General features: G+C 62.2%; 55 protein-coding genes, 1 tRNA gene and 2 pseudogenes (1 of these 58 running past the window's edge). 31 read left to right on the forward strand and 27 right to left on the reverse strand.

The genetic code is table 11. The features are described from left to right. Positions 1–770: Hpt domain-containing protein (locus JQ641_RS34965; protein ID WP_212001272.1), on the reverse strand; the 770-nt coding region annotated here is incomplete at its 3' end. A 195-nt stretch (positions 771–965) separates the two neighbouring features. Continuing rightward, entirely contained in the window at positions 966–1,613 is a 648-nt protein-coding gene (gene chpT / locus JQ641_RS34970; RefSeq protein ID WP_212001274.1) for a histidine phosphotransferase ChpT, read from the reverse strand. A 183-nt stretch (positions 1,614–1,796) separates the two neighbouring features. Here chpT and JQ641_RS34975 point away from each other — a divergent pair, with 183 nt between their 5' ends. Continuing rightward, positions 1,797–2,624, forward strand: a complete 828-nt coding sequence (locus tag JQ641_RS34975) for a 3'(2'),5'-bisphosphate nucleotidase CysQ family protein (RefSeq protein WP_212001276.1) — start codon at positions 1,797–1,799, stop codon at positions 2,622–2,624. 1 nt (position 2,625) lies between these two features. Here JQ641_RS34975 and JQ641_RS34980 read toward each other — a convergent pair whose 3' ends face one another. Continuing rightward, entirely contained in the window at positions 2,626–3,090 is a 465-nt protein-coding gene (locus JQ641_RS34980; protein ID WP_212001278.1) for a YHS domain-containing (seleno)protein, read from the reverse strand. A gap of 153 nt (positions 3,091–3,243) precedes the next feature. On the opposite strand from JQ641_RS34980, the gene JQ641_RS34985 reads away from it, so the two are divergent. The 6 genes from JQ641_RS34985 to JQ641_RS35010 all read left to right on the forward strand — a co-directional run bounded on the left by JQ641_RS34985 (position 3,244) and on the right by JQ641_RS35010 (position 8,584). Next, complete coding sequence (locus JQ641_RS34985) at positions 3,244–3,939, forward strand: DUF1134 domain-containing protein (protein WP_212001280.1); 696 nt, start codon at positions 3,244–3,246, stop codon at positions 3,937–3,939. Positions 3,940–4,185: 246 nt separating this feature from the next. Further along, complete coding sequence (locus JQ641_RS34990) at positions 4,186–5,463, forward strand: coiled-coil domain-containing protein (RefSeq protein ID WP_212001284.1); 1,278 nt, start codon at positions 4,186–4,188, stop codon at positions 5,461–5,463. Between the two features lie 103 nt (positions 5,464–5,566). After that, positions 5,567–5,641: transfer RNA gene (locus JQ641_RS34995), tRNA-Val, on the forward strand. 1,193 nt (positions 5,642–6,834) lie between these two features. Then, positions 6,835–7,170, forward strand: coding sequence for a hypothetical protein (locus JQ641_RS35000; protein ID WP_212001286.1), 336 nt, complete (start codon positions 6,835–6,837; stop codon positions 7,168–7,170). A gap of 533 nt (positions 7,171–7,703) precedes the next feature. Then, positions 7,704–7,988: a hypothetical protein gene (locus JQ641_RS35005; protein ID WP_212001288.1), complete on the forward strand. Its 285-nt coding sequence runs from the start codon at positions 7,704–7,706 to the stop codon at positions 7,986–7,988. Between the two features lie 425 nt (positions 7,989–8,413). Then, positions 8,414–8,584, forward strand: coding sequence for a hypothetical protein (locus JQ641_RS35010; protein WP_212001293.1), 171 nt, complete (start codon positions 8,414–8,416; stop codon positions 8,582–8,584). Positions 8,585–8,753: 169 nt separating this feature from the next. Here JQ641_RS35010 and JQ641_RS35015 read toward each other — a convergent pair whose 3' ends face one another. The 9 genes from JQ641_RS35015 to JQ641_RS35055 form a co-directional block, all read right to left on the reverse strand. Next, the gene (locus tag JQ641_RS35015) at positions 8,754–9,008 is read right to left on the reverse strand and encodes a hypothetical protein (RefSeq protein ID WP_212001295.1); all 255 of its coding nucleotides are present in this window, start codon (positions 9,006–9,008) and stop codon (positions 8,754–8,756) included. A 54-nt stretch (positions 9,009–9,062) separates the two neighbouring features. Then, a complete protein-coding gene (locus tag JQ641_RS35020) occupies positions 9,063–9,272 on the reverse strand; it encodes a hypothetical protein (RefSeq protein ID WP_212001297.1) in 210 nt (69 codons plus the stop codon). Between the two features lie 139 nt (positions 9,273–9,411). Next, on the reverse strand, positions 9,412–9,918 hold the full coding sequence (locus JQ641_RS35025) for a YciE/YciF ferroxidase family protein (RefSeq protein ID WP_212001299.1): 507 nt from the start codon (positions 9,916–9,918) through the stop codon (positions 9,412–9,414). A 517-nt stretch (positions 9,919–10,435) separates the two neighbouring features. After that, positions 10,436–10,693, reverse strand: coding sequence for a hypothetical protein (locus tag JQ641_RS35030; protein ID WP_212001407.1), 258 nt, complete (start codon positions 10,691–10,693; stop codon positions 10,436–10,438). A gap of 75 nt (positions 10,694–10,768) precedes the next feature. Next, on the reverse strand, positions 10,769–10,981 hold the full coding sequence (locus JQ641_RS35035) for a hypothetical protein (RefSeq protein ID WP_249151109.1): 213 nt from the start codon (positions 10,979–10,981) through the stop codon (positions 10,769–10,771). Positions 10,982–11,108: 127 nt separating this feature from the next. Further along, entirely contained in the window at positions 11,109–11,339 is a 231-nt protein-coding gene (locus tag JQ641_RS35040; RefSeq protein WP_212001304.1) for a hypothetical protein, read from the reverse strand. A 176-nt stretch (positions 11,340–11,515) separates the two neighbouring features. Beyond that, positions 11,516–11,746: a hypothetical protein gene (locus tag JQ641_RS35045; RefSeq protein ID WP_212001306.1), complete on the reverse strand. Its 231-nt coding sequence runs from the start codon at positions 11,744–11,746 to the stop codon at positions 11,516–11,518. 253 nt (positions 11,747–11,999) lie between these two features. Beyond that, a complete protein-coding gene (locus JQ641_RS35050) occupies positions 12,000–12,140 on the reverse strand; it encodes a hypothetical protein (RefSeq protein WP_192736576.1) in 141 nt (46 codons plus the stop codon). Positions 12,141–12,344: 204 nt separating this feature from the next. Then, the gene (locus JQ641_RS35055) at positions 12,345–12,524 is read right to left on the reverse strand and encodes a hypothetical protein (RefSeq protein ID WP_212001308.1); all 180 of its coding nucleotides are present in this window, start codon (positions 12,522–12,524) and stop codon (positions 12,345–12,347) included. 186 nt (positions 12,525–12,710) lie between these two features. Between JQ641_RS35055 and JQ641_RS35060 the strand changes: the two genes are divergently transcribed. Further along, positions 12,711–13,754, forward strand: a complete 1,044-nt coding sequence (locus JQ641_RS35060; protein ID WP_212001310.1) for an HWE histidine kinase domain-containing protein — start codon at positions 12,711–12,713, stop codon at positions 13,752–13,754. A 125-nt stretch (positions 13,755–13,879) separates the two neighbouring features. Here JQ641_RS35060 and JQ641_RS35065 read toward each other — a convergent pair whose 3' ends face one another. From JQ641_RS35065 to JQ641_RS35075, 3 genes are all read right to left on the reverse strand, one after another. Further along, on the reverse strand, positions 13,880–15,184 hold the full coding sequence (locus JQ641_RS35065; protein WP_212001313.1) for a M20/M25/M40 family metallo-hydrolase: 1,305 nt from the start codon (positions 15,182–15,184) through the stop codon (positions 13,880–13,882). Between the two features lie 28 nt (positions 15,185–15,212). Beyond that, positions 15,213–15,728 (reverse strand): hypothetical protein, encoded by a 516-nt coding sequence (locus JQ641_RS35070; RefSeq protein ID WP_212001315.1) that lies wholly within the window; start codon positions 15,726–15,728, stop codon positions 15,213–15,215. 129 nt (positions 15,729–15,857) lie between these two features. After that, positions 15,858–17,402, reverse strand: a complete 1,545-nt coding sequence (locus JQ641_RS35075) for an acetolactate synthase large subunit (protein ID WP_212001317.1) — start codon at positions 17,400–17,402, stop codon at positions 15,858–15,860. Between the two features lie 221 nt (positions 17,403–17,623). Between JQ641_RS35075 and JQ641_RS35080 the strand changes: the two genes are divergently transcribed. The 6 genes and pseudogenes from JQ641_RS35080 to JQ641_RS35095 all read left to right on the forward strand — a co-directional run bounded on the left by JQ641_RS35080 (position 17,624) and on the right by JQ641_RS35095 (position 22,322). After that, on the forward strand, positions 17,624–18,208 hold the full coding sequence (locus tag JQ641_RS35080; RefSeq protein ID WP_212001319.1) for a L,D-transpeptidase: 585 nt from the start codon (positions 17,624–17,626) through the stop codon (positions 18,206–18,208). Positions 18,209–18,372: 164 nt separating this feature from the next. After that, the gene (locus tag JQ641_RS35085) at positions 18,373–19,152 is read left to right on the forward strand and encodes a DUF2927 domain-containing protein (RefSeq protein ID WP_249151110.1); all 780 of its coding nucleotides are present in this window, start codon (positions 18,373–18,375) and stop codon (positions 19,150–19,152) included. Positions 19,153–19,391: 239 nt separating this feature from the next. After that, the gene (locus JQ641_RS35090) at positions 19,392–20,216 is read left to right on the forward strand and encodes an ABC transporter substrate-binding protein (RefSeq protein WP_283815257.1); all 825 of its coding nucleotides are present in this window, start codon (positions 19,392–19,394) and stop codon (positions 20,214–20,216) included. Beyond that, positions 20,209–20,361, forward strand: coding sequence for an ABC transporter substrate binding protein (locus JQ641_RS38580; protein WP_349628675.1), 153 nt, complete (start codon positions 20,209–20,211; stop codon positions 20,359–20,361). The genes JQ641_RS35090 and JQ641_RS38580 overlap by 8 nt, the downstream gene beginning before the upstream one ends. Further along, a pseudogene (locus tag JQ641_RS38945) lies at positions 20,357–20,461 on the forward strand (DUF2927 domain-containing protein); the annotation flags it as partial. The gene JQ641_RS38580 and the pseudogene JQ641_RS38945, both read left to right, overlap by 5 nt. A gap of 79 nt (positions 20,462–20,540) precedes the next feature. After that, positions 20,541–22,322: an adenylate/guanylate cyclase domain-containing protein gene (locus JQ641_RS35095; protein ID WP_249151111.1), complete on the forward strand. Its 1,782-nt coding sequence runs from the start codon at positions 20,541–20,543 to the stop codon at positions 22,320–22,322. Between the two features lie 42 nt (positions 22,323–22,364). Here the strand turns inward: JQ641_RS35095 and JQ641_RS35100 are convergent, their stop codons facing one another. Together JQ641_RS35100 and JQ641_RS35105 are read right to left on the reverse strand one after the other, a co-directional pair. Next, complete coding sequence (locus tag JQ641_RS35100) at positions 22,365–23,318, reverse strand: alpha/beta hydrolase (protein WP_212001322.1); 954 nt, start codon at positions 23,316–23,318, stop codon at positions 22,365–22,367. Between the two features lie 192 nt (positions 23,319–23,510). Next, positions 23,511–24,749 carry an acyltransferase family protein gene (locus JQ641_RS35105; protein ID WP_249151112.1) on the reverse strand — a complete coding sequence of 413 codons (1,239 nt, stop codon included), beginning with the start codon at positions 24,747–24,749 and terminating at the stop codon, positions 23,511–23,513. A gap of 478 nt (positions 24,750–25,227) precedes the next feature. On the opposite strand from JQ641_RS35105, the gene JQ641_RS35110 reads away from it, so the two are divergent. From JQ641_RS35110 to JQ641_RS35120, 3 genes are all read left to right on the forward strand, one after another. Next, positions 25,228–26,397, forward strand: coding sequence for a saccharopine dehydrogenase family protein (locus tag JQ641_RS35110; RefSeq protein ID WP_212001323.1), 1,170 nt, complete (start codon positions 25,228–25,230; stop codon positions 26,395–26,397). A gap of 71 nt (positions 26,398–26,468) precedes the next feature. Beyond that, positions 26,469–26,852: a GYD domain-containing protein gene (locus tag JQ641_RS35115; protein WP_212001324.1), complete on the forward strand. Its 384-nt coding sequence runs from the start codon at positions 26,469–26,471 to the stop codon at positions 26,850–26,852. Between the two features lie 425 nt (positions 26,853–27,277). Continuing rightward, positions 27,278–27,604, forward strand: coding sequence for a GcrA family cell cycle regulator (locus tag JQ641_RS35120; protein WP_212001325.1), 327 nt, complete (start codon positions 27,278–27,280; stop codon positions 27,602–27,604). Between the two features lie 173 nt (positions 27,605–27,777). Here the strand turns inward: JQ641_RS35120 and JQ641_RS35125 are convergent, their stop codons facing one another. Beyond that, complete coding sequence (locus JQ641_RS35125) at positions 27,778–28,533, reverse strand: class I SAM-dependent methyltransferase (protein ID WP_212001398.1); 756 nt, start codon at positions 28,531–28,533, stop codon at positions 27,778–27,780. A gap of 459 nt (positions 28,534–28,992) precedes the next feature. On the opposite strand from JQ641_RS35125, the gene JQ641_RS35130 reads away from it, so the two are divergent. Further along, positions 28,993–29,145 (forward strand): hypothetical protein, encoded by a 153-nt coding sequence (locus tag JQ641_RS35130; RefSeq protein WP_212001326.1) that lies wholly within the window; start codon positions 28,993–28,995, stop codon positions 29,143–29,145. Here the strand turns inward: JQ641_RS35130 and JQ641_RS35135 are convergent. The 3 genes from JQ641_RS35135 to JQ641_RS35145 form a co-directional block, all read right to left on the reverse strand. Next, positions 29,123–29,320, reverse strand: coding sequence for a hypothetical protein (locus tag JQ641_RS35135; protein WP_212001328.1), 198 nt, complete (start codon positions 29,318–29,320; stop codon positions 29,123–29,125). The two genes, JQ641_RS35130 and JQ641_RS35135, sit on opposite strands and share 23 nt — an antisense overlap. 199 nt (positions 29,321–29,519) lie before the next feature. Then, positions 29,520–30,362 (reverse strand): alpha/beta fold hydrolase, encoded by an 843-nt coding sequence (locus tag JQ641_RS35140; RefSeq protein ID WP_212001332.1) that lies wholly within the window; start codon positions 30,360–30,362, stop codon positions 29,520–29,522. Positions 30,363–30,375: 13 nt separating this feature from the next. Beyond that, entirely contained in the window at positions 30,376–31,302 is a 927-nt protein-coding gene (locus tag JQ641_RS35145; RefSeq protein WP_212001334.1) for a tripartite tricarboxylate transporter substrate binding protein, read from the reverse strand. 234 nt (positions 31,303–31,536) lie between these two features. Here JQ641_RS35145 and JQ641_RS35150 point away from each other — a divergent pair, with 234 nt between their 5' ends. Next, on the forward strand, positions 31,537–32,535 hold the full coding sequence (locus tag JQ641_RS35150) for a LysR family transcriptional regulator (protein ID WP_212001336.1): 999 nt from the start codon (positions 31,537–31,539) through the stop codon (positions 32,533–32,535). Between the two features lie 123 nt (positions 32,536–32,658). Here the strand turns inward: JQ641_RS35150 and JQ641_RS35155 are convergent, their stop codons facing one another. Further along, positions 32,659–33,783 carry a M48 family metallopeptidase gene (locus tag JQ641_RS35155; protein WP_212001338.1) on the reverse strand — a complete coding sequence of 375 codons (1,125 nt, stop codon included), beginning with the start codon at positions 33,781–33,783 and terminating at the stop codon, positions 32,659–32,661. Between the two features lie 3 nt (positions 33,784–33,786). Further along, a complete protein-coding gene (locus tag JQ641_RS35160; protein ID WP_349628677.1) occupies positions 33,787–34,947 on the reverse strand; it encodes a DUF898 family protein in 1,161 nt (386 codons plus the stop codon). Between the two features lie 640 nt (positions 34,948–35,587). On the opposite strand from JQ641_RS35160, the gene JQ641_RS38295 reads away from it, so the two are divergent. Next, the gene (locus JQ641_RS38295) at positions 35,588–42,052 is read left to right on the forward strand and encodes a beta strand repeat-containing protein (protein ID WP_283815258.1); all 6,465 of its coding nucleotides are present in this window, start codon (positions 35,588–35,590) and stop codon (positions 42,050–42,052) included. A 125-nt stretch (positions 42,053–42,177) separates the two neighbouring features. On the opposite strand, the gene JQ641_RS35175 is transcribed toward JQ641_RS38295, so the two are convergent. Next, a complete protein-coding gene (locus JQ641_RS35175; RefSeq protein ID WP_192736591.1) occupies positions 42,178–43,350 on the reverse strand; it encodes an isovaleryl-CoA dehydrogenase in 1,173 nt (390 codons plus the stop codon). A 233-nt stretch (positions 43,351–43,583) separates the two neighbouring features. On the opposite strand from JQ641_RS35175, the gene JQ641_RS35180 reads away from it, so the two are divergent. The 4 genes from JQ641_RS35180 (at position 43,584) to JQ641_RS35195 (ending at position 47,566) form a co-directional block, all read left to right on the forward strand. Beyond that, positions 43,584–44,870, forward strand: coding sequence for a cytochrome P450 (locus tag JQ641_RS35180; RefSeq protein WP_212001340.1), 1,287 nt, complete (start codon positions 43,584–43,586; stop codon positions 44,868–44,870). Between the two features lie 107 nt (positions 44,871–44,977). Next, a complete protein-coding gene (locus tag JQ641_RS35185; RefSeq protein WP_212001342.1) occupies positions 44,978–46,249 on the forward strand; it encodes a cytochrome P450 in 1,272 nt (423 codons plus the stop codon). A gap of 160 nt (positions 46,250–46,409) precedes the next feature. Continuing rightward, complete coding sequence (locus JQ641_RS35190; RefSeq protein ID WP_212001344.1) at positions 46,410–46,976, forward strand: thiamine pyrophosphate-binding protein; 567 nt, start codon at positions 46,410–46,412, stop codon at positions 46,974–46,976. Next, positions 46,976–47,566, forward strand: coding sequence for a thiamine pyrophosphate-dependent enzyme (locus tag JQ641_RS35195; protein WP_249151113.1), 591 nt, complete (start codon positions 46,976–46,978; stop codon positions 47,564–47,566). Before JQ641_RS35190 ends, JQ641_RS35195 begins: the two co-directional genes overlap by 1 nt. Positions 47,567–47,571: 5 nt before the next feature. Here JQ641_RS35195 and JQ641_RS35200 read toward each other — a convergent pair whose 3' ends face one another. Next, the gene (locus JQ641_RS35200; RefSeq protein ID WP_212001349.1) at positions 47,572–48,495 is read right to left on the reverse strand and encodes a LysR family transcriptional regulator; all 924 of its coding nucleotides are present in this window, start codon (positions 48,493–48,495) and stop codon (positions 47,572–47,574) included. Positions 48,496–48,605: 110 nt separating this feature from the next. Here JQ641_RS35200 and JQ641_RS35205 point away from each other — a divergent pair, with 110 nt between their 5' ends. The 4 genes from JQ641_RS35205 to mdlC all read left to right on the forward strand — a co-directional run bounded on the left by JQ641_RS35205 (position 48,606) and on the right by mdlC (position 53,561). Next, positions 48,606–49,775, forward strand: a complete 1,170-nt coding sequence (locus JQ641_RS35205) for an acyl-CoA dehydrogenase family protein (protein ID WP_212001354.1) — start codon at positions 48,606–48,608, stop codon at positions 49,773–49,775. Between the two features lie 9 nt (positions 49,776–49,784). After that, positions 49,785–50,912 (forward strand): CaiB/BaiF CoA transferase family protein, encoded by a 1,128-nt coding sequence (locus JQ641_RS35210; RefSeq protein ID WP_212001356.1) that lies wholly within the window; start codon positions 49,785–49,787, stop codon positions 50,910–50,912. Continuing rightward, positions 50,909–51,763 carry an HTD2 family dehydratase gene (locus tag JQ641_RS35215; RefSeq protein WP_212001357.1) on the forward strand — a complete coding sequence of 285 codons (855 nt, stop codon included), beginning with the start codon at positions 50,909–50,911 and terminating at the stop codon, positions 51,761–51,763. The genes JQ641_RS35210 and JQ641_RS35215 overlap by 4 nt, the downstream gene beginning before the upstream one ends. Positions 51,764–51,941: 178 nt before the next feature. Then, positions 51,942–53,561: a benzoylformate decarboxylase gene (gene mdlC, locus JQ641_RS35220; RefSeq protein ID WP_212001362.1), complete on the forward strand. Its 1,620-nt coding sequence runs from the start codon at positions 51,942–51,944 to the stop codon at positions 53,559–53,561. Positions 53,562–53,664: 103 nt separating this feature from the next. Here the strand turns inward: mdlC and JQ641_RS38795 are convergent. Continuing rightward, positions 53,665–53,821 (reverse strand): annotated as a pseudogene (locus JQ641_RS38795) (short-chain dehydrogenase); the annotation flags it as partial. A gap of 214 nt (positions 53,822–54,035) precedes the next feature. Between JQ641_RS38795 and JQ641_RS35230 the strand changes: the two are divergent. Together JQ641_RS35230 and JQ641_RS35235 are read left to right on the forward strand one after the other, a co-directional pair. Beyond that, a complete protein-coding gene (locus JQ641_RS35230) occupies positions 54,036–54,812 on the forward strand; it encodes a hypothetical protein (RefSeq protein WP_212001363.1) in 777 nt (258 codons plus the stop codon). A 190-nt stretch (positions 54,813–55,002) separates the two neighbouring features. Further along, entirely contained in the window at positions 55,003–55,863 is an 861-nt protein-coding gene (locus tag JQ641_RS35235; RefSeq protein WP_212001364.1) for a hypothetical protein, read from the forward strand. A 196-nt stretch (positions 55,864–56,059) separates the two neighbouring features. Here JQ641_RS35235 and JQ641_RS35240 read toward each other — a convergent pair whose 3' ends face one another. Further along, a complete protein-coding gene (locus JQ641_RS35240; RefSeq protein ID WP_192736602.1) occupies positions 56,060–56,854 on the reverse strand; it encodes an SDR family oxidoreductase in 795 nt (264 codons plus the stop codon). Positions 56,855–57,083: 229 nt separating this feature from the next. On the opposite strand from JQ641_RS35240, the gene JQ641_RS35245 reads away from it, so the two are divergent. Beyond that, positions 57,084–57,143 carry the 5' portion of a YcjX family GTP-binding protein gene (locus JQ641_RS35245; RefSeq protein WP_212001370.1) on the forward strand. 1,404 nt of this gene lie beyond the right edge of the window, so only the first 60 of its 1,464 coding nucleotides appear in the window; its start codon is at positions 57,084–57,086; its stop codon lies beyond the right edge, outside the window.

Consider the following 57,143-nt stretch of genomic DNA (forward strand, 5'->3'; position numbering starts at 1 on the left):
AGCGTGTCCACGTTGACGCGGATCGACTGGTTGGCGATCTTGTCGGCTTCCTGCACGTCGCCGACGTCGGCGGCGGCCGCCGCCTTACGGGCCGGCTTTGCCTTTACTTCTTTTGTCGCCTGCGGCGCAGTGGCGGCTTCCGGCGCCGGTGCGGGAGCTACTGCCTTGGGAGCAGCTGCGGGCGCGGGTACGACTTCGATCTCGGTCTCGCGGAAGGCGCGCTCGAGATCGTCGAGCGAGACTTCGCCCGGACGCAGGGGCCGTTCCAGCACCTGCTCGACCAGCGTGCCCTTGGCAATCTCTTGTGTCTTCGCGGGCTGTATGGGGGGCGCGGCTACGATCGGCGCCGGCGCTTCCACGGAGACGGCTTCGGCCTCAGCGTGCGCGTCGTGCGCCCCGCCTTCCGCCAACAGATGCAGCTTCTCGATCAGGTCCTCGTCGCTGCCTTCCGGCTCGTTCTCGGTCGCTTCGAGACCTGCGAGAATTTCCTTGATGCGATCGATCGAGGACAGGATCAGTGTCACGGCGCCGGCGGTGACCGGCATGCCGTCGCGGAATTTGCCCATCAGGGTCTCGCCGGCATGGGCCAGCGCTTCCAGCCGCGGCAGGCCGAGGAAGCCGCAGGTGCCCTTGATGGTGTGCACCAGGCGAAAGATGTTATCCAGAATCTTCGCGTTGTTCGGGTCCTGCTCGAACCGCACCAACTGATTGTCGACCGTATCCAGGCTCTCGCTGGTCTCGGTCAAAAATTCCCGCAACAAATCATCCATGAAACCGGCCTTCGTAACGCACCGGCACGCGACATCGACGTGCCCCGACGGAACTTGGCCAGCTTCTATGCAAAGCGTTTAATATTGGTTGAGCAAATGGAAAAGAACGGCCTCAACAAAGAGATAAGACGGCTGCAATGAATCCAGCCGCCCGATATCAACCTCTGGTTAACCATAATCGCCGCGTGGCGGCGCTCAGGCGGCGGTAACGAGCACCTTGTCGCCGTCGAGCACGAGCGTCACGGCGAGCCCGCAGGCCTGCGCCAACAGCCGCGTATAATAAGGCTGCACCGCATGTGCATCGATGGCCGAGCTGGAACTCGCACTCAAGAGGTCGGCGATGTTTTGCGGCACGCGGGCGTTGAGGCCGGCCGAGGTGACGCGAAAGCTCATCGTCTCGCCGTCGCCGATCGGGTCGATGGTCAGCGTACCGCCGCGCGGAATGGTCTGCTGCGCAATGACCAGCATGTTCAGGAGCAGCTTGACGCGGTTCTTGGGCAAGAGCAGCCGCGGCAAATTCCAGGTGATGGTGATCTTGCCGTCCTCGATATGGCCGCGCGCCATGGTCTGGGCGTCGCCGAGATCGATCTGCGCGCCGGCCGAGCCGGCCGCGCCAAACGCCAGCCGGCAGAACTGCAACCGGGCCGAGGCGGTCTTGGCGCTCTTGCGAATCAGATCGAGCGCAAATTCACGATCTTCGGGCTTGGGATTGTCGTCGAGGACCTCCAGCCCATTGACGATGGCGCCAACCGGACTGATGAGATCATGACAGACCCGCGAACACAGCAGTGCCGCAAGTTCGAGGGCGTCAGGAGCGACGCCGGGAGTGGGAGTGTCAGACATCAGATCTTCCTGGAAGGCCGCGCAGTCCCCAATCGCTGCAAGACTGCCGGCGGACAGTTACGAATCACGCATGCTCGGTGGTTTGATACACTGCGCGGGCGCGTGCTGCCAGCACAGGAGCGCCGGTACCCGTCGTCAGGCGGCACCGGTCAAGGGAACACGAACAGCAAATGAGCCCCGCTTATGAATGAGGCAACTCCGGCCATTATCGATCATGTGGCCGCTAGCGCCCTGATCGAGCCGCTGACCGACCTGGTGATCCGGGCCGGCGCCGCGATCCTTGCCGTCAACCGCGCCGCCATGACGGTCGATGGCAAGACCGACGGATCGCCGGTCACGGAAGCCGATCTCGCCGCCGACCGCATCATCGGCGAAGGCCTGGCGCGGCTGGCGCCAAATATACCGTCATTGTCCGAGGAGCGGACGCATCTGGCGAAGCTGCCTTACAAGGACAGCTTCTTCCTGATCGACCCGCTCGACGGCACCAAGGAATTCGTCGCCGGCCGCGCCGAATTCACCGTCAACCTGGCGCTGGTGACCGGCGGGGTGCCGCTGCTCGGCATCGTCAGCGCGCCCGCGCTTGGATTGATCTGGCGCGGCATCGTCGGCCGGGGCGCCGAGCGCCTGACCCTTATTGACGGCGGCGCGCCGCGGATCGAGCCGATCCGGACGCGGCCCTGCCCGATCAGGGGAAAAGCCTGGACGGTGGCCGTCAGCCGCTCGCATGGCGATGACCGCACCGAAGCCTTTATTGCCGCAAGGCCCGGAGCCGTGCGCGCCGAACTCGGCTCGGCGGTCAAATTCGGCCGGGTGGCGGAAGGCGCGGTCGATATCTATCCTCGCCTGTCGCCGACCTGCGAATGGGATGTGGCCGCGGGCCATGCGGTGGTTACGGCCGCCGGAGGCAAAATCACGGATTCAACCGGCGCCGAGCTGCATTTTGGTTGTGGCCGCGAAGACTTCATCGTGCCGGAATTCATCGCCTGGGGCGATCCGGTGGCCTCCCTCTGATTTACTGCGCCAGGCCCTGCTCGAGCCGAGGCCAGCGGGCGGCGGCGTCTTTCAGGAAACGCGAAGGATCGGCCTTGAAGGCATCGCGGTTTTCCTCGCGGCCGAACAGATAGAGCCGCTGGCCTGCGACCACCCAGAACCGCGGGTTACCGGCATAGGTAACGCCTCGCCCGAGATCGACCGGATCGTAGCCGCCGAACTGCGGGCCATAGACGTCGGGGTGGGCGACAAAGGAAGCGCGATTGCCCTCGTTGCGAAAGCGCCAGACGGCGCCGGCCTCGGCGGCCTCGAAATCCGCCACGCCCTGGGCGGCCACTGAATCGGTGAAATAGGCGACGGGATCAAACCCTTCGATCGCAAGGCCGGAATAGCGATTGACGACTACCCGTTCGGTGGTCGCGGCAAGGGCGGTGAAATCAAGGCAGAGAACGCCGAAAAAGCCTGCCCACAGGGCGAAAATGGCCATTCCGGGGCGCGAAGCATATCTTTCCTGCCGTTGTGCCGTCATAGTTGATACCGATAACATACGAGTCGAGGGGACACTGGGCGCAACCTAGAGCCGTGCTTGTTGGCGTCAGGTTAAGGCTGCGGCCAGAATTTCGATACCAGGGGTTCTTTGATGATTTTCGTCTCACGCCTTGCCGCGGTAACGCTCGCCGCGCTGATGTGCTGGACTGTGCCCGCACCTGCGCAGCAGTCGGGGCCGATGCAACAGGCGCCGCTGCAGGCACCGGGCCAACAGGCGCCGTACCAGCAGGCTCCTGTGCAGCAAGCGCCGTACCAGCAGGCTCCGGTCCAGCAGGCGCCGCCGCCACAGCGCGCGCAGGGCCCGGCGACCTATGGGCCGGACGAACTGGTCAACGCCGGCCACAAATTCTTCGGCAACGTCTCGCGCGGGCTGGCATCGATCATCGAGCGCGCGGTGAGCCAATGGGGCCTGCCGAACGGTTACGTGCTCGGCGAGGAAGGCTCCGGCGCCTTTGTCGCCGGCCTGCGCTACGGCGAAGGCACGCTCTACACCAAGAACGCCGGCGACCTGCGGGTCTACTGGCAGGGTCCGTCGGTCGGCTTCGACTGGGGCGGCGACGGCGCCCGCACCATGACGCTGGTCTATAATCTGCCCGCCACCAACGCGATCTATCAGCGCTTCGCCGGCATCGACGGCTCGGCCTATATCGTCGGCGGCTTCGGCATGACCGCGCTCACCGCCAACAGTATCGTGCTGGTACCGATCCGCTCCGGCATCGGTCTGCGGCTCGGCGCCAACATCGGCTATCTCAAGTTTACCCCGCGCGCGACCTGGAACCCGTTCTGACCTTTTCCTGAGCAACGGTTTCCTGAACAGCGGAGCCTGATCGGTTCTGATTGCATCAGAACCGGGCTCCAGCTTTTGTTTTGACGCGTTTTCTTTACGCGAACCGGGGTCCACTTCGCTCGAAAACGCTATGCCCCCACATTGATCTTCACGATTCAGGTTAACGCGGCATTGGGCTGGCCTTTTGCCGGTCCCCCATGGCATTGTGATTAACGAATTCTTTACGCCCTCGGGGAGTGACCATCCATGATCGAACCGATCATGTATCTGGCGATCGGTTTTCTGGTCTCGATGCTGTTTGGCCTGATGATCGTGCCGCTGGTGCATAACCGCGCGGTCCGGCTGACGACCCGGCGACTGGAAGCGGCCACCCCGCTGTCGATGGCTGAAATCCAGGCCGACAAGGACCAGCTGCGCGCGGAATTTGCGATGTCGGCGCGCCGGCTCGAGATGAGCGTCGACCAACTCAAGAACAAGACCACCAGCCAGCTTGCCGAACTCGGCAAGAAATCCGACGCGATCAACCGTATGAAGATCGAGCTTGGCGAGAAGAACGCCACGATATTCGGGCTCGAGGCGCGCGAGAAGGCGGTGAAGGAACAGCTGCGCGCCACCGAAGAGGAATTTTCGGCCAAGACCGAGATGCTGCGCGGCGCCGAAAAGGCGCTGACCGACAAGCAGGGCGAACTTGCCAAGATCAATCATGAACTGTCCGACCGTTCGATGGTGGCGGACAGCCGCCAGGTCGAGCTGGTCGCGGTGCGCACCCAGATCGAGGAGTTGAAGGGCCGCGTCGGCGACGCCGAAAAGGAATTCGCCGCGACGCAAGCCCGGCTCGCGCAGGAGCGCGGCGAATCCGAAAACGCGACGCGCGAACTCAATGAGGCCCGCAGCCGCGTCGAAAATCTGAGCCAGCGCGTCACCGATCTGGACCGGCAGCTGATCATCCAGGTCAAGGAAGCCGAAATGCTCGGCAACCGCGTTGGCGATCTCGAAGCGCGGCTCGCCACCCAGGGCAAGCTGCTGGCCGAACGCGAATTCGAGAACAACCAGCTCAAGCAGGCCAACGACGTCGCCGAGCGCACGACCAAGGAATTGCGTGTCGAGATCGCGGCCTTGAGCCAGGGCGGCCATTCGCCCGCGATCGAAAAGCTGCGCAGCGAGAAGGCCGCGGTCGAGGAACAGCTTCGTGTCGCGCGCGACGAACGCGCCAAGCTGCAGCGCGACATCAACGCGATCCAGCAGCAGGCCGAAAGCTCCTGGGCCACCGAGCGGATGGAGAACGCGCTGCTGCGCGAGCGCATCAACGACATCGCCGCCGAGGTCGCCAAACTGGCGATCCAGCTGGAGGGGCCGAATTCGGCGATCGAGGCCATGCTGGCCGCGGAACCGGCGGCACCCAAGCCGGCCAAGCCGGCCAACGACACCGCCGCCACCACGCCTTCCGAAGGCGGCGGCACCCTGGCCGAGCGAATCCGGGCCCTGCAGTCGCACGCCTCCCGCGCCCGCCAGCAAGGGGCGTGATTTCCGGCGCAATTCGTTCCAAATCGCCCCTTTGTTTGCTTGACACTATGGGCCCTCACTTCGTAAATCGCGGGCTCTGACGGCGCTGATTTCGCCGGATCCCGGACGCATAGCTCAGCGGGAGAGCGTTCCCTTCACACGGGAGAGGTCCAAGGTTCGATCCCTTGTGCGTCCACCAGCCTTCGCTCGCGAAGCGAGTGGAGGCTGCCGCGCCGAAGCCCACTTGGGCGAAGGCGGGCGCGGCCCGCGAGCTACGGCTTGGCAAGCTGCCTCAAAGGCGCTCTCTCGAAAACGCGTCAGACACACCTTCGCATTCACGCGGCGCAAAGCACCCGAGTTGTGAAAATCGTCTCGCCCCCAAAAAATTCAGAGGGCGCAGGGAATGCCGGATGCGCGCTGCACCCGCGGTCTCGTGTGCGATTGTGCAAACAAAAGCTGCACACCAGCATACAGGGCAGCGGAGAACATCCGACATTCCCTGCGCAGTGGCTTTACGGCTTATAACGCGCTCTCCCCGGTGAGACGGCCTCTATTGCCACCGTCACCCCTCGGAAGCGTTAGCTCCCTTAAGGCTTGACACCGTTACGGGCGTCAGGACCACACGCTTTCGCCGTACGCCTCAGCCGCGACCGTCAATCGCAACGTCAACGTCCACCGCATCCCCGTCCCTCGTCGTGACGATGGCCAACGCCCCTCTCAGTGGGACGGGATGGCTATTGATGTGCAGGTGATTTGGGGTGGAAGGAAAGGAAAATATTTTTGATTTACAGAAATTTAGGACTTGACACAATTTCTTAAAATCGGAAGTGATTTGCCCGTCGGGTCAGCTTGTCGCGCAAAGGAGCAGACCAATCAGCGCGCAGACTGCATTTGCCGAGGCGGATTCGGAAGCGTCGCGTTCTTTCGCGTTTTCCGACTGCTCATCCGCAATCGCTTTGGTCACCTGCGATAGCCGTCGCGTTCCGGAGTACTCCGGAAGAGTGACTGCAGCTCGCTGACGAGCCGGGCTATGATGCCCGGAAGTGCCGCAGGATCGCGACTTTGGATGGAATACAAGATTTACTTCGCGCTGGTCGGCGTAGCCGGGCTGATCGGCTCGTTTATCACTGCAGCCTTCATGCCGTTGAGTGGGGGATAGGCAGTATCTGACTGCCTCTTCTCTCACCTATCTGCCTGACGGGTCCGGCCGAATGCGGTGCAGGTCTCTGCAGGGTCTTGGCTATTGATGCCACGGAGAAGTGCGGCGGTTGGCAAGAGCGGATGTACCTCTTGCCAATGCCAGGGCCCCGGAGCAATCCGGGGCCTTTTCGCCGTCCTGAAGCAATCACTCTGCGCTGTTGGGTTACGGGTATCGTTGCGTGGAGTTGCTTTATGAGTAAATCCATTTGGACGCCATCGATCGTCCCAAGCGAGCACAATCGAGAAGTCTATCTGGTGGTCGATGACTTTGGCTCCCTCGGCCGAGCGTGGCGGGGAAGCGGTGTCGGCGATACCGGCCTGGAAACGGTGGTGCGCGATCTGCTGGAGGGTCAATACTGCAACCCCGTCCGCGTTGCCGGTTTTAATGTCGCCGAAGGATGGTGCAGGGACGTTTCAGCAGACGTCGCCCACGAGTTGCAGAAACGTTGCTCAGATCAGATGCTAGAGCTGCCGAGCTTCCTGCAGGAGTTCGTCCGCCGGCATGCCGGAAAAGCGACGCCCAGGTAGCGCCTGCCTGGCAGCGGGTTGCCGACAAGCGAATCTATTCTTCCCACGTGCGCTGGCCGCACCGGCATTCAAACATGTGGACGATACAGCCGGTGCGAGGATTCACTATCGTTCGAATCAGGGCCAACCGCTTCCCGCATGTGCTGCAGATCTTGTTGGTGTGGCTTTCCAAAACAGCCACCTCCTCACCGCGGATTAATTCCATAACCGCCTCCATGCCGATTTTGTTTTGAGGGGTCAGACCTTAAGTCAGGTCCCTGACATAGTACGAGGGGGCGCGAACTATTCCAAATGAATTCGAAGGCGCGCCCCGTCCAAAGGGTCAGCCTGCAATACCTACCGCTCCGCGCTATTCGCTGGACGCGCAAGGTCGCCGAAGCGATGCAAGCCTGGGACAGCTTCGCCTGGATCGAGAACAAGCAGCAACTGACTGTAATGGATTGTCGGCTAGCGGGCAGACAACGAAACCAGGAACGATTTCAATCGACCCCCGCCTGAAGGCTGTGGAATCGCTCAATTGAACAGGTGGAAGGATGGCTCACCAGATCAACCGATTGATTGTCGGCACGCGTTTCAAGGTGAATCAACTCGGAACAGTCCGCTGCCCGGCGCTGGCCGGCAAGACCGGGACCGTTATCGGAATCAGCTATCGCAACACGGGCGTTGCCGTGTTGTTCGATGGCACCAAGAGACCAACCTACCTGCACAGGGATTTTATCAGCTCCATCCCCGATCGTTCGTTGACGACAAACGAGGCGAGTTACGCCAACGCCAACCCGCACCACGAGCTGAAGCCAAGCAATCGGCTGCATGCATAGCCAACCTCTCGTCGACGCGCGACGATGCCATTGACTCCTGCGAGCGCGGAATCTCGTTCGCAGCGCGCGCGACAGGTCAAATTTGTCCCACCAGGATGAGGACCACTCAGCGCGCGGACCGGTTGCCGAAATATTCCGCCCCGGACGATTGGATTGCACTGCAGTATTGGTCGGGAAGAAGCGGTAAGTTGCGATGCTTCGCGGCTCGTTGCATCTTCGCAGACCGGAACGGAACCAAATCTGACCACTGCGGTTTGATCGGCTGATCACGTCTTCTACAACGCCACCAAGGATCATCTGCGTTGCCGGAATTCAAATACTGATTGGAATGGCCCGGCCTCGTCGAGCCGTTTTCAAGCAGCCTACGACGATTGGGATTCTTCAGGCGACACGAAAAGCGCGCCGCCTATGGAGGTGGGCAAATCATGGTTGACCAACATCAGGTTAATTCGATCATCGCGGATGCAATTTGCGAATGCTTCAAGGATCATCCCGAGCGAAGCATTGGCTTTGAGGAAGCCAAACAAATAGCAAAATGCGTCGTCGAGGCCCTGGCTGACGCCCGGTTGGAGATCCGCGTGCGTGAACAGGACTGAATGTTTCCGCCAATCCCTGCTCGGTATGCTGTGGCGAGGACCGTACGCCTCGCCGCGGTCGTCAGAGCGCGTGCGCATAACCCGCTTCGTTGTCATCGATGAAGTGGACCACGCCGGCGCCTTTCATCGGGCCGCGCTTGGCCGGGCCAATCCGCTCAATGGTCTTTCATCACTGAATCGTCTCATGCACGTCGAGAATGGGCACGTCCGGCGTGTTCATGATCTCGGCAATGATATTGTATGAAACGTCAACCGAGCCGGGCTTGTTCGGGTCAATCCTGACCGCGTTGACGTGAAGCGTCGCGCGAACCAGGCGGCCGTCGCTCAGGGTGATCTCGGTGACGCCGTGACGAACGCGGGAAACGACGGTTTCCGGGCGATGGCCGATGTTGAAGGAAAATGGTTGTGCGTATCCGAACTTCATCGCCTCACCCTCGCATTTCACTCGCAGTCTCGTAACTTGCGCACTTGGCTCCGATCAGATTTTCGGCGCCTGGCCTGCCCGGTCGAATACCGGCACCTTCTCGACATCGTCGGGTGCAGCGGCAGACGGCGTATCTTCGGCAGCGTGTCGCAACGACTCGGTCTCGGCGTCGAGGCCGTCAACGGTTTCATTGGCCTGGCTGCCTGAATCGTGCGGTCGTGCCGGAACCTTGCCGTCCGTTCTGGCTGGATTTTGCTTTGCCATTGTCTTTCTCCTTAAAGGTCAAGACACCAATGAACCGGGGCGCGGTCGGTTCCGTTGCGTTTATGTGATCACGAGTAGCAAACGCAGAAGGGCCCCAGCGTGAGGCTGGAGCCCTTCGTCGATGAGTCCGCTTGCCTGATTACGCGGCTTGCGCGGTCTCGGCGTGACGGTTGACCTCGGATTCCGCGAGCTGACTCAGGGCGCTGTCCGTCGCCTTTTCTTCCCTGAGCGTCGCGTCGAGCAGTTTTACGGCGTCCTTGTAACCCAGTTCACTCGCCCAGGTCTTCAGCGTGCCGTAACGGGAAATTTCGTAGTGCTCGACGGCCTGCGCGGCAGCCAGAAGGCCGGCATCAAGGGCGGGCATGCCCTTGTACTCGTCCATGACTTCCTTGCCCTCGTCGAGAATTCCCATGATGGCGTCGCAGGTCTTGCCCTTCGGGGTCTCGTCGATCGACGCAAACACCTGCTCCAGCCGCTCGACCTGGCCATCGGTCTCGGCCAAATGCTTTTCAAAAGCCGCCTTGAGTTTTGGGGACTGCGCCGCCTTGGCCATCTTCGGTAATGCCGAGAGGATCTTCTTTTCCGCGAAATAGATGTCCTTCAACGTATCGAGAAACAAGTCTTGCAGTGCTTTCTCTTTCGCCATACCGGCCTCCAGCTGTTGGATTGTGTTGCGGTAGAACCAGCCGTACCGGGAGTTGTTCCTCAACAGCGTCCCGCCGAGACGATTCATTTTTCTCGGCTCATTTTGTTTTTCGGCGGCGCTGCAGCGGCTGTAGCAAAATTACAAAGACGCTCGTTGCACGCGTTGTCGCGATACCGCTTACGACCGGTCCGCCCTGAAGGACACGGCCACGACCCACGTCAACGGTCAGAGCGTGACCAAACCGGCGATCCCGTCCAGCGTAAGCTGGTCAGTCACATGGGTTGATAATCGCTGCTAGTGTTCGATCTTGTCGTCGGGTTCGGCGCACCGCTTGCACATCGCTCACCCTGCATATTCAGACGGGAGCACGACACTCTCATCGCCGGTGGAGGCCAAGGCAGGACGGCGATAACACGGCAACTCCGATCTTTATGTCGCGTTCCCTGACATAGCGACCCAGGCAGGATCGGTCGGTGAAGCGGACTAAACGGCCACCGGCAGCGATGCTGCGACAGGTTTACCCATAGCGGGGCGGCCGCGACGGAGTGGCCTTCGGCTGCGAAGGCGCGACGTGCGGCATCGCTGTGTCGATGGCCGGTTTGGCGCCCTCGCCCGCGCGATTCTGGCGGGAAGCCAGGATCTGTTCAGCGAGGTATTCCCACCGCTCGGCCTCACCGAGCAACCTCCAGCTATTGTCAGGATCGCACGCGGCCTGTTGACGGCAGAGCAAGGCCGTCGCGCGATACGCTTCAGCGCTCTTGAAACCGCTTTCCATAAGATCCTCCCCGGCTTTCGCGGGGTGCGACCAACCCCGCGTGGGGAGCAGAACGTTCCAGCCGGAGCCCTGTTCCTATGACGCCAGCGACAGGCCCTGTTCGGCTCGAAAACGCTGGTAGGAGGCGATGGCGGTGTTGGAGAGAAGCAGCCGGCGGCGCTCGCCGCGGCGAACCATCGTTTCGATCGTGTCGAGCAGGTGATTGGCCGCGGTGTCGGGATGGCCGAGTTCGCCCGTTGCCTCCAGATAGTCCCAGGCGACCTGGAAGGAATCTTCAATCGTTGTCATCAGCGTCTCGGTCATGAAGGCAAACGCCGCCGGGGATGACCTGTTCCGCGACCATCTGCCGCTTGAAGCAACCATCTGCCGCTTAACGTAAGCCGCGCGCGCCAGTGGTTCGGGCGACGTCGCGCATCTAAGGAACGTGATCGTTCCTGCTGCCGCCGATACGATGCGGCTTGTTGAGGAAGTATCCGCGATTGCCGAGTGCGGCTTCCGCGTATTGGTCGATCGAGACGATGATGGCCTGGACGTGCTGGTAGCACCAGCCTTCGCGGCAGGCCAACGTCCGGACTTCGGCGAGCGCCTTGATCCAGGGCGGATTATCCGCGTTGTGGTCGTACCATTTCAGCGGATCTGACGGCATCGGAATGGCCTCGCTTCATCAAATCTTCCAGCTCCGCCCGCTTGCGCGAAAGCAGGAGCTCAGCCCTCGCATTGTCGAGGCCGGCTTGATCCAGCCGGCGAACTGCCGAGCCCAGTTCGGCAAGCTGCCTGCGCAGCTTTTCGACTCTCGATTTCCAGGCCTCTTGATTTCCAGCCTCATCGCACACGGCGGCCGCGCGCACCCTTCAAGGGCCCCCGGCCGACAGCGCGGCAATCCGCTTTCAGCCGCTCATCGACATTGAGCAGGCGTTCTTCGCCGCCGAGCCTGTTCCGCTCGCCGATCAGCCCGAGCATCACGACGCGCATGGCCATCAGCTGCATCGAGCCCTCGGCGCAGTCTTCGTCGCGGTTGATGTGTTGGCGGATGGTGCTCTCGGCATCCAGCATTTGAGAGCGCAAGAACCTGATTTTCCTGCGGATTTCGTTCAATCTGTTGTCCATGGCTCACCTCACCGGGGGTTGGAGCCTATAGAGAACAAACAAAGAACAAATATCAAGTTAACAATGCGGACGGAGCCAAGAATCTTTTTGGGTCAATCTTTGTGGGGTCCTTGTGGGTCGCACCCGATCGGCTGGTGAACGGGCGCAGGCGCAGGCCTGCGCATACCGGCGACAAGCAGTCGCGCGAGCAATCGCGTAGTCAGATTCCGAATACCCAGACCGCGACGATGGTGCCCAGGGTCGCGAGCCCGCTGATGGTCCATCCGGTTGCGTAGAGAAGGTTGTCCTCGCCGGTGCCGCGCATCGCGTCGGCATCCGCGGTTTCTAATCGCCAGTGCATGGCGCATCTCCACAGAGCCTGCCCGCGCTGACAACGCCGCGCCGGGTTCCCGGTTCCATCATCCCCAGATCACACGATCGAGCATTGATCGCCGGTTTGAAGGTGGCCAGGACCAAGGCAAAAACCGGCGCCCCGAGCAGGACACAAAAAAAAGGCCGCCCCCCGGGCGGCCCTCTGAGTGCTTTGCGCCGTCGGCGAAGACCATCACACCAGCAACAGACGGTCCGTCTTCGCGGGCGCCAGCTCATCCTCGTCTTTGACGATGATGGTGACGTCCCAGCCTTCGCTGGCCCATACGCGCGCCTTGGCGAGTGCCATCAGCGAACTCATCCTGTCCATCCTGACGGTCTCGTTTTCCCGTTCCGCCACGATCCTGTACGCCATGCAAGTTCCCCTCTACGCGTAGTGGTTTGGTGGAACATTTGAATCCGGCTTTGACCGCAATTTGCTGACAATTTGTCCAATTGGCGGCCCTCCGGGCGGCGCCGGACCGCAAAACGCCTTATTTCGCCGAGCCACGCGGAACGTTTGCCTTTGTGACGAATTAGCGTCAGTGGCGGGGAGAGTACTATGTTGAATTTGTTCAGGCATTCCGAAGCAGCCGAGCTCGAAAACATCCTGGCCCGGCATGCCATCAGGAACACCGCCGCGGCCGACGACACGGAATCGCAAGAGAAGCAGTTCCGCGATCTGCTGCAGGCGCTGCCCGCCGCCATCTACACGACAGATGCCGAAGGCCGGATCACGTTCTTCAACCAGGCCTGCATCGAGTTCGCCGGCCGCACGCCGAAGATCGGCGAGATGTGGTGCGTGACCTGGAAGCTGTTCCGGCCGGACGGCACGCCGCTGCGCCACGAAGACTGTCCGATGGCAATTGCGCTGAGGGAAAACCGCCCGGTGCGGAACGTCGAGGCGGTCGCCGAACGGCCCGACGGCTCGCGCATCTGTTTCATGCCCTACCCGACACCGCTGCGCGACGAGGCCGGCCGGCTGCTCGGCGCCGTCAACATGCTGGTCGACATCACCACCCGCAAGCAGGCCGAAGAGCGCATGATGCTCCTGACCGGCGAAGTCGATCATCGCTCGAACAATCTGCTCGCCGTGATCCAGGCCATGCTGCGGCTGACCAAGGCCGACAGCGCGGAGGAGTTTCAGGCCGCGTTCCAGGGGCGCTTGAGTGCGCTTGCCAATGTGCAACGGCTGTTCTCGGTGTCGCGCTGGACCGGCGCCAGCATCCAGACCATCATTCATGAAGAACTGAAGCCCTATGGCTCGACGCGGGTCAGCCTGACCGGGACCGACATCCGGCTTCCCGCCTCACTGGCGCAGGCGATCGCGGTGGCCATCCACGAACTCGCGACCAACGCCGCCAAATACGGCTCGCTCTCGGGTCCCGCGGGCAAGATCGACATCCACTGGCAGATCGACGCGGCTGACAGCCTTCAGCTGCGCTGGACGGAATCCGGCGGTCCCCAGATTGCCGAGCCGATGCGGAAAGGTTTTGGCGTCGACGCCATCGACGGCATGGTCCGCACCCTCAGCGGCCGGATCACGCGGCAGTGGAAGCCCGAAGGACTGGACTGCGAATTGTCGTTCCCGGTGATCGGGGCGTAGCTCTGGCACCTTGCTCGTCATGCCCGGCCTTGTGCCGGGCATCCACGTCTTATCCTCACCTAAGCAAGAAAGACGTGGATGGCCGGGTCAAGCCCGGCCATGACGGCTGTGATTAAGACCTCACCCTACTTCCCCTGCCTTGTCACCAGCGCCGGCTTGGTCACGCCGTCGAGGCCGGTCAGCATCAGAACCGTCAGCAGCGCGTTTTGCGGGCCGAAATACGCGTCGGTCGGCTTGTACCATTCGTTGCGCGAGTGCCAGTTGCCGCCCTCGCCGCCGCCGCCGATGGTGACGGCGGGAATGCCGAGCGACATCGCGATGTTGGAGTCGGTCGAGGAGCCCGCAAAGGTCACGCGCGGCGCGCGGGTGACGGCGGCGACCGCGCGCTGCGTCGCCTGAACGATCGGGGAATCCATCGGCACGATTCCGGCGGGCCGGTCGCCGATCATCCTGGCCTCGACGCTAAGCTTGTCGGACTTCCAGCGCGCGTTTTCATCCGCCACCGCCTCCTTGACCAGATCGAGCAGGCGCGCCTCGAGCTTGAGCAGTTCCTCGGTCGAATTCGAGCGCATGTCGACCGCCATCCGCGCTTCGGCGGCGATGGCGTTGACCGAGGTGCCACCGACAACGGTGCCGACGGTGAAAGTGGTCTTGGGATCGGACGGCGGCTGCAGCTCGGAGATCTTGGCGATCGCGCGGCCCATGGCGTGGATCGCGCTCGGCAGGCCGAATTCCTGGAACGAATGGCCGCCGGGGCCCTTGAAGATGAATTCGTAGCGATGGCTGCCGGTGGCCTGGTTGACGACGCGGGTGATGCCGAGCCCGTCGATCGAGATGAAGCCGTCGATGTCCTTGTGATCGCGGAACAGCGCCTTGACCCCGCGCAAATTGCCGAGTTCCTCCTCGCCGACGGTGCCGACGAACATGATGTCGCCGACGGTTGCGATCTCGTTGGCGTTCATCGCCTTGATCAGCGACAGCAGCGCCGCCAGGCCGCGGGAATCGTCGCCGATGCCGGGCGCGACAAAGGTGCCGTCCTTTTCCTTTACCGTGACGTCGGTGCCTTCGGGGAATACCGTGTCGAGATGCGCCGACACCACGAGTTTCGGACGGCCGCCGCCCGACCCCTTGCGCAGCGCGATGACGTTGCCTTCGGCATCGATCGCGGCGTCCTTGAAGCCGAGCTCCTGCATCCGCTTCTGATAATATTCGGCGCGGATCTTTTCCTTGTAGGGCGGCGCCGGAATTTCGGTGATGCGCTTTTGCTCGTCGAGCGTTCGCGCATCGTCGGCCTTGATGTCCTCAAGCGTCTTGGCGACCTTGGGATTGGCGAGGATGGGCTCTATCGCCGGCGCGGGCGCGGCCTGCCCGAAGGCCTGCGAAGCTGCCGCGACAAAGGCGATTGTCAGGATCGCGCGTTTGAAATTCATGAATGACTTCCCTCTCTCCTCGCAGGTCTCAGCCTGCACTCAAGCCTGTATCCTTCAGCCGTTCGGCGAACCAGATCGACATAGCCGGATCGATCACGCCGCCAGTATAGACCTCCGACATCGTGACCTGCTTCCTGCCGAGCGTCACGAACACGCCGATCCAGTAGGCGAACCACAGATGCGGATCGGTCAGCGCCCGCAGCTTGTGCTGGTCGTGTTCCAGCGGCTGGTGATTGGCGGATTTCCGGACCTCGATCGTGAGCAGATTGTTGGGGATCTCGCGCTGATGCACGACGATATCGGGGTAGATCGATTTGCCGAGATGGTCGTCGGTCGAGATGATCGAACCGTGCGGCAGCCGCAGCGTCCGCTCGCCGAGCCTGTCGTAGTCGCAATCGACCTGCCAGCCGGCAAACTGATGTTCAAGATGCACCGCCAGCCGGTGCGTCAGCGGGCGCTCGCCGACGTCCTTTTCGAGCAGGAACGTCTCCTGCGCGTAAAACTCCGATAGCGCCGTGACGACCTTGTTCAGCTCGGTCTGCATGTCGCCTCCGACCTTCCGTCATTCCGGGATGGTGCGCTACTAGCACCAGACCCAGAATTTCGAGATCCCCCGGTGCGCAATTGCGCACCTGAGGTTCGCTTCGCGCCCCGGGATGACGGCTTTCAGCCGTCACATCTGCACTTCGATCAACCGCGGTCCCGGCTCGGCGACGGCTTCCGCCAGCGCCTTGACGAAATCGTCGACATTGTCGACCGCGCGGGCCGGCACGCCCATGCCCTTGGAGAGCGCCACGAAGTCGATGGTCGGGCGGTCGATCTTGAGCATGTCGAGCGCACGCTGTCCCGGCTCGCCGGCGCCGACGCCATCGAATTCGCCACGCAATATCTGGTAGATGCGATTAGCGAACACGATCGTGACGACGTTGAGGCCTTCGCGCGCCTGCGTCCACAGCGATTGCAGCGTATACATCGCGCTGCCGTCGCCGACCATGCAGATCACCTTGCGGTCCGGGCAGGCGATCGCGGCTCCGGTCGCGACCGGCGTGGAATATCCGATCGAGCCGCCCAGGTTCTGGATCCAGTCGTGCGGGGCGCCGGCCGCCATCACCGGAAAGAAGGCTCGCCCTGTGGTGACGGATTCATCGACGACGATAGCATTGTCCGGAATAGCCATGGCAATCGCCTGGGCAATTGACGCATGGTTCAGGGCGCCGGTCGGCTTGACGAGTTCGACATGGGTCTGCGGCTTCACATCCGCCGGCCTGGCGCCCAGCGCGGACGCCAGCGCCTCCAGCGCCGCGACCGAATTCTCGCCGCTCGAAGTCATGCGATGAACCTCGCACCCCTCAGACTTCAGCAGGCTGGGCTTGTTCGGATAGGCGAAAAACGCCACGGGATCGTTGGCTTCGACCAGCACGATGTGCCAAAAACCCTTCAGCGCTGCTTGCGCCGCTTCGATCACGTAAGGCACCCGATCGATCGAAAACCGCCCGCGGCCGCGCGCCATTCGCGGACTGGCCAGCGGGCCCATCACCCTGCACCCGGTCTTGCCGGCGATTTGCGCCGCCAGCGCCAGTCCCTTCTCCGTCACCGCGCTGCCGGTCATCAACAGCAAGGTCTGTTCGCCTCCGCGCAGCACCTTTGCCGCCTTCTCGACGGCCTGCGGGGAGTAGCTCTGACGCTGCGATTCCACCGGCACCTCGGCCACGCCGTCGGCTTCGTTCCACGCGGTGTCGGCCGGCAGGATCAGGGTTGCGACCTGCGGCGGCGCGCCGCTCGCGGCGGCAATGGCGGCAGCGCCGTCACGGGCGACCGATTTCGCGTCCGGCGAAGTCCGAACCCAGGACGACATCGGCCGTGCCAGGCCCTCGATGTCGGAGGTCAGCGGCGCATTGTATTCGATGTGGTAGGTGGCATGCTGGCCAACGATGTTGACGATGCCGGAATTGGCCTTCTTGGCGTTGTGCAGATTGGCAAGACCGTTGGCGAGCCCGGGGCCGAGATGCAGCAGCGTCGACGCCGGCGTGCCCTTCATGCGGAAATAGCCGTCGGCAGCCCCCGTCACCACGCCCTCGAACAGGCCCAGCACGCAACGCATGCCCTCGACCCGGTCCAGTGCGGCGACAAAATGCATCTCCGAGGTGCCGGGATTGGTGAAGCAGACGTCGACGCCGCCTGCGACCAATGTCCGCACCAGACTTTCCGCACCGTTCATGGTCTCGCCCCCGTTCGCGATTGTTCTCAAGACGGCTCAAGATCAATCATTCTTCACCCGTTTCGTCAAAGGTTTAGCCGACAATGCAGCCATCGCCTCCGATGTGTTGCCTTTTTTAACCGCCGCGTCCGAAAATGGCGCGCTCACGGGCTCTTTGCTTGCGAAATCGCGGCAGTTATGGCCTGTCTCGCTGCATATTCTGATTTTTCACGAGGAAGAAAATGACCCGGGTTTTGGCTTTGTTATTTGCGGCGTTGACTTTGCTGGCCGGTGTCGGTCACGCGCAAGCCCAGGACTTCGGGGGCTTGTTCGACTCGCGCGACATCTTCGGCGGCGGCCCGAACTTCCGTGGCGGCGGGTCGAGCCCGATCCGGCGGCAGACCGTGAACTTTGCGGGCAACTATGCCCCGGGTACGATCTACATCAACACCGCCGAGCGGCGGCTGTATCTCGTGACCGGCAACGGCCAGGCGCTGCAATACGGCATCGGCGTCGGCCGCGACGGCTTCCGCTGGAGCGGAACCCACCGCATCACGGCGAAGAAGGAATGGCCGAGCTGGACCCCGCCGTCGCAGATGCTGGCGCGGCGGCCCGATCTGCCGCGGCACATGAAAGGCGGCATCGACAATCCGCTCGGCGCCCGCGCGATGTATCTGGGATCGACGCTCTACCGCATCCACGGATCGAACGAGCCCGAGACCATCGGACAGGCGGTATCGTCCGGCTGCTTCCGCATGACCAACGACGATGTGACCGATCTCTATAGCCGCGTCTCGGTCGGCACCACGGTGATCGTCAAGAACTAGCCGGCATCCACCGTCCGGGAACCGGCGGCGTCTGCCTTGACGCGCGAACAAGACTTGTTGACCTGAACCAGCCTCGCCAGGCGTGAACAAGTCTTGCGCGCACGCGCCGATTGCGGCAGCGTCGAGCCATAATGAGCGCAATTGGCCGGCCTCGATTCCCGCGAATGCTCGCAGCCGCCCTGGCTGCCGTAGCCCTCGGCGAAGTGTTGCTGCCCGCCGCGGCGTTGGCCGGGGATCCCGCCGTCGCCCAGCGTCAGCGCGCCCAGAAGAAGATTTTCACCGACAGCGAGATCATCGAAGGCTTCCTCAAGGTCGCTTTCGGCGCCGAGTATCACCTTGCCGGCCGCGTCGACCGCATCCGGAAATACGAGGCGCCGGTGCGGGTGTTCGCCGACGGCACCCGCGCCGACCGCAAGGCCCAGCTCGCGAAGATCGTCGCCGACATCGCGGCACGGGTTCAGCACCTGGATATCGCGATGGCCGCGAACAACGACGACGCCAATGTGCTGGTCAAGCTGGTGCGGGACCGCGACCTCAACCGCACCATCATAACCTTCTACGGCAGCGAACGGGCGCGCGAAATTCGCTCCTCGCTCGATCCGCAATGCCTGAGCGGTTTCCGCAAGAACGAAAAGTTCGAGATCGAGCATTCCGACGTGATCCTCACCGTCGACAATGGCGACTTCGTCTTCTTCGATTGCGCCTATGAGGAATTGCTGCAATCGCTCGGCCCGATCAACGACACCGCGTCCGTGCCCTGGACCATGTTCAACGACAATGTGTCGATGGGCTATTTCGGCGTTTACGACCAGTATCTCCTCAACCTGCTTTACGATCCCCGGATCAAGGCCGGGATGACCGTGCAGGACGTCAGGGCGGTCTTGCCGGACGTGCTCGCCGACGTCCGTGCATGGGTGCGCAAGGTGAATAATCTGACGGAGTGAAATCCGTCACGATCGCTGCGTTGACCTCCGTTAGCTTCCTATCCTTCCCGACGCCGCCGTTGCGATGTCGCTTCGAGGGGAAGAGCGGTGGTCGTAGCCAGGCTGTCAAAATGACGCGAATGATCCAATGTGACATCGCTCGGAGATGCGCCTGGTAAGATCGATGCCCTGCTGGGTGCGCCGATGATCGAGAAGTGATACTGTGCGCCCTGTCGTCCTCAGAATGCGATGAGGATCGAATGAAGCGACGGGAACTCATAACGGGCACTGTGGCGCTGCTCGTTCTGCCAAGGCGTTCGTGGGCGCAGGGAAGGCCCCGGCGAATCGGCTTCCTGGGTGCGTGGGCAGATGAGCCGGCTCGCGACCCGGTTCGCGCCGCATGGCTCAGCGGCCTGCGCGAGAAGGGCTGGATCGAGGGCAAGAACCTGCTTGTCGAACACCGTTACGCCCCGGATCGCCTGCCAGCTTTAGCCGCCGAACTGGTGGCCTCAACTCCCGAATTGGTGATTGCCTTGGGGCCGCCATCGGCCCTCGCCTTGAAATCGGCCACCGCAACCATCCCGATCGTATTCGTGGTTGTGGCCGATCCCGTGGGGCTAGGCCTGGTGCAAAGCCTATCGCGCCCGGGCGGCAACATAACCGGTCTTGCGACCATGGTACCTGAAGATTTCCTCGGCAAACGGATCGAGATTCTCCAGGAACTGGTTCCGGGCGCCTCGAAAATTGCGCTCTTGGCGAATCCGAACAACCCAATGCATAGGCTGATAATAGCTGAGTATTTGCCTCGCACGGCACGGAACCGGGGCGTGACTCTGTCGATAGTTGAGGCGACCACGGCCGATGAGCTCGACGTTGCCTTCGCCGCCGCAGCCCAACAGGCGGATGCCATAGTTGATCTGGGCGATCCTCTCACCGTTGTCCAGGCCCCGCGAATTATCGCGCTCGCGGCGAAGCATCATCTGCCGGCAAACTACTTGTTCCGAGAATTTGCCAATGGCGGATTGGTCGTAATACGGCCCCGATTTAGGCGACGTGTTCCGCCGCGCAGCCGGCTACGTGGATAAGATCCTCAAAGGCGCAAGGCCTTCCGATCTACCGGTAGAGCAGCCGACCAAATTCGAGCTAGTGATCAACATGAATACTGCAAAAGCTCTCGGCCTCACCGTGCCGACCTCGTTGCTCCTTCGCGCCGACAAGGTGATCGAATAGTCGCTACGATCCCCGGATCAAGGCCGGCATGACCGTGCAGGACGTCAGGACGGTATTGCCTGACGTGCTCGCCGACGTCCGTGCATGGGTGCGCGCATGACCCGAAGCCCACATTGCCCCTAGCCTACGAACAACTCGCCATGCTTTGATGGAACGGGCAATAGCACTTGGGGGCTCTTTTGGCGAGCGACCGGGTAGAGCGACGGCTGGCGGCGGTGCTCGCGATGGATATCGCCGGGTATAGCCGTTTGATGGGCATCGACGAGGAAGGCACGCTAGCCCGCCTGAAGGCCACCCGGAAATCGCTCGTCGATCCCACGATCGCCTCCCATCGTGGACGCATCGTCAAGACCAGCGGTGACGGCGTCCTCGTGGAGTTCGCCAGCGCCGTCGATGCCGCCCTTTTCTCGATCGAAGTCCAGCGCGCCATGGCCGCGCAGAACGCCGATGTCCCGCAGGATGCCAGGATCGAATTCCGGATTGGGGTCCATGTCGGCGACATCATCATCGATGAAGGCGATATCTTTGGCGACGGCGTCAACATCGCGGCGCGATTGGAGGGTATTGCCGAGCCGGGCGGCGTTTGCATGTCAGACGACGCCTATCGGCAGGTTCGAGGCAAGGTCGATATCACCTTCGAGGATTGCGGTGAGCAGATCCTGAAGAATATTGCCCAGCCGATGCGGGCATGGCGAACGTTGATTGGCAACGCTTCGGGACCGGCGCTAAGTCGAACTTCTTCCGCGCCGAGCCAGAAGCTGGCGCTCCCGGATAAGCCTTCCATCGCGATATTGCCGTTCCAGAACATGAGTGGCGATCCTGAGCAGGAGTACTTTGCGGACGGCATGGTCGAGGACGTTATCACCGCGCTGTCGCGTTTTACGTCTCTGTTCGTGATCGCGCGCAATTCCAGTTTTGCTTACAAGGGAAAATCTCCGGATATACGGCAGGTGGGGCGCGATCTTGGCGTTCGATATGTCCTCGAAGGGAGCGTACGAAAAGCCGGGAGCAGATTGCGGATTACGGCTCAGTTAATCGACGCAGTCAGCGGCGCCCATGTATGGGCCGACCGATTCGAAGGCGCACTGCAGGACATCTTTGAGCTTCAGGATGAGGTGACGGAGAAGGTGGTGGTAGCCATTGCGCCGCGCGTGGAACGAGCTGAGATGGCGCGCGCGAAGCGAAAGCCCGCTGGCAGCACCGATGCCTATGATTGCTACCTGAGGGGGCTGGCATGCATTTTTCCCGTGACGGTCGAGAGCAACGAACAGGCACTGGAGCTGTTTACCGAGGCGACGGTTCTCGACCCTGACTACGCATCCGCTTACGGCATGGCAATGTTCTGCCATGCCAATCGAGTTGGATTTGGGGTCGCATATGCTACGCACGAGAAAATTGAAGTGAAGCGCCTTCTGCACGTCGTCATGCAAAAGGGAAATGACGATGGCGTAGCCTTGGGCCAGGCCGGATGGGCTTCGGCATATGTGCTCCGTGATCTCTCATCGGCAAAGCCGTTGATCGATCGAGCCTTGGAGCTGAACCCGAATTTAGCCAGTGCGTGGACCAGCAGCGGCTGGATCAACCTTTGGCTGGGACATCCCCAACTCGCACTGGCGCACCTTGATCGTGCTGCCCGCCTTGATCCCGGTTCCTATACGTCGACGCTGATGTCAGCGAGAGCGCACGCATGTTTTTTCCTGGACCGGCATGAGGACGCCTTGGCTCAAGCCGAGCAACAGCTCCACCGCAATCCGGTCGCGCATCCATCCTTGCGCATCGCGGCCGCCAGCGCTGCATTTGTCGGCCTCCACGACACGGCGCATGAGTTGGCCGAGCGCTTGCGGTCCGTTGATCCCGCATTCAGCGTTTCGCGTCTCGCGGACTATTTGGGGCCTTACCAGCAGGCCGCGATGGTGGAGAAGTACAGGGAAGGGTTGCGTCGCGCGGGACTTCCGGCCTGAACTTGACCGGCCTACCGCCGGTAATGTTGTTTTTGGCCCTTACTAGGGGAAATACCGCTGAGCAAACTTTTGGAAATTTTCCATTAGAAACTGATCTGCTCGTTTACTAATGGGAGCTTCCGGCACCATCACGTCAAAACCATGAAAAGCGCCGTCGAATACCTCGAACTCAACCGGAACATTGGCCCGACGAAGGTTCTCGACGTAGATTTTCGTTTCATCTCGAAATGGCTCTAAGCTGCCGACATAAGTGATCGTCGGCGGCAACTTCGTATAGTCTGTGCAGCGTGCCGCGGCTGCGTAAGGCGTAACGTTCTTCACGCCATCGAGATAACGCGACCATGCCATCCTGTTCGCTTTTTCATCCCACACAGGTGCGTCGTTTCCAACGGCAGAGGCGCTGTTCTGGCGATCGTCAATCATTGGATATAGCGGCATCTGAAAGGCTATTTTTGCATCGCCGGTATCGGTGGCCTTGAGCGAGACCGCCGCCGCAAGCCCTCCGCCCGCACTATGGCCTGACACGATGAATCCGTCAGTTCTCCCGCCGATGGAGGCAGCATTGTCCCTTATCCATAGCAGAGTGTCGTAGCAGTCGTTGAATGCGGCCGGGTACGGAGATTCAACGGCCTTTCTGTAATCCGGCGCGACGATGATGCATGGCGCTGTCTCGATGAAGCCCTTGATGATTGCGCCGAATTGCTCGGGCACCCCGTGAACGTAACCGCCGCCGTGCAAATACAGCATGACCGGCAGTGGTCCAATCGCTGCGGTTGGCCGATAGACCCTCACACGGATCGGCGCCCCGCCATTTCTGCTTGGAATATGCCGCTCTCGGCAGACAAGTCCTCTGATGTTCTTTCCCCGCAGGATGGCCCCACTGAAGCGGAACACGAGCAGCGAGAACCATCCCGTGTGAAAACAGCGCGCGAGAATTCGCCCAACGGCATATCTGCCGCGCAAATCCTTATCCACCATGTTCCTGGTGACCTTCATCCGATACTTCCTGCCGTAACTCGCGGAACTTCTTCTTGATGGGTGTCGAAGTCCGCTTTTTGAACCAAAGCAGATACAACAGGCTCGGGAAGCTGGAGCATGGTCCGGAAAAGTGTGCAGCGGTTTTCCGAAAGGATAGGCGGATGACGATTCGAAGGAAAGGCATCCCGCTCTGGTCCGGCAGGGCACCGGCTATTGCGGCGCGGCGGTCATCTTTGCCGGCATGGGCAGCCGAAGGCCCAGGCCCCGGGAAAACCGCGGGCGCTTCGAAGCTGGCAGTCTCTCCGGAAGCTGTCCGAAATATGCAATGGTTTGCATCATCGCACCTCGGATCGCCGGCTCGATCTTCGTGCAGATAAACCAGCACATCAGGACAAGCATGCCCAACTCGACCCAAACGGCCGAGGTGGCATCCAGGCCAATGCTGACCAGGGCACGAATGATCACTGTGCCAATGACGTTGTGGGTGAGATAGAGCGGATAGGTGATCAGCCCGAGCGTTCTAAAGTAGGCCGGCGCTTCACGCGAGACGGTAGGTCCAGAGCGCCTTTTCCTGTTCGCGCACCAACCAATGAGACCGACCGCCGATGCCCAGACCATGATCGGCACAAGGGCCGATTGACCCGAGATGGCGGGAATGCTTGTCAAAAAGAAAGAGGCAAAAAAGTAGATCTCTGCGGCACCCGAAAGACAGGTGACGGCGACCGCGCCCCTCTCGAGCGCCGTCAATTTTCTGTTTGCGGAAATGAAAAGCCAGATGCCCAGCGCGAAAAAGCAGCCATGGGTCAACAGGAATGCCGCGCACGGCACCCGAAACATCAGGATCACGAGATAGGGCAGATCGGAGGGCGTCGTGCATGACAGCACCAGCAACGCGACGGCGTTGAACACCGCGCTGTAGATGGTGAGGCCGAAGGCCACATGCCGAAGGGTGATTTTCTTCGTGAGCATCGCGCAGAACACGAGCCCATAAAATGCCATTTCGGCCGCCAGTGTCCAATAGACGCCGTCGAGCCATTCACCCACGACCCCTTTGGGAACCAACAGCATGGCGTGGATGTAGGGCACGATGTATTCGGATGCCCGTCCGCTGCCGAAGAGAACGAGAACGAGGAGGGTCGCGGTGGCGCAAACCCAGATCGCCGGATAAAGCCTGAGCGCGCGGCCGAGAAGAAACTCTTTCGGTGAAGACGTGGCGCGGAATTCGCGATGACAAAACCGGAAATAACAAAGAATACTTCGACACCCACCCAGCCGAACCAGGTGTAAGGCGCGGCGGACGGGTACAGAACATCGGCGGCAACGTGGCTCTCGAAACCCGGGACGCCGATCGAGACCCAAGGCCCAGGACCAGAACATCTGGTGAAAAATCGCAACGCCGAGGGCAGTCCCGAAGCGCAGCGGATCCAGCAGGGGAAAATGGTTCTTCACGGGAGTGCTTCCAATCCAGCAACCGATCCCGTTGCAGATATTGGTTTCCCGCGCCGAGCTCCGTGAGGTTAGTCACGCTCTCGCCCCCCGCGGTTCAAATGCCCAGATCGTCGCATGGATCAACGCGCGCTCCTCAGAATTGAGGCAGGAACAGTCACCAATGCGGACATCAGCCCGCTCCCTCAGGGTGCTTGAGTAGCGGGGTTGTTTGCTGTGGTGCAGCGCCTGCCACAAAGCAAATCTGCCGCCATCGTCCATCGAAGTCTGCTCCTGAGGGCACGAGGACATCCCCGTCACGAGGCCCAACTTCCGACATTGCCCCCCCCAAACGGACGTTACGCACCCCCAAGGCAGGAACTGTGGTATCCTCCGTCAAACGCGATGGGACGGTTTGCTGCTCGTGCTGAGCGTCCTCGTGTCCTGCGATTGCAAACGGATCAGAAGATAGCTCTCCCGGATATCCAGGAGGACCAACGTCGTGAAGCGGGACTTCGACCTCATCGTCTATGGTGCGACGGGTTACACCGGCCGTCTCATCGCCGAATATCTGGCGGCGTCCTATCGCGGCGACGATGCCCCGTCCTGGGCGATTGCGGGACGCTCGACCGACAAGCTCCAGAAGGTGCGTGCCGACATCGGCGCACCGGACAGTTTGCCTCTGGTGAAGGCGGATGCCGCTGAGCCGGCCAGCCTACGTTCGATGTGCGAGCGTGCGGCCGTGATTATCACGACGGTCGGGCCTTATCAGCTCCACGGTCCCGAGCTTGTGGCGGCCTGCGCGGCCACGGGCACGGCCTACGTTGATCTGTGCGGCGAACCTGCCTGGATGCGGCGCATGATCGACGCCCATCACGAAGAGGCGAAACGGACCGGGGCGCGCATCGTATTTTCCTGCGGCTTCGATTCCATCCCGTTCGATCTCGGCGTGCTCACGTTGCAGGAGAAGGCGCGCGAGAAATTCGGACGCCCGGCGCGCCGGGTCAAAGCCCGCCTGCGCAACGTGAGAGGCGGCATGTCTGGCGGCACCGCAGCGAGCGCTCGGGCGACGTTGGCCGCCGCCGCGCGCGACCCGGCCCTGATCCGGCTGCTGAACGATCCCTTCGCGTTGACGCCGGGGTTCACCGGGCCGTCTCAGCCGTCGGGCCTCGTCCCCGAATTCGACCCGCGCATGAACGTGTTGCTCGTGCCGTTCCCCATGGCGCCGATCAACACCAAGAACGTGCACCGCACGAATTTCCTGCTGGGTCATCCCTATGGCAAGGACTTCGTTTACGACGAGATGATGGTCGCGCCGGGATTTGGAGAACTCGCCCGCGTAACGACGGAGACGTTCGCCACGATGGTTTCCCTGGTCGCGACCGGCGGTCTCAAACCCGGCGCAGGCCCGACCCGGGAAGCGCGCGAGAAGGGCCTCTACGACATCCTGTTCCTGGGCGAGCTACCGGATGGTGGACGGGTCGAAGCGGTAATCACGGGCGACCGCGATCCGGGCTACGGCTCGACTAGCAAGATGATCGCCGAGAGCGCTCTCTGTCTCGTGCGCGACGTGCAGGGCGAGGGTGGCATCTGGACGCCGGGCGCGCTGATGGGTCCGGCATTGCGCAAGCGCCTGAGCGAGCGCGCCGGCCTCACCTTCAGCACGCATTGAGGTAGCGCTCAGAACTGCGGCGGCGTGCCGGACGACGTGGATCGTAACCAGCGAAAGCGGAGGAGACCAGCATGACGATTTACGTTTCTCAAGGTCGTTACACCGCCGCGGCCATCAAAGGGATGTCTGCGAAACCGGAGGACCGTTCCGAGGCGGTCGCCGAATTGTTTGCGGCCGCCGGTTGTCGGCTGATCAGTTGGTATCTGACTTTGGGGCCCTACGATTGGCTCATCATAGCTGAAGCACCGGATGAGCCCACGATGCTTTCAGCGGTGCTTGCCGCCGCGGCTGGCGGAAGCCTTTCGGACATAACAACTACCGTGGCGCTCACGGCGAGCGATACGACGAAGGCCTTCCAGCGGGCAGGTGAGCTTACTCTGAAATTCAGATCGGCGGGCCGAGCCGATTACTACGGAGTGGGGATCGATTCGGGGCGTGGGACCGGCGAGGCTTGACTACCAAATTCCGGGCGGTGCCGCTTGCACGACGAAGCCAACAAGATGTCGTCGGCTATAAGCGTGGCGGTGCGGCCTGGTCAGGCCGAGCGTGGGCCGATCGCCAATGCAACTCGAAAGGAATGTCCGCGCCCGCAGACGGTGTGTTGGCGCAAACCCTCATTCGGAAACCTGAGCAGAGGGGATATAATCCCCTGGGGCCCGCACCCGAGGAGCAACAACATACACACACCAGAGGAACTTTCCACCAGGTTGATCCACTGGAGTCCCTTCGTGACCATGGACAACGCGGTGCCGCCCCGAGATCCTGATGAAGACGAAGAGGACGAAGAGGAAGAGGACAATGCCGACGAACCGGCGGTCGTGCGCGAGCCGGACGGCGACTAGACTGGCCTGTCGTTGGCAGCCGGCGTAGAGTATCTCCCATGAGTTGGGATGCGAAAGACGTAGCACTGCTCAAAAAACTCTGGGCCGCTGGACAGAGCGCCAGCCAGATCGCGCGTCGTCTCGAGTGTAGCCGTAACGCGGTCTGCGGCAGGCTAACTCGTTTGGGCCTGAAGCGTGGTCACAAGTCGCCAACAGCAAAACCCAAGATAAGGCCGGTCCCGAAACGAAGGCCGGCGTTATTGGCCGCCTGTGCCCGCCCGGTGGCAAAGAAGGTGTCGCGGAAGACAGGTGGGAGACAACCCGAGAAATTCAGCAAGAGCCAGCTTTACGCGATGCTTGCTGACGCGGTCAGGAATACGGGCTAGCCCGTTCACCGCGACCTCGTTGCGGCACTGCCTCCGGTCCTCGTTCAGTTCGAACGGTTTCCTTGGCGAAGCGGCTATTTGCGGCAAACGATCCCGTCATGCGCGCCTGCGAAATTCAGGATCTGTTCGGCGCCGGCCCGCGGCTGCAGCATCCCCCGGCGTCCATCGGGCGGTCAGCGCGTGCCGGCACGATCCCCACAAGCAACGATATCCCGGGGAGATTTTCGACCCGCTCCCTCCGGCGGAGAGAACACCGCCAGGTATCCGCTGCCCCCTGCGAGCTTATATGTGGCGACCGCGCGATAGCCGACGGCGGTCAGTTCGCAACGCAAGAGCTCTATTGGCGTGCCATGCTTCGACGTCGGAAGCTCAAGGTCGACAATTCCAACCCGCGCACCCCGCTTCAAGGCGGACGAGAGATTGTAGAGGAAGGCATAGGGTTGGGCTATCTCGTGATACATGTGCACAAGGATTGCAGCATCCAGCGAGGAAGCGGGCAGGCGCGGGTCGTGTGGTTCGCCGAGCGCGAATTTGACGTTCGTCAACTTCAGGCGCTCTATTCGGCGGGCGAGCTTGACGAGGTAATCCCGCGTAACGTCTTGGGCAACGACAGAGCCTTCGGGCCCGACGAGGTGCGCGATCCTGACCGTGTGGTAACCGCTGCCTGCACCAATGTCGCCGACCGTCATGCCTGGCTTTAGTTCAAGAAGACGGGCGATTTGACCGGTTTCATTCAGCGCGTCGCGATGCTCTTCGGCAGAGCGGCGTGGGCTGACAATCTGCGCAACAGGGCGCTGAGGTAAGGGAAACTCGTTTGCAGCGGCTCCGGGGGGAGCAAGATTACCAATGTCAGCGGCGTATGCGCGAGTTGCGGCAAACGCCACCAGCGTCGCTGCACGGGCCAGTGCTACCACGGGCTCGCTGAGCATTCGCAGCCGGTTTAGGCGCGGTCGTCCAGTTTTTGTGAGCTCGATAGGTGGGCTCACCGTGATGTCAACGAGGTTGAACGTCACAGCCAACTCCATCTGTTCGCCTTGTGCTGGAGCACTCAACGTCCAACCAGCGTCACCCGGTTGTATCCAACTAGCCTTCGTTCACATGCTGCAACAGGATGCCTGACCATAGCTAATGTCGGTTGTTGGCACTAGACGTGCCGACCGGTCGTGGACGATGTCCGCTCCGAGAAATCATGATCTCCGGACAGCCGACGCGGTCGACCCAAAGCCGTCATCGCTCGCAAGTCAAAACCTAGGCTCGCGTGCGCTGTAGCGGATGCCTCGTCGATGCGATCTATCTGAAAATGAGCCATCCCAATGGAAACAAGATAGCGAGCGTTATCGTCGTGGCCAACGCTAACCGGCCAACTTTGTGCAATGTGGATATTTGCGATGGATAACGATCTGGCTGTCGATCAAGCCAGCGCCGAAATGCGCGGATCGGCCATCCAAGAATCAGCCCGACAAGATGAAGAAGACCTTCAAAAAGCTCCAAAATGCCTCTCCGTTGGTAACGGCGTCTTCATCGCAAGAGTGCCGAGATAAGCGCGATGACGAGAATTCCGATCGCGCTCGCTACGGCCAGACCAACCAGCAATTCGATGAACGAGTTCGACTTATAACCCCAGAACGAAAGCACTCTCCTGCCAATTCGCTCGGCCATTAACTCAAACACCGCCTCGATCAATGCGCCTATAATGCGAACAACGGCTTCTGCCATTTGAACCTCCATTCAACATGTCGGCATCGGATTTGTTAATTTCCAGTGGCGAAGACATCCTGAAGACAGGCTGAATGGAGAATCTACAAATGTCTGACATCGGCACTTTTCGGACCTGATGCGGTGTCCGAACTGAGTCTGGAATAGGCACCAAAGCGGACATCAGCCGACCGCTCAGATTCAAGATTGGGCGAAACGCCTATTCCCGGCAGACAATCCCGTCATGGGCTGCGGCAAAATTCAGGATCTGTTCGGCGCAGGCCCGCGGCTGCAGCATCCCGAGCATCGCGTAGGGTGTGCCCAGATGCGTCACGCGCACGGAGGCGATGTTGTCGCGCAGCGCGGCTTCCTGATCGGCGGACGAGATATTGCTGCCGGTCGGATAGAGTGCGAGCGTGGGAGCCTCGATCTTCTGCAGGTTAGGCCTGGCGTCGACGGAGCCGGCGAACTCGACCATCGCAGCGACGACGTCCACGTCGGCCTTCCCGACTTCCCGGGCGTACCAATCCATGAAGGCCGGATCGAAACCGGCGGGAAACCGCGCCAGCGTGTTCGACTTGCGCACCCAGCCCTCGACGCCGAGCGCCCTGATGGCCTCGACCCAGCTTGGAAAGCCGACCGCATAGGCGTTGCGGATCCAGTCATTGGCCCACACCGCCGGCGCCAGCACCGTCAGCGTACGCAGGCGCTGCGGCCGCTCGGCCGCGAAAATCAGCGTGATGGCGCCGCCGATCGCCTCGCCGACCAGATGAAAATTCGTTGCGCCCGCGTGATCGGCCACCGCCTCGATGTCACCGACATAGGCGGCAAGCGAGAGCGCGTGCGCCGGATCGTCCAGCGGCGTGGATTGTCCGAGCCCGCGCAAGTCCGGACAGATCACCCGGTAGAACCGCGCCAGATACGGCACCATGTTGAACCAGAACTCGCCTGAGCGGGCGAAGCCGTGGATCAGGACGATGGTCTCGGCCTTGCGCCAGCGGTCGGTGTAGTCGTGAACCGCGTAGTGCAACGGTGTCCCGTCACCGGCCTTGATGGTCGGCATGGCGGCGCTCCCGTCAGTTCGGTTTCAGACGGAGTTCTCTGGCGAGCTGCTCCATCTGGACGAATTCGCTTTGCGCGTATTTGGCGGCGTCTTCGGCGCTGATCACCCAGACCTCCTCGCCGCGCTTGGCCGCCATCGCCTTGAATTCGGGGCTTTGCGCCGCCCGGGTCAGAACGTCGCGCAGTTTTTCAAAGCGGTCCTGCGGGATGTCGCGCGGCGCGATGACCGCGCGCCACAGCAATGTCTGGGATGGCGCCATCTTGACGTCATCAAGGCTTTCGACGTCGGGCAGCGTCGGAAAGCGCCGCGCCGTGGTCAGCAGCAGGCACTTTGCTTTTCCTTCGGCGACAAATTGCGCGATCGAGGCGATGGCGCCGCCATAGATGTCGATGGTGCGGGACAGGAAGGCCGTCACGGTCTGGTCGGCGCCGGTAAAGGGGATGATGCGCTGGCGGATGCCCTGGGGCTGAAAAATCCGTGCGGTCGAAAACTGCACGAAGGCGCCGACGCCGTCCGAACCATAGGTGTATTTGTCGGGGTTGTGCTTTAGCTCGGCGAGGAACTCGCCTGCGTTCTTCGCCGGAAAATCCGGGTGGACGCAGAGCACACCGGCGGCCTGCGTGATCATCGCAACAATGCGGTAGTCGGCCTGCTGGAAGCTTTGCGCCGCAACATGCGGGGCCATGGTGATGGCGCCGCTCGGCACCCCGCCGATGGTGTAGCCGTCCGGCTCGGACTTCGTCACAAAGCCGACGCCGATGGTGCCGCTGGCGCCGGGCTTGTTCAGGATCACGATCGGCTGGCCGAGCATCGGCGCTGCGACCTGGGCCAGCGACCGCATGATGGTGTCGGTGCTGCTTCCGGGCCCGGCAGGCACCACCAGCTGAACCGGCCGCTCGGGATAGTTGTCGGCCGAGGCCGGCGAAACTACGCCGGCCATGAGGGCAGCTATTACGGCTGCCGCGCCGATTCGGGCCGGCCTGGCAAAACGGCGCGACCGGGGCCACCACATCATGTCAGCGAATTTCTCCGTCGCGCCCTCCCCAATTGCCCGCCAGCGCTGCGATCTGGGTTCCGGCGAGCGACAACGCTGGGTTTTGCCTACGAAAACTTGTGACTTGCGGCAGCAAATCTTGTCTAATGAGTTAAAGGAAATCGTGTATAAGCTTTTCAAATGAATGACCTCCCCCGTACCCAGGCGCTGCGCTGCTTCATTACCGTGGCGCGCGAGGGCGTTGTGTCGCGCGCGGCCAGTTTGCTGAACCTGACCCAGCCGGCCGTCAGTTTGCAGCTAAAAGGGCTGGAGGAAAGTACCGGCCTGCTGCTTTTCAACCGAACACCGGGCGGCTTTACCCTGACCGAAGCCGGCGCCGCCCTGCTGCCGCTGGCGCACAAGGCGATATCGGCCTCGTCGGACTTCAAGACGATGGCGGATTCCCTGCGCGAGCAGGTAAGGGGATCGCTTCGGGTCGGTACGATCCTGGATCCCGAGTTCATCCGGCTGGGGCCTTTCGTGCGGAGCCTCGCCACTTCCTTGAAACAGACCGAAGTCTTCCTGCGCTACGGCATGAGCGACGACGTGCTGGCGCAGATCGGCAGGGCCGACCTCGACGTCGGATATTATGTCGATGCAACGCCTGCCGAATCCCTGTCGTTCCCGAGCTTCTCCGAGCGCCACATCGAAGACGGAAAGTACCAGCTCGCGCCGCTGATGAGCTACCCGTACCGGGTGATTGCCCCAGCGGAATGGAGCGACCGGGTGCTCGGCAAGGACTGGCCCGACCTGATCGGCCTGCCGTGGCTCGCGACGCCGCCGCACTCGGCGCATCGGCGCCTGCTCGACAACATCTTCCGCCCCATGGGCTCGCTGCCGAAGCGCGTGGCCTATGCCGACCAGGAAGAGGCCATGATCGACTTCGTCGAATCCGGCATCTGCCTCAGCCTCGCGCGCGACTGCACCCTCGATCGCATCACCCGCAAGCGGAACTTCGTGATCGCCGACACAGTAACGGTGACCTGCGATCTCAGCTTTGCCTGCCTGACGTCGCGGCGGCACGAGCCGGTGATTTCGCACGCGTTCTCGGCCATGCAGGCGGTCTGGGATTTGAAGCCGACCAACGCCCTGCCCGCGCCAGTGGCCGCGCCAAGGTCACGGAAGAGCGCACGAAGATAACCAGACCCGCCGAACCAGACCCTTTTCCGTTCCGATGGAATCGGAACGGGGCTCTAGATTCTTGATTTGACGCGTTTTCTTGACGCGAACCGGCGTCCACTTCGCTGGAAAACGCTCTAGCCGTCAGATCTTGCCATCGGAATCGCAGATCGATCTCAGCGCTTGCCATTCCTCCGGCGTCAGCAGCGGCGGCTTGGTGGCCGGCCGGTCTTCCCGGGTCATCCGCGCCAGCCGGTCCTCGCTCATCGGATGGCTGGAGATGATGGAGAGGCCCTTGCCTCCCTTGCCGGTGACGCGGACGAGCAGTTCGCCCATCGGCTTGGTCGGCCGGCCCAGCCGATGCATGACGTCGATCGAGAAACCGTCGGCATCCTGCTCGGCCTCGCGCGAATGGGACGAGGTAACCAGCGTCTTTGACGCAAAGATCAGGGCGCTGGAGCCCGTGATGTCGCCGAACAGCAACCCGACAAGAAACGCCGTGCCGCCGTCGCGGATCAATCCGCGCATGTTGTCGCGATGCTTGTGGTGGCCGAGTTCGTGCGCCAGCACGCCCGCGATCTCGTCGGCATTCTCGGCCTTCGCCAGCAATCCGTTGAACATGTAAACCCTGCCGCCCGGCAGCGCGAAGGCATTGGGCACCGACGACGACAGCACGCTGGACTGAACGGCCGTATCCATCCCGGCGGATTCACGTATCGCGGTCATCAGCTTGACGAAGGCTTTTTGTCCGGCCGCATTGTCGCAGACCTTGGCGTCGAAGATCGTCTTGACCTGACTTTCGGCCGCTTCGCCGAGCCGCCGTTCAAAGGCTTCCGGCACCAGCGGCGCCAAGCGATCGGCGGCGAGCGGGACACCGAACAACACCACCGCGATGATCGAAACCGTCGCGGCGAGCGACCAGCCGACGATCGCGGCGACACCGCGGCGGCCCGGCGTGTTCTCGTCCAGAGTTGCGCAACGCGAGACCAGGTCGGCCGCGACCGCGGCATCGCGAATCTCCAGGCGCGCCAGCGCCGGTGCCGTCAGAGCACTGAGGCGCAGCATGCCGGAGGGACCGTCGGCGCGGCGGATATCGGCATAGGCCCATGCCGCAAGGGTCGTTTCACCGTCGCGGATTTCCAGCCGGTCAGCAAAATGCAGCGTGACCGCGCGCCGCTGGTTCGACTTGCCGTCGAAATAGATCGCCGAACCGCCCGATGGCGATTTCGGCGTATCCGGAGTGTCGCTATCCGTGATGGTACCGGTCATCAGCTAGAAGCCCGCGACGTCGAGGCCATCGGCAAAACCTTCACCAAGCGCATTGGCCAGTTCACCCCTTGCCGAAACATTGGCGGCCGCCTCGATGCCGTGGATGTTGATCGATTCCAACACCCGCACCCAGAGATCGCGCATCAGATAGACGCGGATCACGACGTTGAGCGCCAATGCGAACACCAGGTAGCCGATGCCCGCGAGCACCAGCAACAGGATGCTCTGAGAAGATTCCTGCGACTTGAAGAACTCGCCAATTCCCTCACCACTTATGCTGGCGACCAGCGCCGTGGCAGCGGCGAGGTAGACCGAGAAAACCAGACCGAGCACGGCCATCCAGCCGATGACCTTCCAGTACAGGCCGATCAGCCGGCTGCGCGGCAATTCCGATTCCAGCCGCACGCCGCCGATCCTGATGCCGGACAGCCACCAGCGCCATTCGACCGCCTTGAACGCGCCGTAGATGAAGGGTGCGAACAGCGGCATCAGGAACGCCATCGGTGCGAGCAACCACAGCCACCAGCCGCGCTTGAAGAATTCCCAGCCGCTTCCCTCGAACTTCCCCTGCAGATCGCCATAGTATGAATGGCGCATCTTGTAGCGCTCGAGCGCCGCCGTGCGCCATGGCAGCGCCAGGCCAAGGGTCGCCATCGACAGCAGGCCCCACAGCGACGCCTGCAAGGCATAGATCCAGCCCGAGCCACTCATCCAGAACCGCACGCCGCGCCACACCGTGCGCGTCAGGCGATAGCGGCGGGCGCGAAAGATCGCGAACTGTCCGAACAGATAGAAAAATGCGACCAGCGGAATGCTGGCGAACGCCTTGTAGTGCTCGGCTTCGAGGCCGGCGAGAAAGTAGGCCAGATAAATCGGCACCAGGATCGCCAGCGCAACCAGGAACCCGATCAGCAATTCCCGGCCCCGGCCGGTATATTCGGCCCCATCGCCGTCGATCTGGGTATTGCTCCAGAGATGGCGGCGGATGTCGGTGGTGAGCCAGAAGCGGTAGAAGCCCAGCGTCACCAATTCCAGCCCGGCGCCGCGCTTCACCAGTTGAAAGAATTCATCACGTTTGCCGGAAAACCCCACCGGCATCGGGGGCGGTTTCGGCAGCGGCGGCAGCGATGGCGGCCCGAGCGGGGTCCAACTCATCTCGTTCACGGGTCACTCCAGGGCAGCTTGCAACAAATCGGGTTTACACCAATTTGTCGACTGGAGTGTGATCCGGTTCACTTAACCCGGCATCTCGAGCGGCCTTCGCCCGGTCACTATGCGCGAGTTCCACCGGTGCCGACAGCGATCTGGCAATGCGCGGGTACCGGTGCTCCACCCAGACCGCTCCAGCACCCGACGGTCGACAACAATTTGGCGCAGTCCCTAACCGCTGATGTCGGCGAGATCGCGAAGATCAAAGCGACATCGCCTGGTGATCTCTCCACCGTGAATTGAACTTCGTCATCCATCGCAAATAGCGACGACCACGCGTTCGATCGGCCGACCATCGGCAAAGTTACGGAAGATGCAACGCAACTCGATTCAGCATCACGCCGCAGTCGAACATCCGTTGATGCGGCCATTAATCGTTAATCGTAACGTTGCCGTACAGCGATTTGGTGAATCGTGCATGCATTGAGAATGAATCGAGCGCGCGTTGAGAATAACCAAAAATGCTCGTTGACGAACGACTTGCTTTTCAATGATTGTCGCGCGCGTGCGCGTGCGGATAAACAAGCACGTCACCGTTAGCGCATGAATTCGTCAGCGCAATGCAAGTTCAATTCAAGATTTTTTTGCGATTCAGATGACCACAGTTGTTCTTTCAATTTCGCCCGCCCTCAGTGCGTCGGTAGTCCCCCTTCAACTCGCCGATTACATCAATCAGGCGAACAACGGCCCGGCGGGCACGAACTACGTCATCAACTTTCCGGACAATCCCTATTCAAGCACCTACTCGCTTTCGCAGGATCTGCCGGCCATCGCATTGCCGGCCGGCTCGACGCTGACCATCAACGGCTTTTCCGACATCCCCGCGCGTTGGGGAAACGGCGTCAACTCAACGCTCGATGGCGGTGGCCTGTATCGCGGCTTCTTCGTGATCTCGGGAACGGTCACGATCGAGAATCTGAATCTGAACAACATGGTCGCCAAGGGCGGCGACGGCGGTGATGGCGGCAGTGGCGGCGGCGGTGGCGCGGGCCTTGGCGGCGCGCTGTTCGTCACCGGCACCGGCAATACCGGCTACAACAGCAGCGGCGGGCAATTCTCGGTCTCGCAAGGCGCCAACGTCACGATCGAGAACGTCAACTTCAACAACAACAGCGCCAAGGGCGGCAATGGCGGCGCAGCCATCGGCAACACCAATGGCGGTGGCGGCGGCGGCGGCATGGGCGGCGACGGCGGTGACGGCACCGCCAACGGCTCCGGCGGTGGCGGCGGCATCGGCGGCCCGGTCACACCCGGCTTTGACGGCAGCGCGCAAGGCGGCTCCGGCACCAACAATTCCGGCATTACCGACGGCATCGCCTTGACGCTGCCCGGTGGGGGCACGGGCCTAAGCGGCTTCGGCACTTACGGCGCTGGCGATCACGGCGGTGGCGGTGCCGGTGGCGGCTTCGCCGGCGGCGGTGGCGGCATCGGCGGCTATCGCGGCACCTCAAGCGGCTCGAACTTCGGCGGACTGGGCGGCTTCGGCGGCGGCGGCGGCGGCAGTTCGAACCTGGGCGGCCAGGGCGGCTTCGGCGGTGGTGGCGGCGGTGGCACCTACGGCTACGGCAATGGCGGCTTCGGTGGCGGCGGCGCCGGCAACAGCAGCGGCGGCTGGGGTGCCGGCAACGGCGCAGCGTATAATGTCAATACGAGCCAGAACGGCGGCGGTGGCGGCGGTCTCGGTGCGGGCGGCGACGTTTTTGTCCAGGCCGGCGGCGTCCTGATCGTCAAGGGCGGCTCGCAGTCGGGCGCCACGTCTTCCGGCGGCACCGGCGCGACGGGCGCCGGCAACGGAGGTGACGGCGGGAACAGCGGCATCTTCCTGCAGGGTTCGACGATGTACGTCAATCCGACCTACGACGTCCCCGTCGGTTTCCACAGCAACACGATCACGACGACGACGATCAGCGACAAGATCGCCGATGGCGCCGGCGCCGGAAAGCTGATGGTCGTCGGCAGCGGCACGCTGATCCTCAACAACAACAACACCTATACGGGCGGCACCACCATCCAGGGCACCACGCTGGAGCTCGCGAAATTCCAGGCCGCAGGAACCGGCGCGATCACCTTCTCCGCGGGGTTCGCCGACGTCTTGCGAATTGACCTCGCTGCCTTCGGGACCCTGTCCGGATCGACCTACACGTTCAACAACGAGATCGACGGCTTCGCCTCCGGCGACACCATCAACCTCGCGGGCGTGGCGTTCGACAGCAACTGGACCTTCACCGTCGGCAGCGGTCACGCGGTCAGCTTCGTTGAAAACGGCATCACCTACGTCCTGCAATTCGACCCGGCGAAGAGCTTCAACACCTTCCTGTTGCAGAGCGACGGCAATGGCGGCACCAATATCGTGCGCGCCGGTCCGAGCGCCTCAGCCGATACCGCCGCCGTCGTCATAGGCGCAACGGCCTCGCAAGCCAACGCGAATGCCGGCGTCCTCGCCAACGATGTCGAGCTCGCCTATTCCTACGCGCTGACAGTCAGCGGGATCAGCAACGCCTCTCAGGGCGCGGGCACCGTCGGCCAGGCGCTTGCCGGGCTCTACGGCGCGCTGACGCTGAACGCTGACGGTACCTACAGCTACGCGGCAAACAACACGGCCGCGATCAACGCCGCGCCTGCCGGTCGTTTGACCGACGTCTTCACCTACACCGCGAGCGACGGCCACGGAAATATCGACTCGGGAACGCTGACGGTAGCAGTCGATCGCAATCCGGTCGCCGGCAACGACAGCGGTACGACGCAATCAGCATTGTATTCCGTCGACGCCGCACACGGCGTGCTGTTGAACGACACCGATCCCGACGGCGACGCGGTGACGGTCGGCTCCGTCAACGGCAGCGCCGCGGGCGTCGGACAGTCGATCGCCGGCACCTACGGCCACCTTACCCTCAATGCCAACGGCAGCTACAGCTATGTTGCCGACAATGCCGCAGCGCTCGCTGCGCAGCCGGCAGGCGCCGCGCTTCAGGACGTATTCACCTATACCGCGAAGGACGGGCTCGGCGGCAACAGCGCCAGCGCCAGTCTCACCATCAACGTGTCGCGGTTGTCGACCATCAACCTGACGCAGACGCAGGTCCCGTTCTACGGGTCGCCGACCACGCTGGATTCGCATGCGACGATCAGTAATCCCGATCTGGTCAGATTCAGCAGCGCCACGATCGAATCCAACCAAACCAGTATGAACATTGGGCAGCAGGTCAACGGCTACGTTGGCGCCCATTTCCTGCTCAACGGGGTGCCGATTCCGGACATTACCCCGCAATGGCTCAACAGCCACATGACCGGCGACAATATCGGTCAACAGGCCCCGCTCTCGGTCACCATCGGCAGCGACACCTTCACGGTCGCCTGGCAGTATAATTTCTACGATATCTGGCCCTATAGCGGCACATACCTCTACTACGGCGCCTACAGCACCAGCGTCATCATCACGGGCAACGGTACTGCCGCGGAATATCAGCAAATCCTCGATCAGATACAGATCGACCGCGGAGGTTACCAGGTCACCTGGACGTTGACCGACGTCAACGGCAACGCCTCAGCGCCGGTCACGCAATCGATCAACAATTCGACGCCGATCACCGCGCATGCCGATACCAATTCGGTTGTAGCGGGCGCGACCGTCACCACGACGGCGGCGACCGGCGTTCTCGCCAACGAGAACAATCCCAATCACCGCGCCCTCAGCGTCAACGGCGTCAGCGATGTCTCGCACGGCACGGGGACGGTCGGCTCGGCCCTCGCCGGTCTCTATGGCCAGCTGACGCTCAATGCCGACGGCAGCTACAGCTATGTCGCCGACAACAGCGCCGCGATCAATGGCGCGGCCACCGGCTCCCTGCTGCAGGACGTCTTCACCTATTCCGAGATCGACACCGGCGGCGCGGCCGCCAGCACCACGCTGACCATCAATGTCGTGCGTGCACCGACGGCCGTGGCCGACACCGCCGTCGCTGCCGCCAACGCGACCGTGTCCGCGACAGCAGCAAGCGGTGTATTGCATAACGACACTGATCCGAACGGCCTTTCGCTGAGCGTCAGCGCGGTGAGCAGCCTCGTCAGCGGCGCCGGCACGGTCGGCGCGGTGCTTGTCGGCTCCTACGGCCATCTCACGCTCAATGCCGACGGCAGCTACAGCTATGCGGCCGACGTGATCTCGGCGATCAATGCCGCCGCGACCGGTAACCATTTGCTCGAAGTTTTCAACTATGTCGGGACGGATAGCGCCGGCGGCAGCGCCAGCGGCAGTCTGCAGTTCACGCTGAACCGCCAGCCGGTCGCGACCATCAGCGCCCCGAATTACCATGCCAGTACGCAAGGCCCGCTGATGCTGCAGGGCAGCGGGCTTTCAGTCAACGACCCTGATGGTAACACCGGAATCGAGACCGTCACGCTGTCGGTCGGTGAAGGCAACATCGTCATCTCTGCCGGCAACAGCGGCATTACCTCGATCACCGGCAACAATACCGGCACCGTGACATTCTCCGGCACAGTCGCCCAGCTCAACGCCCTGCTCACCGGCACCAGCACCGGCACCATTGCCTACAGCGACAACGCCGCGCATCCGGTGGCGTCGACGCAGCTGACGCTGTCGATTAACAATGGCAGCGCCGGCGGCAACCTGACCGGTTCGGCCTCGACCAGCATCCTGATCGCGCCGACGGTGGATTCGATCACCGCCACGACGGCGGGCAATCTGGTCAACCTCAACGCCGGCCAGGTCGTCACCCTGACAGTGCACTTCACCGACGCCGTCGACGTCACGGGCATACCGGTACTGACGCTCAATGACGGCCAGGTCGCCAGCTATTCCGGCGGCACCGGCACCAACACCCTGACCTTCAGCTATACGGTCGCAGCCGGCGACAATACGCCTGATCTCAAGGTGCTCGGGATCGACCTCAACGGCGGCAGCATTGCCAACACCAGCGGCAATGCCGCCACGCTGACCGGCGCGACCGCCGATCTGCATCTGAACATCGACACGACAGCAGCGACGGTGTCGTCGATGGTGACGTCAGGCAGCGGAATTACGGCGGGTAGCGGCGACCTGAACGCAGGTCACACCGTCACAATCACGGTGAACATCAGCGAGAACGTCACGGTCGATACCACCGGTGGCACACCGACGCTGACGCTGAATTCCGGCGGCACGGCCATTTATGTTTCGGGATCCGGCACCTCGGCGCTGGTGTTCCAATACGTCGTCGCGGCCGGCGACAACGCCGCCGACCTCGCCATCACCGGGGTCCATCTCAACGGCGCTATCGTGCGCGACGTCGCATCCAACGATGCCGACCTGACCGCCGCGGTCGCCAACCCCGCCGGCACGCTGCAAATCGACACCACGCCGCCAGCGCCGGCGCCAACGCTTGCGCTGACCCATGACACCAATATTGCCGGCGATAACATCACCAGCGATCCGTCGATCACCTATTCGGCTCCGGCCCCCGGCAACACGCTGTCCTATTCGACCGACGGAACCCACTTCACGGTCACGGCGCCCACTTTCGCCACCAACGGCTCGGCGGACGGACCCCACACGGTCTATGTCAGGGAGACCGACCCGGCCGGCAATTTCACGACCGCCAGCCTGACCTTCACGCTGGATACGGGCGCCCCGACAGCGGCGCCGTCGCTCGCATTGACCCATGACACCGGTGTGGCCGGAGACTTGCTGACCAACGATCCGTCGATCACCTATTCGGCGCCGGCAGCCGGCAACACCCTGCTCTATTCGACCGACGGCACCACCTACACCGCCACTGCACCGATTTTTGCTACCGACGGTTCTGCGGACGGTGTCCATACGGTCTATGTCGAAGAGCAAGACATCGCCGGCAATGTCAGCGCGTCGTCAAGCCTGACCTTCCGTCTCGACACGCGCCTGCCTGTTGCGCCGACCGTCACACTCACCACCGATACCGGCGCGTCCAGCAGCGACCGGATCAGCAGCATCGGAACGCTGGTGCTCGGCGGCATCGAAATCGGCGCCGCTGTCGAATATTCAGTCGATCATGGCGCGCACTGGACGAGTTCGTTCACCGCCGTCGAAGGCGCAAACTCGGTCGATATCCGGCAGACCGACGTCGCTGGCAATTTGTCGGAGGTAACCACCTTCGACTTCACACTCGACACGCTGGTATCGGCGCCATCGGTTGCCCTCGCGTTCGACACCGGCATCTCCAACACCGACAAGATCACCAACAACGGAACGCTGGCCTTCACCGGCTCTGAGCCAGGCGCACTCATCGAATATTCCGCTGATGGCACCACGCTTTGGACCACGGCCGCTCTGGCGCTGGTGCAAGGCTCCAACACGATGTTTGTGCGCGAGACCGATGTCGCCGGCAACGTCTCTTCGGCGACGTCGTTCAATTTCACCTTCGACAATCTGGCACCGGCGACACCTACCCTGGCGCTGGCGCACGACACCGGAGTATCTGGCACCGATCGAATCACGAGCGATGCAGCCATCGTCTATTCTACGCCGGCGTCAGGCAACACTTTCCAGTTCAAGCTCGATGGCGGCGCATTCTCGGCGACGGCGCCGGTCTTCGCGACCGATCATTCATCAGACGGCTTTCATACCGTGACCGTTCGGGAAACCGACGTGGCCGGCAATTCCTCCACGGCCAGCCTCAGCTTCACGCTCGACACCACTGCTCCGGTGCTGTCTCACGTCAGCGCGCCGACGGGATATGCGGCTTTGGGATCCCTGATCGGCTTTGTGTTTAATTTCGACGAGGCGGTAAAGGTGAGCAGCGGCACGCCGACGCTCGCTCTAAGCAATGGCGGCACGGCCGTCTACAACCCGGCGGCCACCGCAGCCCTGCATGACGCAACCAAACTGGCGTTCGATTATCTGGTCGGCCCCAACGATTTCGGGACGCCTTCGCTGGCGATCCTCGGCCTGGATTCGCATGGCGCAGCCATCACGAACTATGCCGGCGCCGCCGCTGATGTCAGCCACGTCGGCGGAACGGCCGTCAACGTGTTGGTGCTCCAGCCGTGGGCCCCGCCTCAGTCTGTCGGCGACTATCACCTGATCTGAGCCCGTTCTCCCAGGGAATGCTACCGGCTGCCTGGAGATTGAATCAGAACAGGGCTCTGGCCTTTTGGTTTGACGCGCGTGAACCGGTATCCACTTCGCTCGAAAGCGCTGTAGCGGCAGCCTGATCACGCCGACTTGTCGAACAGCTCCCGCCCGATCAGCATGCGCCGGATTTCGCTGGTTCCAGCGCCGATCTCGTAGAGCTTGGCGTCGCGCAACAGCCTGCCGGTCGGATAGTCGTTGATGTAGCCATTGCCGCCGAGCAGCTGGATGGCGTCGAGCGCGCATTGCGTCGCCTTCTCGGCGGCATAGAGGATGGCGCCGGCGGCGTCCTCGCGCGTGGTCTCGCCGCGGTCGCAGGCTTTCGCCACCGCGTATACATAGGCGCGCGAGGCGTTCATCGTGGTGTACATGTCGGCGATCTTGCCCTGCACCAGCTGGAAGGTGCCGATCGGCTGGCCGAACTGCTTGCGCTCATGCACGTAAGGCAGCACCACGTCCATGCAGGCCTGCATGATACCGATGGGGCCCGCGGCCAGCACCGCGCGTTCATAATCGAGGCCCGACATCAGGACGTTGACGCCGCGGCCGACTTCGCTGAGCACGTTCTCTTCCGGCACTTCGCAATTGTCGAACACCAGTTCGCAGGTGTCGGAGCCGCGCATGCCGAGCTTGTCGAGCTTTTGCGCGGTGGAAAATCCCTTCATGCCCTTCTCGATGATGAACGCAGTGATGCCGCGCGGGCCGGCATTGGCGTCGGTTCGGGCATAGACCACCAGCGTGTCGGCGACCGGGCCGTTGGTGATCCACATCTTGCTGCCGGTCAGCACGAAGCGGTCGCCCTTCTTGTCCGCGCGCGTCTTCATCGACACCACGTCGGAGCCGGAATCCGGCTCCGACATCGCCAATGATCCGACATGTTCGCCCGAGATCAGCTTCGGCAGATATTTGCGCTTCTGCGCGTCGTTGCCGTTGCGGCGGATCTGGTTGACGCAGAGGTTGGAATGCGCGCCGTAAGAAAGACCGACCGCGGCTGACGCACGCGACATTTCCTCGACCGCAATACAGTGCTCGAGATAGCCGAGCCCGGTACCGCCATATTCCTCCTCGACGGTAATGCCGTGCAGGCCGAGCGCGCCGATCTTGGGCCAGAGATCCCTTGGAAACTGGTTGCTCTTGTCGATTTCGGCCGCGCGCGGCGCGATCTCCTTGCTCGAAAAGGCAAACACGGTCTCGCGAATGGCATCCGCGGTTTCACCGAGATCGAAATTGAACATCCGGTACGCATTGGGAATCATGGTCAGGCGACCTCCGGCGAAATATCGTTGTTGGGATAAGCCTTAACCCCTGCAGGCGCGCTTGTCACGAGGAATGATACGGCTCCGTATCGGCCCCGGCCGGGTGTAAAGTTCAATGCGGCCGAAGCAACAAAACTGTCCCTTGCCCCGGCACGTACGAACGGCTGTAATCACCCCAAAATACCGCCACCGGGCGAATCCCGGCGCGCGGAAAACAATCAGGGAGCCGCTCCATGCAGGGAACCATCGAACTCACCCAGGATTCCAATGAACTGGACTCCCGGCAAAAGGCCGCACGCGAGCGCGCTTATTCGCTGCCGCTGGCCGAGTTCGACCCCGGCGATCCCGAACTGTTCAAGACCGATACCTTCTGGCCGTATTTCGACCGGCTGCGCCGGGAAGCGCCGGTGCATTACTGCAAGGACAGCATGTTCGGGCCGTATTGGTCGATCACCAAATACAACGACATCATGGATATCGAGACCAACCACGCGGTGTTCTCGTCGGCGGCCTATCTCGGCGGCATCACCATCCGCGACGTCGCAACCGATCTGCGCCGCGAAAGCTTCATCGCCATGGACCAGCCGCGCCACTCGGCGCAGCGCAAGACCGTGGCACCGATGTTCACGCCGACCCATCTCGACCAGCTTGCGATCAACATCCGCAAGCGTTCGGCCGAATGCCTCGACAACCTGCCGCGCGGCGAAGTGTTCGACTGGGTCGACCGGGTCTCGATCGAGCTGACCACGCAGATGCTCGCCGTGCTGTTCGACTTCCCCTGGGAGGACCGCCGCAAGCTGACGCGCTGGTCCGACATTGCGACGACGATCCCCGGGCCCGGCGGCCTCGTCCCGACCGAAGAAGCGCGGCAGGCCGAGCTTCTGGAATGCGCGACCTATTTCGCCACGCTGTGGAAAGACCGGATCAATCAGCCGCCGAAGAGCGATCTGCTGTCGATGATGGCGCACAGCGAAGCCACCCGCGACATGGACCCGAAGAACTTCCTCGGCAACCTGATCCTCTTGATCGTCGGCGGCAACGACACCACCCGCAACACGCTGTCGGGCAGCATCTATGCGCTGAGCAAAAATCCGGATCAGTACAAGAAGCTGCGCGACAATCCCGCGCTGATCGACAGTTTCGTGCCCGAGGTGATCCGCTGGCAGACGCCGCTGGCGCATATGCGGCGCACCGCGCTCGAGGACATCGAGTTCCGCGGCAAGCAGATCAAGAAGGGCGACAAGGTCGTGATGTGGTACGTCTCGGGCAACCGCGACGAAGAAATCATCGATCGGCCCTACGAGTTCATCATCGACCGCGCCCGGCCGCGCACCCACATCTCGTTCGGCTTCGGCATCCACCGCTGCGTTGGTTTGCGGCTGGCGGAACTTCAATTGAAGATTATCTGGGAAGAGATCCTCAAGCGCTTCGACAAGATCGAGGTGATGGATGAGCCGAAGCGGGTTTATTCAAGCTTTGTCAAGGGTTACGAGACCCTGCCCGCCCGCATCTCGAACTAGGGAGCCAGTTCCGCCCAAATCGGCACGGGCTTTGCGCATCGAGCGTCTGCAAGTTATAGTCTAATACATTTCCTATTGCGTTTGCTTGCACCCAGGGATGACAGACGATGAACGTCCAGACCGCGATCCGAGGCGACCGACAAGAGCTCCTGCGCGCCGCGCGCGAGGAGGCCTATTCGACGCCGCTCAGCGAATTTCACCCCGGTGCGCCAAAGCTGTTCCAGAACGACACGTTGTGGCCGTGGTTCGAACGGCTGCGCAAGGAAGCGCCGGTACATTACTGCACCAACGCGCCGATCGAGCCCTATTGGTCGGTGACCAAATACAACGACATCATGCATGTCGACACCAACCACGGCACCTTCTCATCCGACTCGACGCTCGGCGGCATCTCGATCCGTGACGTGCCGCCCGGCTATGATTATCCGAGTTTCATCGCGATGGACCAGCCGCGGCACTCGGCGCAGCGCAAGACGGTGTCGCCGATGTTCACGCCGACGCATCTGGACGAGCTGGCAAAACTGATCCGCGAGCGCGCCTGCAAGGTGCTCGACAATCTGCCGCGCAACGAGACCTTCAACTTCGTCGACCGCGTCTCGATCGAACTGACGACGCAGATGCTGGCAACCCTGTTCGACTTCCCCTGGGAAGAACGGCGCAAGCTGACGCGCTGGTCCGACGTCTCGACCGCGCTGCCCAAGAGCGGCGTCGTGGAATCGCCCGAACAGCGACGCCAGGAAATGGACGAATGCTACGCCTATTTCTCAAAGCTCTGGAATGAGCGCGTCAACAGCGAGCCGCGCAACGACCTGCTCTCCATGATGGCCCATAGCGAAGCGACGCGGCACATGGACCCCGACAATCTGATGGGCAACATCATCCTCCTGATCGTCGGCGGCAACGACACCACCCGCAACACCATGAGCGGCTCGGTGCTGGCGCTGAACGAGCATCCCGAGCAATACCAGAAGCTGCGCGACAATCCGGCATTGATCGACAGCATGGTGCCGGAAGTGATCCGCTGGCAGACTCCCTTGGCGCATATGCGCCGCACCGCGCTGGTCGATACCGAAATCGGCGGCAAGAAGATCGCAAAGGGCGATCGCGTCGTGATGTGGTACGTCTCCGGCAACCGCGACGAGGAAGGTATCGAAAAGCCCGACGAGTTCATCATCGACCGCGCCCGGCCGCGCACCCACCTGTCGTTCGGCTTCGGCATCCACCGCTGCGTCGGCATGCGGCTGGCCGAGTTGCAGCTCAAGATCGTGTGGCAGGAAATGCTGAAGCGGTTCGATCGCATCGAGGTGGTCGGCGAGCCGAAGCGGGTCTATTCCAGTTTCGTGCGCGGCATCGAATCCCTGCCGGTGCGGATTTCTTGAGCGAGCTCAATCCGTCTGAAGCTATCAACGCCAAGGCTTTACCGGCCCCTATAACATCGCGGCATGGCAGCTTGAACCAGATGAGAAGGCCGCACTGCGGTCTTCTGGGCTAAACCTTGGGCGTGGTCACGCAGGAGACGTGACCGGAACCGAGGCTGCCATGAACGATGCTGCTGTCAGGGATGACGCCAAAGACGATACCCAGGCCGGGCAAAGCTGGCCGCTCCATATCTACAAGACGCTGAAAGCGCATGGCGTCTCGCAAATCTCCTATGTTCCGGATGCCGGCCACACCCGGCTGATCGAGCTGTCGCACGCCGATCCCGCGATCCAGACCACCGTGTTGACCACCGAAGAGGAAGGCGTCGCGCTGTCCGCCGGCGCCTGGCTCGGCGGCGACCGCTCAGTGCTGTTGATGCAGTCGAGCGGCGTCGGCAATTGCGTGAATATGTTCTCGCTGGCCGCGAGCTGCCGCCTGCCTTTCCTGACATTGGTGACGATGCGCGGCGAATGGGCCGAGTTCAACCCGTGGCAAATCCCGATGGGGAGAGCGACGCCGCAGGCCTTCGAAATCATGGGTATCACCGTGTTCAGGCTCGAACGGCCCGAAGACGCGGAAGAGATTATTTCGGCCGCCTGTTCGCTGGCATTCGAGAGCGACCAGCAGATCGCGGTGCTGATTTCGCAGCGCATGCTCGGCCGCAAGAAATGGACGGAGACGAAGTGATGGTCCAGAATTTTACGCTTGGTCGCCGCGAGGCCGTCAGGTCGTTGCTCGCCGATCGCAAGGACCTGCTCGTGGTAACCGGGCTCGGCTCGGCGTCCTACGACGTGTTCGATGCCGGTGAGCATCCCGGTAATTTCTATTTGTGGGGCGCGATGGGCGGAGCCGGAATGGTCGGCCTTGGCCTTGCGCTGGCACAGCCGAAGCGGCCGGTCGCCGTCATCACCGGCGACGGCGAGCAGTTGATGGGGATCGGCAGCCTGCTGACCATCGCCACCAAGACGCCCGGCAATTTGACCATCGTCATTCTCGACAACGGCCATTTTGGCGAGACCGGCATGCAGGTCAGCCATTCCGGTCTCGGCGCCCAGCTCGACGTGATCGCGACCGGCGCGGGCTTTCGCTCGGTCACCGAGATCACCGACATCAAGGGCGTCAACGATTATCGGCCGACGCTGCAGCGCACCGACGCCGGGCCGCGGCTGGCGCGCATTCGTATCGCCACCGGCCATGTCGATCGTGCGCTGCCGCCGCGCGACGGTGTGTTCCTGAAGAACCGGTTCCGGGAAAATCTGGGGTTTGCGGTTACGTAATCGCCTCAGCCGACCTGGATATCCCAGAGGCCTTCCTTGCGGCAGGCCTCGACCTCCTTGCGGAGCAGATCAGTGACGAGCGTGATGGCGGTCGAACCGGGATGCTCGATGGGGGACGCGATGGTGAGTTCGCGCATCGGCGCCGGTTTCGAAATCGTGGCAACTTCCAGCCGGCCATCGGCGACTTCCGCACGCAGCGAGGACGGCGGCAGCAGGGCGTATCCGAGCCCCTCCTCGACCAGGCTGGTCAGGACGCGAAACGAGTCCGCCTCGACCTGCACATCGAGCTTCAATTTCTTCTTTGCCGCCGCATGCTCGATCAGAGTCCGGAGCCCGTGCGAATGACTGGGCAACACCAGCCGCTGCCGCAGCAGCCAGTCGATATCGACCTGCTTCTTCTTCGTCAGCCCGCAACCGCGCGGGCCGACGGCCACGATCTTGTCGCGGCCGAGGTGTTGCACGGTGAGGTGCAGATCGGCCGACGGCCCGTAGATCACGGCGAGATCCATCTGGCCGCGGTGCAACCATTCGATCAAATGCCCGCTGTAGCTCTCGACGATGCAGAGCGAGATGCCCGGGTAGCTTTCCACGGTACGGCGGGCGAGGCGCGCGGAAATCACGCAGCTCACCGTTGGAACCAGACCCAGCACCACCCGTCCCGACGGCGGCCCGCCGGAGGACTGGATATCGTCGCGAATTTGATCGATTTGCCGGACGATGCCGGCGGTCCGCGCCAGCAGCAGGCGGCCGGCTTCGGTCAGCACCATGCCGCGGCCGTTGCGGGTAAACAGCTCGGCGCGCAGCTCGTGTTCGAGCAGCTTGATCTGGCGGCTCAGCGCCGGCTGCGCGACCCGCAACGTGTCGGAGGCCTTGCTAAGGCTTCCGAGTTCAGCCACGCAACTGAACGTCCTCAGCTGTCGGAAATCCATGCTTGCCAATCTTGGAATGCAGGTTAATACGCTATAACAATTGAGCATAGGGACTTCACCGTAATTTCACAACTGCAAGCCCATCCCCAATCACAACGACGGCACTTCAAATGACCGCACACGAACAACCCGACGAGTACGCCGATATCCGCAACGCAGTCGCGAAACTCTGCGCCCAGTTCCCCGGCGAATACTGGCGCAAGCTCGACCGCGAGATGAAATATCCGAGCGAGTTCGTCGATGCGCTGACGCAGGCGGGCTATCTCTCGGTGCTGATCCCCGAGGAATATAACGGCGCCGGGCTGAAACTGTCGGCGGCGGCCGCGATCCTCGAAGAAATCCAGCGCGCCGGCTGCAATGGCGGCGGCTGCCACGCCCAGATGTACACGATGGGCACGCTGCTGCGGCACGGCAGCGACGAGCAGAAGGCAAAATGGCTGCCCAAGATCGCCAGCGGTGAATTGCGGCTGCAGGCGTTCGGTGTCACCGAGCCGACCAGCGGCACCGATACCTCCTCGCTGAAGACCTTTGCCAAGCGCGACGGCAACAACGGCTACATCGTCAACGGCCAGAAGATCTGGACCAGCCGCGCCGAATATTCCGACCTGATGATCCTCTTGGCGCGCACCACGCCAAAAGAGGATGCGAAGAAGCGCACCGATGGTCTGTCGGTGTTCATCGTCGACATGCGCGAAGCGAAAGGCAACGGCCTCGAGATCCGCCCGATCCGCACCATGATGAACCACGCCACCACGGAAGTGTTCTTCACGGACATGCGGGTGCCCGCCGAAAACCTGATCGGCGAGGAAGGCAAGGGTTTTCGCTACATCCTGTCCGGCATGAACGCCGAGCGTATCCTGATTGCCGCGGAATGCATTGGCGACGCCAAATGGTTCATCGCCAAAGCCACCGCCTATGCCAAGGAGCGCGTGGTGTTTGGCCGTCCGATCGGCCAGAACCAGGGCGTCCAGTTCCCGATCGCCAAGGCTTACGCGCAGATGCGCGCGGCCGAACTGATGGTGAAGGAAGCCACCCGCAAATATGAAGCCGGGCTCGATTGCGGCGCCGAGGCCAACATGGCCAAGATGCTGGCCGCGGACGCTTCCTGGGAAGCCGCCAATGCCTGCGTGCAGACCCATGGCGGCTTTGCGTTCGCCGAGGAATACGACGTCGAGCGCAAGTTCCGTGAGACGCGGCTCTATCAGGTGGCGCCGATCTCGACCAATCTCATTTTGTCCTTCGTGTCCGAGCACGTGCTCGGCATGCCCCGCTCCTACTGAGAACACATAATGCTGCCGCTTGAAGGATTGATCGTCGTCGCCGTCGAACAGGCGGTCGCTGCGCCGTTTTGCAGTTCGCGGCTGGCGGATGCCGGCGCCCATGTCATCAAGGTGGAACGCCCCGAGGGCGATTTTGCCCGTGGCTACGACGCCGCGGCGAAGGGACAGAGCAGCTATTTCGTCTGGCTCAACCGCGGCAAGAATTCCGTGGTCGTCGACCTCGCGACCAAAGAGGGGCGCGCGGCGATGGAGGAGCTGATCGCCAGCGCCGACGTGCTGTTGCAGAACCTCAAGCCTGGCTCGATGGACAAGCTCGGCTTCTCGCTGGAGCGCTTGCGCAAGGATTATCCGGCGCTGATCTGCTGCACCATATCAGGCTATGGCGATGACGGCCCCTATGCCGACCGCAAGGCCTATGACCTCCTGATCCAGGCCGAGAGCGGTCTCGCCTCGATCACCGGCGGACCGGAAGGCCCGTCCCGCGTCGGCATTTCCGTCGTCGATATCGCGACCGGCGCCACCGCGCATGCTTCGATCCTCGAAGCGCTCATTGCACGCGGACGCACCGGCAAGGGCGCCGATATCCGGATCTCGATGTTCGACGTGATGGCCGACTGGATGGCGGTGCCGCTGATCAATTCGGAAGCCGGCAATCCGCCGAAGCGGATGGCGCTGGCGCATCCGTCCATTGCGCCCTACGGCGTATTCCAGTCGAAGGACGGCAAGGGCATTCTGATCTCGATCCAGAGCGAGCGCGAGTGGAAGAAGCTCTGCGCCGAGGTGCTGGATCAGCCCGACCTGCCCAATGATCCCCGCTTGGCCAACATGGTCGAGCGCGTCAGGAATCGCACTGTGACCGACAAGATCGTGGCCGACAGCTTTGCCACGATGGATCGCGTCGATCTGCTGAAGCGGCTGGCGGACGCCGACATCGCCTTTGCCGAGGTCAACACCATGGCCGACCTTGCCGTACATCCCCATCTGCGCCGTATCGAGGTCGAAACGCCGAAGGGCAAGGTCAGCTACGCCGCGCCGGCTGCGATCTTCGTCGGCGAGAGCAGGCATTACGGCGCGGTGCCTGCGATCGGCGAGCACGTCGAACTCCCCAAGGCTTCTGCACGGGCAAAATCGTCATGACGGAAAAACTCGACCTCGACCATTTGCGCGGCTGGATCGGAAAAACCACCGAGGCCTCGGACACCGTCACCGCGCAACTCGTCAAGGGTTTGCGCGCGACGCTGTTTCAGGAGATCAGCGAACCCAAAACCGGCGACGCTGCGCCCTGGACCACGCATTGGTGCCTGGCCCAGCCGGTGTTTCCGATGTCGATGCTCGGCCCGGACGGTCATCCGACCCGCGGCGGTTTCCTGCCGCCGGTGCCGCTGCCGCGCCGAATGTGGGCCGGCGGCGAACTCGAATTCCTGGATGCGTTGCGCGTCGGCGATGAAGCCAAGCGCACCTCGCGCATTGCCGACGTCACCATGAAGACCGGCAGCACCGGCGCATTATGTTTTGTCGCAGTCGAACACACCATCACGACACCGCGCGGCGTTGCGATCCGCGAGCGTCAGGACATCGTCTACCGCGACCTGTCGGGCGCGGCGCCGGCCGCCCCTGCCAAGGCGCCCCCGCCGCCACCGGTCGCAAAGCACCGCGAGAGCCACATGGCCGACCCCGTGCTGCTGTTCCGCTACTCGGCGCTGACCTTCAACGGCCACCGCATCCATTACGACCGCGACTACGTCACCAAGGTCGAAGGCTATCCGGGTCTCGTGTTCCACGGCCCGCTGCAGGCGGCCCTGATCGTGGAGTTCGCCGCCAAACTGCACGGCGGCGCGGCGCCGAAGAAACTTGGCTATCGCGGCGTGCAGCCGCTGTTCGAAGGCAGCGAGTTCTCGGTCAATGCCGACGACACCGGCGCCGGCATGGAGCTGTGGACCGCCAATTCGGACGGCCAGCCGACCATGAAGGGTACGGCCAGCTGGTAAGCTAGGTCGTCATTGCGAGCCACCCGGTCGGCGCGAAGCGCCGCCGGATGACAGGCTCCGCAGAGCAATCCATCTTGACTGCGGGCAAAAATCTGGATTGCTTCGTCGCGTAGCCTGTCATCGGGCGCGCGCTCGCGCGACCCGTTGGCTCCTCGCAATGACGAAATAAGGACATCCCTTGTCCCGCAAGCCCACCGAAACCAAATCCACCACCGTCAAGGACGCCACCTTCAACCTGCTGCGGGCGTTCGGCGTCAAAAAAGTGTTCGGCAATCCCGGCTCGACCGAATTGCCGTTCCTGAGCGACTGGCCTGACGACATCGACTACGTGCTGGGGCTGCACGAAGCCTCCGTGGTCGGCATGGCCGACGGCTATGCGCAGGCGACGCGTAACGCCGGCTTCGTCAACCTGCATTCCGCCGCCGGCGTCGGCAATGCGCTGGGCAATATCTTCAACGCCTACCGCAACCAGACGCCGATCGTCATCACCGCCGGGCAGCAGGCGCGCTCGATCATGCCGCTGCTGCCGTTCCTGTTTGCCGAACGGGCGACGGAGTTTCCGCAGCCTTACGTGAAATACAGCATCGAGCCGGCGCGGCCCGAGGACGTGCCGGCCGCGATCGCCCGCGCCTATTACGTCGCGATGCAGCCGCCGTGCGGGCCGACCTTCGTCTCGGTGCCGGTCGACGACTGGACGCGGCCGACACAGCCGGTCGAGGCGCGCCAGGTCAGCCGCGAGCTCGGGCCTGATGCGGCTGCGATGAAGGCGCTGGTATCAGCGCTCAACGAGAGCAAACGCCCTGCCCTCGTCGTCGGCCCCAGCGTCGACCGCGCGGAGGCCGTCGACCTGATGGTGCGCGTGGCGGAAAAAGCCCGCGCCGCGGTGTGGGTCAGCCCATTCTCGGCGCGCTGTTCGTTTCCGGAGCGGCATCCGCAATTCGCCGGCTTCCTGCACGCCTCGCCGGGACAGGTGTCCGACGCACTGCGCGACCACGACCTGGTGGTCGTGATCGGCGCGCCAATTTTCACCTTCCATGTCGAAGGCCACGCCGCGATCTTCGATGGCGCCACCACGATCTTCCAGATCACCGACGATCCGACCGCCGCAGCGGTAACACCGTCAGGCACCAGCATCGTCGCGACGATGAAGCCGGCGCTGGCGATGCTGCTGGACCTGTTGCCCGAAACCAAACGCGTGATCCCGGCAGGCCGCGCGCCACTCCCCGCGCCCACGGCAGCCGATCCGATCCCCACCGAATTCCTGCTTGATGCGCTGTTCCATGCCATGCCGAAAGACGCAGCCCTCGTCGAGGAGGCGCCGTCGCATCGCCCGGCGATGCAGAAATTCATGCCGATGCGCGGGCAGGACAGTTTCTACACCATGGCGAGCGGCGGCCTCGGCTTCAGCCTGCCCGCGGCGGTCGGAATATCGCTGGGGCGTCCCGAGGTGCGCACCGTCTGCCTGATCGGCGACGGCTCGGCGATGTACTCGATCCAGGCGCTGTGGACCGCGGCCCAGCGCAAACTGCCGCTGACGGTGGTGGTGATCAACAATTCCGGCTACGGCGCGATGCGCTCGTTCAGCCAGGTGATGCAGGTCCGCAATGTGCCCGGCCTCGAACTGCCGGACATCGACTTCGTCAAGATCGCCGAGGGTATGGGCTGCGACGCCGTGCGCGTCAGCAAGGCATCGGAGCTCGGCGCTGCGCTGAAGCGCGGGCTGGCGCATCAGGGTGCCAGCCTGATCGAGGTGATGGTGGATTCAGCGGTGCCGCTGCTCTACACGAAGAAGGACTAGCTCTCGCCGTCATTCCGGGATGGTCCGCAGGACCAGACCCGGAATCTCGAGATTCCGGGTTCGATGCTTTGCATCGCCCCGGAATGACGGAGCAAGTGCTCCGTCACTTCCCGTACGCTTCCCGCATCTTGCGCCTGGATCTTCGCCATGCCTGATATCCAGCGATCATAATTCTCGGTCTTCTTGCGCATGTAACCGAGCACCTGCGGATGCGGCAGGATCGCAAAGGTTTCCTGCTCCAGGCCCGCGAGCACGTCCTGCTCCTGTTCCGTCGATGCGGTCATGGACGAGAAACTAGTGGAAAATGACGGACATCAAGCGTGACCCTTTCCGCTTGGGTGTAACCTTAAGATATCACTTCCTACCAAAAGTAACGTTAGGTTTAGTCAAATGGCGCGCCCAAAGCCTACCAGCGTATGCATATATTGTCAGGAGCGCGCCAAGCTTACGCGAGAACATATCTTCGGGAATTGGGTGAGCAATCACGTCTTTACCGGTGACCGGACCCTCCATGAGACAACGCGCAGCGAAACAATTGACGATCTTGAAGAGCCGATCCGCACGGCCGCAAAAGGCCGCCTAAATCGGCCCGGAGGCGCGGCATCGCAGAGGATGAAGTTGCTTTGTGGACCCTGTAACAATATTTGGGGCCGCAACATTCACGATACCGCAATTCCTTTTCTCGTTCCTCTGCTTACGAAAGGCGAATGGCAAAATCTCGCGGCCGACACGGCGCGCGCTATCGCGAATTGGGCCGTGATGGTGACGATGAACTGCGAGTTCGCGGACACGAATACGCTCGCAACTACGCCAGAGCAGCGCAAATCCTTTAGAGACTGCGGTCTCGAAGCTATTCCGTTCCAAGTCTATCTAGGACTGTGCCAGCCTGCCATGTCACCATGTGCCTTCTGGCATAGAGCTGCAGCCGCTCACCTCGACGACGAGCCCAAGCCAGAGCTGCTTAATGCCCAAACAACCACATTCTACTTTGGTCATTGCTTTTTTCACGTAGTCAGCACGACGGTAGATTGGCTCGAAGCAAAGCCAGAACCCTATGCCGCGGCCCTCGGTATTCGACAGGTTTGGCCACTCGCCGAGCAAATCCCTCTTAAGCCGTTGATTTTTTCGCATCATGGCGTTTTGCGTGTAGGCCACCTATTTTGGGATGAACTCGTACCTGAGCGTGATACCCACCACGGGATTTGGATTCCCACTCAAAATCTTCCCGGCGAAACCACATGGTTTGATTGAACTCCGACGGTGAAACGATTAAACGCGCGGCCACTGGATACCTTGATTTAGAATGCCGAAACTCAAACTCAACCTGCCCTGGTCAGGTCCCCAGTGTCCATGTGAGAGCGGCAGTTTATACTCCGGTTGCTGCCGGCGTATTGACGGTCAGCCGCGATCGAAGCGCTTTAATTTCTCGCCGCACGGAGAAGTGACCGGCGTTGAACAAGAGGGCTGCTACCTGAGTTTCACAAAGAACTGCGGCGGCGGCCTTACTCGCGAACATCAAATCTCGCAGAACCTCATCAAGAAGATACCCGGACGTTTTGCCGTGAGAGGCTTTCCGGGCGCTGATCCGACAGTCGATGTAATCGTGCCCGTAGAAGTCCAGGGCTCCAAGGTGCTCTGTAAGAGACATAATGAAGCGCTCTCGCCCCTGGACGATCAGGCCGGCAAGATGTTTGCGAGATTATATCCCTCCACTCAGTTCCTCACGAAGCGTCGATACGGGGCAGCCTTAACGAGCCGATGGGTATTCATAGACGCTCCTAAGTTGGAGGCATGGAGTGCAAAAGTTCTTGCGGGGACGCACGCAGCAGGCCTCGTTCGCATGCAGGGCATAAAACACAATCAGCCACTTGATTATAACAAGATGCGCGCCGCCATCGAGCGCGGAGAATTTGAAAACGGCGCAGGTATGTACGTATTGGCTGACCCGAACGCAAACGAACATGGCCTGCAATACCGCCCGCACATCAGCAACGGGGTCGTTGTCGGCATTCACATGAATTTGGCCCGTTTTAGTTTCTTGCTTATCATTGACGCAGAGTTCTGCGACTTTCGGCACATTTATTCGCAACCCCACACATATCGGCCTTCCGTTCATCGACTTTATGGTGATGGCGGCGAAACAAAGCTATTCCTTTCGTCGAGACAAAGGCCCAATCCAAAGAACGTGTCTCAGGGTCGCGTCATTTGGACCTCGACCGGATCAAGTTCAGCGGCACCCTTCGACAGACTTCAAGGGCCTCCCGAAGTAGACGATCGCACGAGGCAAAAATCTAAGCCTTAGGTCAACGCGGTCAAACGCCATGGCGCGATCAACACCGCGAAGTCCGGCGCCCGGCGCGATTCGTTCCGCCCCGGCGGCAACCAAAAGCTTTGTCCCCAATTTTGCGCGTGCGCCTCGGTCCTGGCAAAGCGCTAGCGCGCGGGGGTCGATCAGCGCGAGCCGGTCGAGCACCGGCCGCTGCGGGGCGCGCTCCGTCTCACTTCCCGTAAGCTTCCCGCATCTTGGCCTGGATCTTGGCCATGCCTGATATCCAGCGATCGTAATTCTCGGTCTTCTTGCGCATGTAACCAAGCACCTGCGGATGTGGCAGGATCGCAAAGGTTTCCTGCTCCAGGCCCGCGAGCACGTCCTGCGCCACCTGTTCCGCCGACAGGTCGCCGTCGCCGGATTGCGGGCCCTTGGGAATCGACCTGAGCATCGCGGTATCGACGCCCTGCGGGCACAGGATCGAAACCTTGATGCCGTCGGCCTTGTGCGAGATCGCCAGATTTTCCGCAAAGCCCACGGCCGCATGTTTGGTGGTCGAATAGGCCGGGCTGCCGACCTGCGACAGAAGACCCGCCGCTGAAATCGTGTTGAGGAAATAGCCGCCGCCACGCGCCTTCATGCGCGGGATCAGGTGCCGCGCGGCATAGACATGCGCCATGACGTGAACGGCCCAGCTTCGCGACCAGGGCTCGTCCGAAGTTCCGCCCGCGTTGGTGGACAGCGGATCGAAGCCGCCGCCGATGCCGGCATTGGAACAGAACAGCGCGATCGGGCCGAATTGCTTCTCGGTCTCCTCGATGACGTGCAGGACATCCTTTTCCTTGCCGACATCGCATTTGAAGGCCGCGCCATTGATCGGCGTGGCAACGGTTCGCGCGCCGTCCGGATTGATGTCGGCGACCACGACCTTGGCCGCGCCCGCGCGGTGGAAGGCTTCGCACAGCGCGCGGCCGATGCCGCTGGCGCCGCCGGTGACAACCACGACTTTTCCGGTCACCTGCATGGCCGTTCTCCCTTGATTACTATTTTCAACTGAACCCGGATCGGAAACGTAAGCCTCGCCCGGAAAATTGTCACGGAGCGATAAAACGTGCCCCCCGGATCGTCAATGCGCCGTCCGATCCCCCGGCCGCCGCCGCAACTGAAGCTTGATTTTGGCCCGCCAATCGCCACTTTTGCGGGTGATCGCCTGCCCATTGTCTCCTGCCCTCTCATCGAGCCCTCCACGACGCATGGCCCCCAGTTTTCAGGATATCGTCGAGGAAGCGCGGCTGTCGGCGCGGGCGCTGTTG

This window comes from Bradyrhizobium sp. JYMT SZCCT0180 (assembly GCF_018130165.1).
Lineage (GTDB): Bacteria > Pseudomonadota > Alphaproteobacteria > Rhizobiales > Xanthobacteraceae > Bradyrhizobium.

Coding starts and splice junctions, on each gene's coding strand:
- chpT (WP_212001274.1), bottom strand. CDS start 1,613: ATGTCTGACACTCCCACTCCCGGCGTCGCTCCTGACGCCCTCGAACTT.
- JQ641_RS34975 (WP_212001276.1), top strand. CDS start 1,797: ATGAATGAGGCAACTCCGGCCATTATCGATCATGTGGCCGCTAGCGCC.
- JQ641_RS34980 (WP_212001278.1), bottom strand. CDS start 3,090: ATGGCCATTTTCGCCCTGTGGGCAGGCTTTTTCGGCGTTCTCTGCCTT.
- JQ641_RS34985 (WP_212001280.1), top strand. CDS start 3,244: ATGATTTTCGTCTCACGCCTTGCCGCGGTAACGCTCGCCGCGCTGATG.
- JQ641_RS34990 (WP_212001284.1), top strand. CDS start 4,186: ATGATCGAACCGATCATGTATCTGGCGATCGGTTTTCTGGTCTCGATG.
- JQ641_RS35000 (WP_212001286.1), top strand. CDS start 6,835: ATGAGTAAATCCATTTGGACGCCATCGATCGTCCCAAGCGAGCACAAT.
- JQ641_RS35005 (WP_212001288.1), top strand. CDS start 7,704: ATGGCTCACCAGATCAACCGATTGATTGTCGGCACGCGTTTCAAGGTG.
- JQ641_RS35010 (WP_212001293.1), top strand. CDS start 8,414: ATGGTTGACCAACATCAGGTTAATTCGATCATCGCGGATGCAATTTGC.
- JQ641_RS35015 (WP_212001295.1), bottom strand. CDS start 9,008: ATGAAGTTCGGATACGCACAACCATTTTCCTTCAACATCGGCCATCGC.
- JQ641_RS35020 (WP_212001297.1), bottom strand. CDS start 9,272: ATGGCAAAGCAAAATCCAGCCAGAACGGACGGCAAGGTTCCGGCACGA.
- JQ641_RS35025 (WP_212001299.1), bottom strand. CDS start 9,918: ATGGCGAAAGAGAAAGCACTGCAAGACTTGTTTCTCGATACGTTGAAG.
- JQ641_RS35030 (WP_212001407.1), bottom strand. CDS start 10,693: ATGGAAAGCGGTTTCAAGAGCGCTGAAGCGTATCGCGCGACGGCCTTG.
- JQ641_RS35035 (WP_249151109.1), bottom strand. CDS start 10,981: ATGACAACGATTGAAGATTCCTTCCAGGTCGCCTGGGACTATCTGGAG.
- JQ641_RS35040 (WP_212001304.1), bottom strand. CDS start 11,339: ATGCCGTCAGATCCGCTGAAATGGTACGACCACAACGCGGATAATCCG.
- JQ641_RS35045 (WP_212001306.1), bottom strand. CDS start 11,746: ATGCTGGATGCCGAGAGCACCATCCGCCAACACATCAACCGCGACGAA.
- JQ641_RS35050 (WP_192736576.1), bottom strand. CDS start 12,140: ATGCACTGGCGATTAGAAACCGCGGATGCCGACGCGATGCGCGGCACC.
- JQ641_RS35055 (WP_212001308.1), bottom strand. CDS start 12,524: ATGGCGTACAGGATCGTGGCGGAACGGGAAAACGAGACCGTCAGGATG.
- JQ641_RS35060 (WP_212001310.1), top strand. CDS start 12,711: ATGTTGAATTTGTTCAGGCATTCCGAAGCAGCCGAGCTCGAAAACATC.
- JQ641_RS35065 (WP_212001313.1), bottom strand. CDS start 15,184: ATGAATTTCAAACGCGCGATCCTGACAATCGCCTTTGTCGCGGCAGCT.
- JQ641_RS35070 (WP_212001315.1), bottom strand. CDS start 15,728: ATGCAGACCGAGCTGAACAAGGTCGTCACGGCGCTATCGGAGTTTTAC.
- JQ641_RS35075 (WP_212001317.1), bottom strand. CDS start 17,402: ATGAACGGTGCGGAAAGTCTGGTGCGGACATTGGTCGCAGGCGGCGTC.
- JQ641_RS35080 (WP_212001319.1), top strand. CDS start 17,624: ATGACCCGGGTTTTGGCTTTGTTATTTGCGGCGTTGACTTTGCTGGCC.
- JQ641_RS35085 (WP_249151110.1), top strand. CDS start 18,373: ATGCTCGCAGCCGCCCTGGCTGCCGTAGCCCTCGGCGAAGTGTTGCTG.
- JQ641_RS35090 (WP_283815257.1), top strand. CDS start 19,392: ATGAAGCGACGGGAACTCATAACGGGCACTGTGGCGCTGCTCGTTCTG.
- JQ641_RS35100 (WP_212001322.1), bottom strand. CDS start 23,318: ATGAAGGTCACCAGGAACATGGTGGATAAGGATTTGCGCGGCAGATAT.
- JQ641_RS35115 (WP_212001324.1), top strand. CDS start 26,469: ATGACGATTTACGTTTCTCAAGGTCGTTACACCGCCGCGGCCATCAAA.
- JQ641_RS35120 (WP_212001325.1), top strand. CDS start 27,278: ATGAGTTGGGATGCGAAAGACGTAGCACTGCTCAAAAAACTCTGGGCC.
- JQ641_RS35125 (WP_212001398.1), bottom strand. CDS start 28,533: ATGCTCAGCGAGCCCGTGGTAGCACTGGCCCGTGCAGCGACGCTGGTG.
- JQ641_RS35130 (WP_212001326.1), top strand. CDS start 28,993: ATGGATAACGATCTGGCTGTCGATCAAGCCAGCGCCGAAATGCGCGGA.
- JQ641_RS35135 (WP_212001328.1), bottom strand. CDS start 29,320: ATGGCAGAAGCCGTTGTTCGCATTATAGGCGCATTGATCGAGGCGGTG.
- JQ641_RS35140 (WP_212001332.1), bottom strand. CDS start 30,362: ATGCCGACCATCAAGGCCGGTGACGGGACACCGTTGCACTACGCGGTT.
- JQ641_RS35145 (WP_212001334.1), bottom strand. CDS start 31,302: ATGGCCGGCGTAGTTTCGCCGGCCTCGGCCGACAACTATCCCGAGCGG.
- JQ641_RS35150 (WP_212001336.1), top strand. CDS start 31,537: ATGAATGACCTCCCCCGTACCCAGGCGCTGCGCTGCTTCATTACCGTG.
- JQ641_RS35155 (WP_212001338.1), bottom strand. CDS start 33,783: ATGACCGGTACCATCACGGATAGCGACACTCCGGATACGCCGAAATCG.
- JQ641_RS38295 (WP_283815258.1), top strand. CDS start 35,588: ATGACCACAGTTGTTCTTTCAATTTCGCCCGCCCTCAGTGCGTCGGTA.
- JQ641_RS35175 (WP_192736591.1), bottom strand. CDS start 43,350: ATGATTCCCAATGCGTACCGGATGTTCAATTTCGATCTCGGTGAAACC.
- JQ641_RS35180 (WP_212001340.1), top strand. CDS start 43,584: ATGCAGGGAACCATCGAACTCACCCAGGATTCCAATGAACTGGACTCC.
- JQ641_RS35185 (WP_212001342.1), top strand. CDS start 44,978: ATGAACGTCCAGACCGCGATCCGAGGCGACCGACAAGAGCTCCTGCGC.
- JQ641_RS35190 (WP_212001344.1), top strand. CDS start 46,410: ATGAACGATGCTGCTGTCAGGGATGACGCCAAAGACGATACCCAGGCC.
- JQ641_RS35195 (WP_249151113.1), top strand. CDS start 46,976: ATGGTCCAGAATTTTACGCTTGGTCGCCGCGAGGCCGTCAGGTCGTTG.
- JQ641_RS35200 (WP_212001349.1), bottom strand. CDS start 48,495: ATGGATTTCCGACAGCTGAGGACGTTCAGTTGCGTGGCTGAACTCGGA.
- JQ641_RS35205 (WP_212001354.1), top strand. CDS start 48,606: ATGACCGCACACGAACAACCCGACGAGTACGCCGATATCCGCAACGCA.
- JQ641_RS35210 (WP_212001356.1), top strand. CDS start 49,785: ATGCTGCCGCTTGAAGGATTGATCGTCGTCGCCGTCGAACAGGCGGTC.
- JQ641_RS35215 (WP_212001357.1), top strand. CDS start 50,909: ATGACGGAAAAACTCGACCTCGACCATTTGCGCGGCTGGATCGGAAAA.
- JQ641_RS35240 (WP_192736602.1), bottom strand. CDS start 56,854: ATGCAGGTGACCGGAAAAGTCGTGGTTGTCACCGGCGGCGCCAGCGGC.